The sequence below is a fragment of the Mastigocladopsis repens PCC 10914 genome (assembly GCF_000315565.1).
Taxonomy (GTDB): Bacteria; Cyanobacteriota; Cyanobacteriia; order Cyanobacteriales; family Nostocaceae; genus Mastigocladopsis; species Mastigocladopsis repens.
Genome location: NZ_JH992901.1, coordinates 1036784 through 1094454, shown reverse-complemented (window position 1 = coordinate 1094454; position 57671 = coordinate 1036784). Strand labels below are relative to the sequence as shown.

At 43.1% G+C, this 57671-nt stretch carries 53 protein-coding genes (2 of these 53 running past the window's edge); 27 read left to right on the top strand and 26 right to left on the bottom strand.

What is annotated here, in order from left to right; genetic code table 11:
- The 3 genes from MAS10914_RS0107165 to MAS10914_RS0107155 all read right to left on the bottom strand — a co-directional run.
- On the bottom strand, positions 1-831 hold the 5' portion of the coding sequence (locus tag MAS10914_RS0107165; RefSeq protein ID WP_017315232.1) for an amidohydrolase family protein. The gene continues 507 nt to the left of window position 1, outside the view; only the first 831 of its 1338 coding nucleotides appear in the window; the start codon lies at positions 829-831; its stop codon lies beyond the left edge, outside the window.
- 21 nt (positions 832-852) lie between these two features.
- Positions 853-1968 (bottom strand): non-hydrolyzing UDP-N-acetylglucosamine 2-epimerase, encoded by a 1116-nt coding sequence (wecB, locus tag MAS10914_RS0107160; RefSeq protein ID WP_017315231.1) that lies wholly within the window; start codon positions 1966-1968, stop codon positions 853-855.
- Positions 1969-2197: 229 nt separating this feature from the next.
- On the bottom strand, positions 2198-2575 hold the full coding sequence (locus tag MAS10914_RS0107155) for a hypothetical protein (protein ID WP_017315230.1): 378 nt from the start codon (positions 2573-2575) through the stop codon (positions 2198-2200).
- Between the two features lie 456 nt (positions 2576-3031).
- Between MAS10914_RS0107155 and MAS10914_RS36125 the strand changes: the two genes are divergently transcribed.
- From MAS10914_RS36125 to MAS10914_RS0107145, 3 genes are all read left to right on the top strand, one after another.
- A complete protein-coding gene (locus tag MAS10914_RS36125; protein ID WP_269635046.1) occupies positions 3032-3154 on the top strand; it encodes a hypothetical protein in 123 nt (40 codons plus the stop codon).
- A 380-nt stretch (positions 3155-3534) separates the two neighbouring features.
- Positions 3535-4854, top strand: a complete 1320-nt coding sequence (locus tag MAS10914_RS0107150; protein ID WP_017315229.1) for a type IV pilus twitching motility protein PilT — start codon at positions 3535-3537, stop codon at positions 4852-4854.
- A gap of 101 nt (positions 4855-4955) precedes the next feature.
- Positions 4956-5711 carry a circadian clock KaiB family protein gene (locus MAS10914_RS0107145; RefSeq protein ID WP_017315228.1) on the top strand — a complete coding sequence of 252 codons (756 nt, stop codon included), beginning with the start codon at positions 4956-4958 and terminating at the stop codon, positions 5709-5711.
- Positions 5712-5776: 65 nt separating this feature from the next.
- Here the strand turns inward: MAS10914_RS0107145 and MAS10914_RS0107140 are convergent, their stop codons facing one another.
- Complete coding sequence (locus MAS10914_RS0107140) at positions 5777-6724, bottom strand: aldo/keto reductase (protein ID WP_026082390.1); 948 nt, start codon at positions 6722-6724, stop codon at positions 5777-5779.
- A gap of 350 nt (positions 6725-7074) precedes the next feature.
- Here MAS10914_RS0107140 and MAS10914_RS0107135 point away from each other — a divergent pair, with 350 nt between their 5' ends.
- Both MAS10914_RS0107135 and MAS10914_RS0107130 read left to right on the top strand, forming a co-directional pair.
- The gene (locus tag MAS10914_RS0107135; protein ID WP_017315226.1) at positions 7075-7632 is read left to right on the top strand and encodes an SRPBCC family protein; all 558 of its coding nucleotides are present in this window, start codon (positions 7075-7077) and stop codon (positions 7630-7632) included.
- Positions 7633-7637: 5 nt separating this feature from the next.
- Positions 7638-8213 carry a DUF924 family protein gene (locus MAS10914_RS0107130; protein WP_017315225.1) on the top strand — a complete coding sequence of 192 codons (576 nt, stop codon included), beginning with the start codon at positions 7638-7640 and terminating at the stop codon, positions 8211-8213.
- Positions 8214-8647: 434 nt separating this feature from the next.
- On the opposite strand, the gene MAS10914_RS29755 is transcribed toward MAS10914_RS0107130, so the two are convergent.
- Positions 8648-8938, bottom strand: a complete 291-nt coding sequence (locus tag MAS10914_RS29755) for a hypothetical protein (protein ID WP_017315224.1) — start codon at positions 8936-8938, stop codon at positions 8648-8650.
- Between the two features lie 311 nt (positions 8939-9249).
- A complete protein-coding gene (locus tag MAS10914_RS0107120; protein WP_017315223.1) occupies positions 9250-10953 on the bottom strand; it encodes an FHA domain-containing serine/threonine-protein kinase in 1704 nt (567 codons plus the stop codon).
- A 685-nt stretch (positions 10954-11638) separates the two neighbouring features.
- On the opposite strand from MAS10914_RS0107120, the gene MAS10914_RS0107115 reads away from it, so the two are divergent.
- Positions 11639-12385 (top strand): class I SAM-dependent methyltransferase, encoded by a 747-nt coding sequence (locus tag MAS10914_RS0107115; protein ID WP_017315222.1) that lies wholly within the window; start codon positions 11639-11641, stop codon positions 12383-12385.
- Positions 12386-12478: 93 nt separating this feature from the next.
- Here MAS10914_RS0107115 and MAS10914_RS0107110 read toward each other — a convergent pair whose 3' ends face one another.
- Entirely contained in the window at positions 12479-13873 is a 1395-nt protein-coding gene (locus MAS10914_RS0107110; protein ID WP_017315221.1) for an amidase, read from the bottom strand.
- Positions 13874-14521: 648 nt separating this feature from the next.
- Here MAS10914_RS0107110 and MAS10914_RS29750 point away from each other — a divergent pair.
- Complete coding sequence (locus tag MAS10914_RS29750; RefSeq protein WP_017315220.1) at positions 14522-15934, top strand: CHAT domain-containing protein; 1413 nt, start codon at positions 14522-14524, stop codon at positions 15932-15934.
- A gap of 243 nt (positions 15935-16177) precedes the next feature.
- On the top strand, positions 16178-16561 hold the full coding sequence (gene crcB / locus MAS10914_RS0107100) for a fluoride efflux transporter CrcB (RefSeq protein WP_017315219.1): 384 nt from the start codon (positions 16178-16180) through the stop codon (positions 16559-16561).
- A gap of 148 nt (positions 16562-16709) precedes the next feature.
- On the opposite strand, the gene crcB (MAS10914_RS0107095) is transcribed toward crcB (MAS10914_RS0107100), so the two are convergent.
- From crcB (MAS10914_RS0107095) to MAS10914_RS0107075, 4 genes are all read right to left on the bottom strand, one after another.
- The gene (gene crcB / locus MAS10914_RS0107095) at positions 16710-17123 is read right to left on the bottom strand and encodes a fluoride efflux transporter CrcB (protein ID WP_017315218.1); all 414 of its coding nucleotides are present in this window, start codon (positions 17121-17123) and stop codon (positions 16710-16712) included.
- 299 nt (positions 17124-17422) lie between these two features.
- Entirely contained in the window at positions 17423-17944 is a 522-nt protein-coding gene (locus tag MAS10914_RS0107085; RefSeq protein ID WP_017315216.1) for an outer membrane beta-barrel protein, read from the bottom strand.
- 174 nt (positions 17945-18118) lie between these two features.
- Complete coding sequence (gene murJ, locus MAS10914_RS0107080) at positions 18119-19735, bottom strand: murein biosynthesis integral membrane protein MurJ (protein WP_017315215.1); 1617 nt, start codon at positions 19733-19735, stop codon at positions 18119-18121.
- Positions 19736-20149: 414 nt separating this feature from the next.
- A complete protein-coding gene (locus MAS10914_RS0107075; protein WP_026082388.1) occupies positions 20150-21583 on the bottom strand; it encodes an LCP family protein in 1434 nt (477 codons plus the stop codon).
- 312 nt (positions 21584-21895) lie between these two features.
- Here MAS10914_RS0107075 and MAS10914_RS0107070 point away from each other — a divergent pair, with 312 nt between their 5' ends.
- Both MAS10914_RS0107070 and MAS10914_RS0107060 read left to right on the top strand, forming a co-directional pair.
- A complete protein-coding gene (locus tag MAS10914_RS0107070; RefSeq protein WP_017315213.1) occupies positions 21896-22960 on the top strand; it encodes a mannose-1-phosphate guanylyltransferase in 1065 nt (354 codons plus the stop codon).
- 403 nt (positions 22961-23363) lie between these two features.
- Complete coding sequence (locus MAS10914_RS0107060; RefSeq protein ID WP_017315211.1) at positions 23364-25007, top strand: ABC1 kinase family protein; 1644 nt, start codon at positions 23364-23366, stop codon at positions 25005-25007.
- Positions 25008-25113: 106 nt separating this feature from the next.
- Here MAS10914_RS0107060 and MAS10914_RS0107055 read toward each other — a convergent pair whose 3' ends face one another.
- Positions 25114-25386 carry a hypothetical protein gene (locus MAS10914_RS0107055; protein ID WP_232224123.1) on the bottom strand — a complete coding sequence of 91 codons (273 nt, stop codon included), beginning with the start codon at positions 25384-25386 and terminating at the stop codon, positions 25114-25116.
- A gap of 14 nt (positions 25387-25400) precedes the next feature.
- Here MAS10914_RS0107055 and MAS10914_RS0107050 point away from each other — a divergent pair, with 14 nt between their 5' ends.
- The 4 genes from MAS10914_RS0107050 (at position 25401) to MAS10914_RS0107035 (ending at position 29404) form a co-directional block, all read left to right on the top strand.
- A complete protein-coding gene (locus tag MAS10914_RS0107050; protein WP_017315209.1) occupies positions 25401-26393 on the top strand; it encodes an ABC transporter ATP-binding protein in 993 nt (330 codons plus the stop codon).
- Between the two features lie 88 nt (positions 26394-26481).
- A complete protein-coding gene (locus MAS10914_RS0107045; protein WP_026082387.1) occupies positions 26482-27270 on the top strand; it encodes an ABC transporter permease in 789 nt (262 codons plus the stop codon).
- A gap of 114 nt (positions 27271-27384) precedes the next feature.
- The gene (locus tag MAS10914_RS0107040) at positions 27385-28149 is read left to right on the top strand and encodes a DUF1350 family protein (RefSeq protein ID WP_017315207.1); all 765 of its coding nucleotides are present in this window, start codon (positions 27385-27387) and stop codon (positions 28147-28149) included.
- Positions 28150-28267: 118 nt separating this feature from the next.
- Positions 28268-29404, top strand: a complete 1137-nt coding sequence (locus MAS10914_RS0107035) for a PP2C family protein-serine/threonine phosphatase (protein ID WP_026082386.1) — start codon at positions 28268-28270, stop codon at positions 29402-29404.
- Here the strand turns inward: MAS10914_RS0107035 and MAS10914_RS0107030 are convergent.
- From MAS10914_RS0107030 to MAS10914_RS0107015, 4 genes are all read right to left on the bottom strand, one after another.
- Positions 29401-29736: an STAS domain-containing protein gene (locus MAS10914_RS0107030; RefSeq protein WP_017315205.1), complete on the bottom strand. Its 336-nt coding sequence runs from the start codon at positions 29734-29736 to the stop codon at positions 29401-29403. The two genes, MAS10914_RS0107035 and MAS10914_RS0107030, sit on opposite strands and share 4 nt — an antisense overlap.
- A gap of 222 nt (positions 29737-29958) precedes the next feature.
- Complete coding sequence (grpE, locus tag MAS10914_RS0107025) at positions 29959-30624, bottom strand: nucleotide exchange factor GrpE (RefSeq protein WP_017315204.1); 666 nt, start codon at positions 30622-30624, stop codon at positions 29959-29961.
- A gap of 146 nt (positions 30625-30770) precedes the next feature.
- Positions 30771-31256, bottom strand: a complete 486-nt coding sequence (locus MAS10914_RS0107020; RefSeq protein ID WP_017315203.1) for a Dps family protein — start codon at positions 31254-31256, stop codon at positions 30771-30773.
- Between the two features lie 51 nt (positions 31257-31307).
- Complete coding sequence (locus MAS10914_RS0107015; protein ID WP_017315202.1) at positions 31308-31571, bottom strand: ParB N-terminal domain-containing protein; 264 nt, start codon at positions 31569-31571, stop codon at positions 31308-31310.
- Positions 31572-31901: 330 nt separating this feature from the next.
- Between MAS10914_RS0107015 and MAS10914_RS0107010 the strand changes: the two genes are divergently transcribed.
- A complete protein-coding gene (locus MAS10914_RS0107010) occupies positions 31902-33497 on the top strand; it encodes a SpoIID/LytB domain-containing protein (RefSeq protein ID WP_017315201.1) in 1596 nt (531 codons plus the stop codon).
- 269 nt (positions 33498-33766) lie between these two features.
- On the opposite strand, the gene MAS10914_RS0107005 is transcribed toward MAS10914_RS0107010, so the two are convergent.
- Positions 33767-34066 carry a ferredoxin gene (locus MAS10914_RS0107005; protein ID WP_017315200.1) on the bottom strand — a complete coding sequence of 100 codons (300 nt, stop codon included), beginning with the start codon at positions 34064-34066 and terminating at the stop codon, positions 33767-33769.
- Between the two features lie 482 nt (positions 34067-34548).
- On the opposite strand from MAS10914_RS0107005, the gene MAS10914_RS0107000 reads away from it, so the two are divergent.
- From MAS10914_RS0107000 to MAS10914_RS0106990, 3 genes are all read left to right on the top strand, one after another.
- Positions 34549-35559, top strand: a complete 1011-nt coding sequence (locus MAS10914_RS0107000) for a Gfo/Idh/MocA family protein (protein ID WP_017315199.1) — start codon at positions 34549-34551, stop codon at positions 35557-35559.
- Positions 35560-35564: 5 nt separating this feature from the next.
- The gene (gene map / locus MAS10914_RS0106995; RefSeq protein WP_017315198.1) at positions 35565-36338 is read left to right on the top strand and encodes a type I methionyl aminopeptidase; all 774 of its coding nucleotides are present in this window, start codon (positions 35565-35567) and stop codon (positions 36336-36338) included.
- Positions 36339-36533: 195 nt separating this feature from the next.
- On the top strand, positions 36534-36974 hold the full coding sequence (locus MAS10914_RS0106990) for a DUF29 domain-containing protein (RefSeq protein ID WP_017315197.1): 441 nt from the start codon (positions 36534-36536) through the stop codon (positions 36972-36974).
- A gap of 11 nt (positions 36975-36985) precedes the next feature.
- Here the strand turns inward: MAS10914_RS0106990 and MAS10914_RS0106985 are convergent, their stop codons facing one another.
- The gene (locus MAS10914_RS0106985; RefSeq protein WP_026082384.1) at positions 36986-38200 is read right to left on the bottom strand and encodes a TetR family transcriptional regulator; all 1215 of its coding nucleotides are present in this window, start codon (positions 38198-38200) and stop codon (positions 36986-36988) included.
- Positions 38201-38386: 186 nt separating this feature from the next.
- On the opposite strand from MAS10914_RS0106985, the gene MAS10914_RS0106980 reads away from it, so the two are divergent.
- A complete protein-coding gene (locus MAS10914_RS0106980; RefSeq protein WP_017315195.1) occupies positions 38387-39235 on the top strand; it encodes an acyl-CoA desaturase in 849 nt (282 codons plus the stop codon).
- A gap of 63 nt (positions 39236-39298) precedes the next feature.
- Here the strand turns inward: MAS10914_RS0106980 and MAS10914_RS0106975 are convergent, their stop codons facing one another.
- A complete protein-coding gene (locus MAS10914_RS0106975; protein ID WP_017315194.1) occupies positions 39299-40654 on the bottom strand; it encodes a pentapeptide repeat-containing protein in 1356 nt (451 codons plus the stop codon).
- A 398-nt stretch (positions 40655-41052) separates the two neighbouring features.
- Here MAS10914_RS0106975 and MAS10914_RS0106970 point away from each other — a divergent pair, with 398 nt between their 5' ends.
- The 3 genes from MAS10914_RS0106970 (at position 41053) to MAS10914_RS35395 (ending at position 43109) form a co-directional block, all read left to right on the top strand.
- Positions 41053-41799 (top strand): tetratricopeptide repeat protein, encoded by a 747-nt coding sequence (locus MAS10914_RS0106970; protein WP_017315193.1) that lies wholly within the window; start codon positions 41053-41055, stop codon positions 41797-41799.
- A gap of 116 nt (positions 41800-41915) precedes the next feature.
- The gene (locus tag MAS10914_RS0106965; RefSeq protein ID WP_017315192.1) at positions 41916-42791 is read left to right on the top strand and encodes an SDR family oxidoreductase; all 876 of its coding nucleotides are present in this window, start codon (positions 41916-41918) and stop codon (positions 42789-42791) included.
- Positions 42792-42926: 135 nt separating this feature from the next.
- A complete protein-coding gene (locus MAS10914_RS35395) occupies positions 42927-43109 on the top strand; it encodes a hypothetical protein (protein WP_232224122.1) in 183 nt (60 codons plus the stop codon).
- A gap of 51 nt (positions 43110-43160) precedes the next feature.
- Here the strand turns inward: MAS10914_RS35395 and MAS10914_RS0106960 are convergent, their stop codons facing one another.
- The 3 genes from MAS10914_RS0106960 to MAS10914_RS0106950 form a co-directional block, all read right to left on the bottom strand.
- Positions 43161-43460, bottom strand: a complete 300-nt coding sequence (locus tag MAS10914_RS0106960; RefSeq protein ID WP_017315191.1) for a CU044_2847 family protein — start codon at positions 43458-43460, stop codon at positions 43161-43163.
- Between the two features lie 194 nt (positions 43461-43654).
- Positions 43655-44509: an SWIM zinc finger family protein gene (locus tag MAS10914_RS0106955; RefSeq protein WP_017315190.1), complete on the bottom strand. Its 855-nt coding sequence runs from the start codon at positions 44507-44509 to the stop codon at positions 43655-43657.
- Entirely contained in the window at positions 44506-47841 is a 3336-nt protein-coding gene (locus MAS10914_RS0106950) for a DEAD/DEAH box helicase (protein ID WP_026082383.1), read from the bottom strand. The genes MAS10914_RS0106955 and MAS10914_RS0106950 overlap by 4 nt, the downstream gene beginning before the upstream one ends.
- Before the next feature lie 858 nt (positions 47842-48699).
- On the opposite strand from MAS10914_RS0106950, the gene MAS10914_RS0106945 reads away from it, so the two are divergent.
- Positions 48700-50856 (top strand): polyribonucleotide nucleotidyltransferase, encoded by a 2157-nt coding sequence (locus MAS10914_RS0106945; protein ID WP_017315188.1) that lies wholly within the window; start codon positions 48700-48702, stop codon positions 50854-50856.
- A gap of 212 nt (positions 50857-51068) precedes the next feature.
- Here MAS10914_RS0106945 and MAS10914_RS35390 read toward each other — a convergent pair whose 3' ends face one another.
- Positions 51069-51242: a hypothetical protein gene (locus tag MAS10914_RS35390; RefSeq protein WP_232224121.1), complete on the bottom strand. Its 174-nt coding sequence runs from the start codon at positions 51240-51242 to the stop codon at positions 51069-51071.
- Positions 51243-51462: 220 nt separating this feature from the next.
- On the opposite strand from MAS10914_RS35390, the gene MAS10914_RS0106940 reads away from it, so the two are divergent.
- Positions 51463-51726 carry a DUF3146 family protein gene (locus MAS10914_RS0106940; RefSeq protein WP_026082382.1) on the top strand — a complete coding sequence of 88 codons (264 nt, stop codon included), beginning with the start codon at positions 51463-51465 and terminating at the stop codon, positions 51724-51726.
- 49 nt (positions 51727-51775) lie between these two features.
- Here MAS10914_RS0106940 and MAS10914_RS0106935 read toward each other — a convergent pair whose 3' ends face one another.
- The 3 genes from MAS10914_RS0106935 to ntcA form a co-directional block, all read right to left on the bottom strand.
- Positions 51776-52231, bottom strand: coding sequence for a pre-16S rRNA-processing nuclease YqgF (locus MAS10914_RS0106935; RefSeq protein ID WP_017315186.1), 456 nt, complete (start codon positions 52229-52231; stop codon positions 51776-51778).
- A gap of 136 nt (positions 52232-52367) precedes the next feature.
- Positions 52368-53858 (bottom strand): DUF3084 domain-containing protein, encoded by a 1491-nt coding sequence (locus MAS10914_RS0106930; RefSeq protein WP_017315185.1) that lies wholly within the window; start codon positions 53856-53858, stop codon positions 52368-52370.
- Positions 53859-54074: 216 nt separating this feature from the next.
- Positions 54075-54746 (bottom strand): global nitrogen regulator NtcA, encoded by a 672-nt coding sequence (ntcA, locus tag MAS10914_RS0106925; protein WP_017315184.1) that lies wholly within the window; start codon positions 54744-54746, stop codon positions 54075-54077.
- Between the two features lie 526 nt (positions 54747-55272).
- Between ntcA and fabI the strand changes: the two genes are divergently transcribed.
- From fabI to MAS10914_RS0106910, 3 genes are all read left to right on the top strand, one after another.
- The gene (gene fabI, locus MAS10914_RS0106920; RefSeq protein ID WP_017315183.1) at positions 55273-56049 is read left to right on the top strand and encodes an enoyl-ACP reductase FabI; all 777 of its coding nucleotides are present in this window, start codon (positions 55273-55275) and stop codon (positions 56047-56049) included.
- Between the two features lie 103 nt (positions 56050-56152).
- The gene (gene hisB / locus MAS10914_RS0106915) at positions 56153-56821 is read left to right on the top strand and encodes an imidazoleglycerol-phosphate dehydratase HisB (RefSeq protein WP_017315182.1); all 669 of its coding nucleotides are present in this window, start codon (positions 56153-56155) and stop codon (positions 56819-56821) included.
- A 175-nt stretch (positions 56822-56996) separates the two neighbouring features.
- On the top strand, positions 56997-57671 hold the 5' portion of the coding sequence (locus MAS10914_RS0106910; protein WP_026082381.1) for an ABC transporter ATP-binding protein. 309 nt of this gene lie beyond the right edge of the window; only the first 675 of its 984 coding nucleotides appear in the window; the start codon lies at positions 56997-56999; its stop codon lies beyond the right edge, outside the window.

Here is a 57671-nt window from a genome sequence, read left to right as displayed (position 1 = left end):
GTGGGAGCCAGTTTCGGCAATCAGACCAATGTCATGGTCAGAAAGATGAACACAATGGTTTAGCATAACGCGATCGCCTAATGCACCTACATCAGCCAGCATCTCCACATTGCTTTTCCCTGTCCGATTGCGAACAAGGTCGTTGTATTCAGGTGTCTCTGCTGTATGCAGGTGAATGAGGACGTCCTCTTCCTTTGACAAACCGACGGCATCCACAAAGGCATCAGTACTTGATCCCCAAGGGACTAAAGGACCAATCCCAATGCGGACTCGATCATGATTTCTCCAATTTTTAATCAAGCGTTGGGAGCGGTTGATGATGTCCTGTCTAGTTTCAATGAATCCGTCGAAAAATGATTCATCGTTACTACAACGGCAAAAAATGGAACGGATTCCAGTACGAGCTAGGGCGGCGACACAAACTTCATCAACGCCATCTGCATAGTGCGCGCAGACAAAAACTTCGCAGATAGTTGTGTTACCTGCCTTGATATTCTCAATCGCCCCCAACTCCATCGAAAGCACATAGTCTTCAATCTGCAACGCCCGTAGCATTGGCACTTGGGCATCTGAGAGCCACTGGAGTAGAGAGCGATCGCTGCCTAGGGAGCGCCCAAAAATCGTGCATAAATGAGTATGGGCATTGATAAAACCTGGGCAGACCAGCATGAGCGAAGCATCAATGACTTGGTCATAGTTAGACGTTGGAGGTTGACCACTGCCAACCTCCACAATCATATTTCCATCTACTACTACGTAGCCATTCTCAATAATGCTATTAGCATCATCACTTGTGAGAATGGTGCCCCCGGAAATGAGTCGTGTTGACATCTAAACTTTCCTTATGACTCTTTATGAGCAAAGCCTAAAGTAATTTAGTACAATTTGTAAAATTCGCTTTGCTGCCTGACCATCACCAAAGGGATTAATCGCGTTTGCCATTGCGTCATAAGCTGTTACCTCAGATAGCAATTCCTCAGCAGTAGCGAAAATTTTCTCTGGTTGAGTTCCCACAAGTTTAGCTGTACCCGCAGTCACTGCTTCGGGTCTTTCTGTCGTTTCTCTGAGAACTAAAACTGGTTTTCCCAAACTGGGTGCTTCTTCCTGCAAGCCCCCAGAGTCAGTCAGCAAGAGATGCGATCGCATAATCGCTCCCACCAGTTCGGCATAATCTAAAGGTTCTGTTAAAAAAATTCGCTTATGGTTTCCCAACAGTGCTTGCAATGGTTCTCTGACTATAGGATTACGGTGCAATGGCAGCAGCAAGGCTGTATCAGGGAACTTATCTAGTATCCGCAAAAACCCTTGGGCAATATCGTGTAGTGGTTCTCCCCAATTCTCGCGGCGGTGAACTGTTGCCAGCAGGACACGATATTTCTCCCATTCCAACCCAGGTATTTCACAAGCAGGAACGCTTGCAGCTACAGTCAAAAGTGCATCAATCACCGTGTTACCTGTCTGGTGAATTTCACCCAAAACGCCGGAACGTTGCAGATTTTCCACCGCCAAAGGAGTTGGCGCAAAGTGCAATTGGGTGAGTTGAGAAATCAGCCGCCTGTTAGCTTCTTCTGGATAAGGATTAAATAAGTCATCCGTTCTTAATCCCGCTTCTACATGTCCTACAGGAATTTTTTGGTAAAATGCAGCCAAAGTAGCAGCAAAAGCCGTAGTTGTATCTCCCTGCACCAGCACTAAATCTGGCTGACTCTGTTGGAATAATTCTTCTAATCCTCGTAAACTGCGGCAGGTGATATCACTGAGAGATTGCTTTGGCTGCATAATCTCCAAGTCATAAGTCGCTTTGAGGTTGAACAGCTGCATCACTTGCTCAACCATCTCGCGATGCTGTCCTGTCAGAATAACTTGAGTGTCAATACTTGATGAGTTTTGGAAAACCTGAATCACCGGAGCTAGTTTGATTGCTTCGGGACGAGTCCCCAATATAATATAAATTTGCTTTTTAGTCATTAGTCATTAGTCATTAGCCATTAGTTAATAGTTATTATTCCAAAGGAATTAGTCAATGATTATGACTCATAAATGACAAACAACCCTTCGACTAACGCCGCAGGCATACGCGTAGCGTCTGGGTTCTTGAGAAAGAAACTGCGATGCTGGCTCACAAATGACTAATTAAACATGAAAAAACCCGGCTGAACCGGGCAGATGTACTGTTTGTCGAATTGGGCAGGGATGGTTACTCTTTGAATTCACAAGTTAACGGGCAAGCAGCGTAAACGGTAGTCATTTGCAGATTTTCTGCCTCTCCATGCAGCCAACTCAACCATTTAACTTCCTTCGGGTGAACTCCTTTAAGAGTTAGCAACCCGGCAGCCATGACAACAGCCATCACATTAAACATGATTAAACCACCTGCAACAAGTAAAACCGCACTGACAGGCATCACCGATTGCAAAACAACTGACAACAGACATCCGACCGTAGCCATCAAGACAACCAAAGGAAAACCAACAACCAGTAAGCATACTGCCAATGTAAAAGTCCATATCAGAAAACTTTTAATCATCAACAATGAGTAAGTCTTGCCGAAATTAGACGATTGAGACAAAGCCATAACTTTTTCTCCAAATACAAAAGAAACAAAACACAAATTGAATTTCAGAAATACCTCGCTCACCGTGAGCGGGATCAACAATTAGAAGTTCAGTATATAAAAACCATTTTGGAAAATGAGCATTTAGTTAATAAACTTTACAGTTAATGTTTCGCAATTATGGGAATAAGTTTAGTCAACATTGTGATAGAAAATTTGTTTTTTGCATCTATCTGCAGGTATACAAACTAAACCGCGATAACTTCAAAGCTTTATTTCAATCAAGTTTGCTTTTATAGCAACCCTAAATGATTCCTGAAATACTCCGTATGGGCTGTTGACTGTTGATCGTTGACTGGCAACTCTTAACAGTTAAGAACCACCACTCCTATTTTTCACAACCGATTTCGGATTGCTATAGTATGCTTAATATTTCTTATCAAAACCAATGATGTTTTTCATAATTTACAAATAGTCTTGAACAAATTATGTTTTGGTGATTTTACAGTTGCAGAATACATCCGTCAGGAGTCAGAAGCGGAGCCACCAGATGCTCCGCCTCCGGTCAGAAGTAAAATTGGCTCTGTGTCTGGCTTTTAGACAAAGCGCGTTGTACTTCATCTACTTGCAATGTGCTGTAAAGAGTGGCGTTAATTGCAGAGGATTTTTTCTCATATCAGAAGCTTCAGTAAAATAAAATACTAATAAAACTAAGGATATTTACTGAGTAAACTTGAGGATTATCGTGGGTTAAATAAGAATACATCCTTCAAACGAATCTATTTAACTCATAGGGGAAATAACAACAATAGAAAAAAACATACAAGTAAAGGTGATGAGATTGAATCGGTCTAGTGAAATTGCTCTGCACGACCTGATGACTGTAGCAACTGTGATCCATTTTAAATTCTTCATCTCCTCCCTTACGCTCCTACACCCCTATTCCCCCTAAAACCCCCACAATTTTTTAGTGAAGATATATGACAGAATCACAACGTCCATTAAATTCGACCTCAAATGCAGCTCGTGGTATTCCTCCACTACCGCCACCGCCACCAGCAATGAGTACACTGCGCCAGGCTGCACAAACATTAGAAATACCAAATGATAAGAGTGGCAATCACGCTGCCGCCACGGACTCTGCACCTCCTCCAGCGCCAGTTCCCACCCCAGCTTCTGCTCATCGTCCTGGAACCCCACCACCCATACCCAGTCCCGCAGCTTCTAGAAGTAACAGTTCGGGAATTACTTTAGAGCGAATAATACAGGAAGCTTTTGATAAGGGATATTCTGACATCCACCTTGGTGTAGGTGAAGTACCCCGCTTCCGCAACCGAGGAGAAATCCAACTAACGGACTACCTAGAAACGGACAAACCAACTTTTATGAGTTGGTTGCGGGAAATTTTAACTGATGCTGAAATTCACCGATTTGAAGAACAGCTAGAATTTGACGGCGCGACTCAGTACGAATTTGCTCGAGTGCGGATTAATATTTTTGACTCTCTTAGAGGCTATGCAATGGTGTTGCGGTTGATTCCGCTGAAAATCTTGACCATTGAACAGTTAAAATTACCTACCGTTTTTAGAGATATCTGCCATTACCACAAAGGTTTGATTTTAGTCACCGGTCCCACTGGTTCCGGTAAGTCAACCACAATGGCGGCAATGATTGACTACATCAATAAAGAAATGCCCAAGCACATCATCACTATTGAGGATCCAGTAGAATTTGTTCACAAAAGTCAAAAATCCTTGATCAAACAGCGTGAAGTGGGAATGCACACCCGGAAATTTGACAATGCTTTGAAAGCAGCTTTGCGGGAAGACCCAGATTTGATTCTGGTGGGAGAAATGCGGGATAAAGAAACGGTCAACACTGCCTTGAAAGCGGCTCAAACAGGTCACTTGGTCATGGGAACCCTGCACACTAACAGCGCTGTGAAAACAATTGAGCGTATCCTCAACCTCTACTCAGGCGAGGAACAGGATGCAATGCGCGTCGCACTTGCCGAGTCTTTAGTGGCAGTGATTGCCCAAGGTTTATGCCGCACAACCGATGGAAAGCGTGCTGCTTTCCACGACATCCTGATCAACACTGACGCTGTGAAAGATTGGGTCAAGGATGGTAAGTACGATGAAATTACTGAACTGATGAAGCAAGCAGGTTTTGACGGCATGATTACCATGAATCAGTCTTTGCTCAACCTCTACCAAGAAGGTCGCATAACTGAAGAAACAGCCTTAGAAATGTCACCCACTCCCAACGAAATGGCACAATTTCTCCGTGGTAGAGTTTAGTGTAGACAATTATGAATTATGGATTATGGATTATAAATGATACAAAATTTCATAATTCATAATTTATAGTTCATAATTCATAATTTTTTCCTAACAGGCTCTTGACTCCCGATAAACCACCTCTACCTCAACTGTTTAAAGGCATTGCACTGTTTACACCTGGAGGTGATTTAATTTACTGCATCGACCCTACCAAGCAAGGTCGATGGCATTTACATTTGTGCGCTACGTTGCAGGAAATTCTGGACTTACCAGAACCGCCTCACTTCTTAGTGCCTTGCTACACGGCGACTATAGACCATTGGTTAGATCCACGCACCCAACATATACAGACTTTTGCCGAAGCTTATCCGGCAGTTATGCGACATCAAGCTGTACTTAACGCTATTTTTGGTACAGGAGAGCTAGGATGGCAATCTGCACCTTGGCAGGAAGGGTTGTGCGATCGCCTGGTATTGGCAACATATCGTTCCACATTTCCCCAGCTTTGGGAAGACCACGACTTAGTTATGCGCCTCGACCTTCCAACTCCTTCGTACTATCAATCAGTTACATCCGCACAACAACCCCAATCAAAAACAAAAGGCTATGTTCTCCGCTTATTTGTCGCAGGACATAGTGCTACCACTGAACGAATTTTACAGAATTTACACGAACTTTTAGAAAAATATCTTGGCAATCCTTATACTCTCAAAGTCATTGACGTTTTAACAAATCCAGAACAAGCAGAATCCAATCAAGTTTCTGCAACTCCCACCCTGGTCAAAGTTTGGCCTCACCCAATACGCAGAATTGTTGGGGATTTGGATAATGTAGAGAAAATCTTACAAATGTTGGCTGGTCAGGAAAACTGGTAAATCAAGTTAAAAGTAAAAAATCAAAAGAAATTATTTCTTTCTTTTGACTTTTTACTTGGTTCTTTTTACTTGTAAAGACGACTCACTTCCGCTAACTGCTTAATCTCATCATCACCCAATCTCCAACCCAAAGCGCCTGCATTCTGCCGTACCTGTTCGGCTGTTTTCGCCCCAGCAATAGGAATGACGTTTCCTTGATCAATTAACCACCTCAAGGCAACTTGGGCTGGTGTGCGTCCATGCTTGTCTCCAAGCTGGCGTAGCAAAGATATCACAGGTTCAATTTTCTGCAACCCTTCTTTACTAAATTGGGGGTTTATCCTTCTGGCATCTTTGGGAGTGTTAGCACTATCAGGAGTGTATTTCCCTGTCAGTAAGCCTTGAGCTAAAGGACTATACGCCAAAATTGTCACACCTAACTCACGGGCAGTTTTGAGAATGCCATTTGTCTCAATTTGGCGAGTGAGCAAAGAGTAACGTACTTGATTCACAGCCAAAGGGACTCCACGCGCAGCTAGTATTTGGTGCGCTTCCCGCATTTGCTGTGCTGAGTAATTACTGACGCCTACTGCTTCTATTCTGCCCCGCTTCACTTCATCTGCAAGAGCATTCATCAAGGTGTCTTGACTCATAAAGAAGCTAAAGGGCCAATGCACCTGATACAGAGCAACTCGCTCTAATTGTAAGCGTTTAAGACTATCTGTGAGGGCATCGGCGACAGACTGACCTATAAATCGCCAGGGGAATGGACCAAATTTGGTCGCAATCTGCACCTTTTGCTCTGTTTTTTGCAAGAATTGCCCCAAAAGTTCCTCGGAAAGTCCAAATCCGTAAATTTCAGCGGTATCAAAGAAGGTGACACCAACCTCTAAGGCTGCTGTAAAAGCTGCTTGCAACTGATCTGCACCGTAGTTGTTGCCATAATTCCAAAAGAGCTTATCACCCCATGCCCAAGTACCAATGCAAAGGGGTGTAACAGCCGGACCATTTTGCCCCAATGTGATAGTTTCCACGTTCACAACATTAAATTTCTTTACACTTCTTTACTTTTCAGTGTATTGCAAAACTTCTCTCAAAATATCTCTCAGAATGTAGACAAAATTAGAACTGTCTTGGAGGCACAAACACACAGAAGAAAGAAGTATTTTCATTCTCATCTGTTAGAGTATTGAATACTTTGATATTAGTGATAAACATGACATATTATGAGTGAAGATTCGGTAATAATGACCAGAAAATAACTGTTTCCGGAAAATCTATATATCTTACTGGAACTAGAACTAGTGAGTTCGACTCAATCAAGTTAGATATTCACCAGTTTAAACCCCTTTAGTTGATGTGTTGAGGAGTGACTGAAAACATTATGTCTGCGTCCTTTATCTCAGACTCGGTTCCCACAGGTTCAGACATGGCTTGGAGTCAGGACAAACAAAGGTTACTGATGCAGGGCGAAATTCTGGTGCAAACGCGATCGCATACAGCTTGGGGTGGTGCTGTCACTGCCGGGATGTATTTGCCCTTAGTGCGATCGCACGTTTGGCAGCAGATAACAGATTACCCGCGTTGGGTGCAGTATTTTCCTGATGTGACTAAAAGCGAAGTTTTGCAACGTGGTGAGGTTAAACGTCTTTATCAAGCGGCACAAAAAGCCTTTTTCTTCTTCACTGCCCAAGTGGAAATTTACCTTCATGTTGTGGAAGATATCGGGCAGCACATACAATTTAGGCTAGAAAAAGGAAGTTTCAACGATTTTACAGCCAATTTAGAGCTAGAAGATTGTGGTGATGGAACTTTGCTGAGCTATACTGTGCAAGCTACCCCTACTATTCCCATACCGTCACTGTTCATTCAACAAGCCATGAATTTTGAATTGCCTGCGAATATGCGTAAAATGCGACAAGTTCTTTGTAAGGGTGAATAAAAGTAATGTCACAGGCAAAAGAAATTTTGGAATTTTGGTTCGGTAGTCCTAATGAACCAGATTATGGAAAACCAAAGCCTTTCTGGTTCAGTAAAAAACCGGAGTTTGATGAAGAACTACAAATCCGGTTTCTAACAGATTACCAAAAAGCGGCAGCAGGATATCTCGACGACTGGATCAATTCCTCTAACAGTTGTTTAGCATTGATTCTGCTGTTGGATCAGTTTCCCCGAAATATGTTTCGCGATACTCCCCAAGCCTTTGCCACTGACTGGGAAGCACTTTCAGCAGCCCAGCATGCTATTGCATTAGGATATGACCAAAAGCTATTACCCGTACAACGTTGGTTTATTTACTTGCCTTTTGAACACAGCGAGAACCTAGAGCATCAGCGTCAAGCAGTGCGGCTATTTCAGCAACTGAGCAACGACCCTGAGAGTACGAGTTGCATTGATTATGCCATGCGCCATATGCAAGTGATTCAACGTTTTGGGCGTTTTCCCCATCGCAATGAGATTTTGGGAAGAGTCTCAACTTCAGAAGAAAAGGAGTTTTTGAAGCAGACAGGCTCATCATTTTAAGTTTATCAGTGCTCAGGAGCAAGCGCCCTTCGCGTATGCCTCCGGCACGTCTACGACGTAAGCATTGCTCCTCCCGAATGAGGCACGCAGTCGCGCCCGAGAGCGGGCTAACCGTGCGGAGGTTCCCGAGGCACAGTCGCTCCTCAGCACTCAGTACTCAGGACTGTGGTGAAGAGTTTATATCAAGATTTTTTCTTAAAGATTTCAGACACGCTACAGAGTATTCTTTCTTTTATTAATCTTGCAAGTAAATGAAGTACAACGCGCTTTGTCTAAAAGCCAAACAGAGAGCAAATTTTACTTCTGACCGGAGGCGGAGCATCTGGTGGCTCCGCTTCTGAGTCCTGAATTCTGAATTCTGCTGTATTAATCTTGCAAGCGTGACAAAAGAAAGATTAGCTAATGAATTTCTAAAAGCCTTAAGAAAAATCCTCTCAAAGTGCATATTTTGACCTTGGCAGTTCATAATTAATACCAGAAAGTCTGTATTCTGATAAATCTAATGAACTCTCAGAAATGCTTGGCTCGCCGCCAAACCATACTTCATCTAGCTCGCTTTCAGTAAATCTATATCCAAGAGTAGCAGCAAAATGAACAATCTTGGTTTTATCCCAATCCCAGATACCAAATAAACCCCGAACGCAGCACTTATTATAGTACTGCTCATAAATGACTTGCTCCGACATCAAAACCTCATAAAAAGAATTCACCTGCTCTAGTGACATAGATTACCCTCGCTAATTATTGTGCTTTTTCTGTGTATAATAAAAGCTACATTGACTAACAAAACGATTCCGTTTTATATAATTGATCATTCATGAGTTGTTAGTCGTCACACGGATAAAATCTGAAGACGGTAATAAAAACCTATTGTTTCTTCAAATCACGCTTCTCACATCTATACAAATGGTTATTTGAAGTATGAACTAAAGGCAAAAGTATGAATTATAAAGTATAAAACTGTTCATCCTACCCTACCTTCGGGGAAGCCTGTCTCACGAGCTTCGGGGCGTCTACAGACTTTATCCTTCATCATTCATCCTTTTTTAGTCACTTTTGATGCAGTACAAGGCTGTAGTTCATCGCCAAAAAGCCAGCCTTGAGTTCCATCAGGTAGTTTAACTTCTACAAAGTCTCCTCGCCTTTGAACAAATAAGACCATTACACCTAGACTCAGTTGTTTCATAGCGCCAACCTCTGTTTGAGGTGCAGGGCGTAATTTAGCCGAAAATCTGCCACCAGGTGGAGAAATGATCCGGCACATTTGTGGTTGCTGTGATATGAAATTCTGTTGTACATGGCTTCCACCTGTATGATCAGGATTCAAAAACGTAAAGCCACCAATTGCACTCACAAAAGCTGCCGCACCCGCCCCAAGTAATTTTGGTACTTTAATAGGTGAAGGAGACACAATCGACGGACTAGTCAATAGAACTTCAAGTGAATTTTTCTCAAACTTTCTAACTTTTGGTATCCGGATAGTCTTAGTAGCAGGTTGTTGCAGTGCGATCGGAACAATCGAGTATTCTATGGGTACGTATCCACCAGGATATTCCTTGCAAACAATAGTACTCACCGTAAAACTTTGTTGCCCTAAACGTATACTGCTGCCAATAGAAAGGGGCATTTCACCTGCTAGAAGCAACTGTCCGTCAATGATAGGAGGATTCATCTGGCGCAGATTCCGCAAATAAAATTTCTGCTTTTGCTGATGAAAGAAAATTTCAATATGTAAAGCGGACACCGTTGGATCTGGTAAAACAATATCGCATACTTGAGGGTCACGACCAATGCGGACTCCTCTACCAGGGTTTTTACTTTGTTGCTTCTCAAGAATTTTGCGATTTTTGACCTGTCCGTTTTCCTCCCACTCTAAAGAGAGTTCATGAAGGATATTTGTGGTATCAGAAGTTTCAACTATCGCTAATTCTCGTAGCGCTTGCAATACCTCAGTTACTGTCTGATAACGGTCTTTGAAGTGATAGCGCGTCATCTTAGTGAGGACAGCAGCTAACCCCGGACTGATAGTTGTTAGATATTGCCACAGTATTTCTCCTGTATTTGGGTCATCTTGAAGTTCGTTCGGATACACCCCCGTCAGTGCCTGAATACCCATCATCCCCAGCGCATAAATATCACTGCTAGGACGTGGTAAACGTCTGATTTGTTCGGAGGGCATGTATCCCCGAGTTCCGATGATGAGAGTGATGTTGTTTCGTCCCGTTCCAACCGCCGTTTGGCTTCGCAGTTGCTTAATAGCTCCAAAGTCTATCAGGACAAATTTATTGTCTGAAGCACGTCTGATGATATTGTCAGGTTTGATATCGCGATGAATGACCCCGTGGCTGTGAACAAATTCTAAAATACCCAGTACCTCAATGAGCATTTCAAGAGTATGGCGTTCCGTCCATCTTTTTCCTGGAGGAAGTTCCATACTCAAGGTATGTCCGCTAATAAATTCTTGCACCAAGTAAAATTCTTGGTTCTCTTCAAAATAAGCTAAAAGCCTGGGTATCTGATCATGGTTGCCCAACTGTTGCAAAGTTTCAGCTTCTTTTTGAAAAAGCCTTCTGGCAGCTTCTAAAATGTCAGGGTCGGTACTAGAAGTTTTGAGATGTTTGAGGACGCATTTAGGTTTCCCAGGGAGGTGAATGTCCTCAGCAATGTAAGTTTGCCCAAAGCCCCCCTCACCTAATACTTCAAGGACTTTATAATGTCCTGCTAGTAACTGACCAATCATGTTGTGACGGTGATTTAAAAAAATGACTGCAATGCTTCCCCATCTATCTACCTTTTCTTAACATCTTTTGCTAAGAAACGAGGTATATCAAGGGTGATTAATCCTATTGTCTTTCTCACAGCACTCTGAATAAAAAGTTTTGTGATGTCCATTAGGTAGAGATAAATAAAACGATCCTGGTATATCAATGAATAACAAATTCAATAAACTAATGTTGCCACTTTGGCACACTTTACATAAAAAAAATTTAGTAAACCCTTATTACCTAATCATTTAGTTAAAAAAATAGCAATTTTAATTTAAGGAATAAGCTATGCTATTCCCACCCAAAACTTTTTTATTCCCTAAAATGTTAAAATATTAGCGTTTCAGTTATATATCAGTAGTTTTATTTAAGATAAAAGCATTAAGAATTACCAGAATAAATGCGGAGCATAAAAATATTTTTATGTAGTGACATAATATGGCTTGGTGCAATATTTAGTTTCAAGAATTTGTAGAAATTTTAGCTTGTTATATATGCAAAACAAGTGAGAGAAAAATTTATGTTTGAATGAGAGAGAGTATATCGAGCATACATAACTCTTTTCGGCTAAATTTTTTTACAAGAAATTCCACCTTGGTATTAAGACAGACAAGATATTGCACAAAAAAATACCCAACCGATGCAACGCCTATGTACCATATGAACCCTACGAGTTTGTTCTCCGGTAGAGCAACAGATTATGCTCAATATCGACCAAGCTACCCAACAGAGGCGATCACTACCATCCTAGAAGGACTTGACCACCCATCACAGCTAGTTGCAGCCGATATTGGAGCCGGGACAGGTATCGCTTCACGGTTGTTAGGCGATCGCGGAGTAAAAGTCATTGCCATCGAGCCAAATGCGGAAATGAGACTAGCGGCAACTGAGCACCTAATGGTAGAATTTAGCTCGGCAACAGCAGAAGAGACAGGTTTACCTGATGCATCGGTTGACCTCGTGACTTGTTTTCAATCTTTCCACTGGTTTAACCCTTCTCCAACTCTTTGGGAGTTTCGCCGCATCTTAAAGTCATCTGGACGGCTTGCTCTGGTTTGGGGTATCTGGGATGAGGACGACTCATTTACTAAAGAACTTGAGCGCTTAGTTTTGCAGGCATCTAATAATCTTCCTGGATTACCAAGCCGTGAGTCAATGGTCAGCCCACTTTTGGAAAGTTCTTACTTCCAAAAAGTCCGTCAAACGACTTTTCCCTATCAGCAATGGTTAGATTTACAAGGATTAATTGCTCTTGCCCAAAGCCAAGGCTTTGTGCCACTATCAGGGGGAGAACAACAACAGCTTGTCACCCAATTGCAAAAGCTACACGAGCAGGCGGCTGATAGTAGCGGCAAAGTTTGTGTCGTCTACCATACCAATATTTACCTTACTGAACCAATGGTGTAAGAGCGGGTAGGCGTCCTCCGAACAGCTTTCCGTATGTAATTTGAAGTCTAAACTGAAGGGAGTGTTAAACTTCATCGTTTAGACTTTATTGAGTCATCCTAAAGCAGGACGATGCTGAATCCAAGGTTTTGCAGCTTCCAGTTGCGCTGCTAAACTAATGAGAGTGGCTTCCGCTGCGGGGCGTCCCACCAACTGTACACTCATCGGTAAACCTAGCTCGTCAAAACCTACAGGAAGAGCGATCGCTGGTTGTCCGGTCGCATTGGCTGGGGGACAAGGCGCAACCCAACTAATAATCTTGTGAAATGTCTCTTCAGGACTTAAGTTTGCCCATTCTCCTACGCGGATGGGTGAATGTAGGTAAACCGGCAACACAAGCACATCTATCGAGTCGAAAAATGCGATGATTTGTCTTGCCACCGCCTGCATTTGGTAAACTGCTTGCAGGTACTCACCCGCAGAACTCGTTCTAGCTAGCAGCCAGCGGTTCATTGGCTGCAAAATTTGAGCAGGAATTCCCGACGCAGCTACGTTCGATTGCCAAACAACTTGAAATGGTTCAACTAATCCACTAAAATCTGGGCTTTTCTGTTCAACAGTATGACCAAGTTCTTGTAATAATTGCACTGTTTGCAGAACGCCTTGCTCACAGTTAGCGTTAGCTTTCCCTAAAGGAGGGATACTCGTAGCATAGGCAATTCGCAAACTGCCTGGTTGTTCTTTTGTGACAGCAAGAAATGATGGTTCTGGATCGCTTAACCAATATGGATCACCCACGATGTAACCAGACATGACATCTAAAAGAGCAGCTGCATCAGCAACAGTACGCGCTATTGAACCATTCGTCGCAATACCACTAAGGCGATCGCCCACTGGCGCATGAGACACCCGTCCTCTTGATGGCTTGATTCCTACAACACCACAACAAGCCGCCGGTCCACGAATTGAGCCACCACCATCAGAACCTTGAGCGATCGCGCACAATCCTGCTGCTACCGCTGCGGCTGCTCCACCACTCGAACCGCCTGGGGTATATTCTAAATTCCAGGGATTTCTAGCTGGAGGAAATCCCGTTGGTTCTGTGTAAGGAAAAGAACCTAATTCTGAAGTGGCTGTTTTCCCTAGAAGAATAAACCCAGCTTGCTTAATCTTGACTACGACTCCATCATCATAGTCAGGAATATTATTCAGTAGTGCAGGATTCCCATAGTTACAAGGAATACCAGCAACATGGTTCAGGTCTTTAATAGAAATTGGCACTCCAAAAAAGGGTGGCAGTTCTGATGCACTTGGGAGCATTTCTGTTTTGGCTTTGGCATCTGCGATCGCTTGCTCTGCCATCACTGTAAAATAACTTCCAAGTTGGGGATTTAACTTAGAAATACGTTCTAAATAGACTTCCACCAACTCCAAAGGCGACACTTCTCGACGACGGATTAACTGTGCCTGTTCTAGTGCCGGGGTAAAAGCTAAATCTACTTGATTCATAATGTTAGTCAATCAGTAGTTTTGTCTATAATTATCATTTTCTCTGTCATTTTTTCCCAGAAATTCTTATTTTAATAGAATTGTAGGGAACTTTAAATCTAGAGAGTTTCAGATTTGATTTGATCCTTAAACAAGATGCTCACGAATTAATAATCTTCAACAAGAGACTGCGGAATCTTGAAAAAGAGATTAAAAAAGAATTAGGTCTTCTGAAATGCGCTATAAGCGTGGATTTTCAGACTTATCGTTACTGTAACCAAATCTTGATTATCCAAATATTTCTATCACCTGAGTAGAATAGCACTAGAATAAAGTGGAACCTGTGATCAGTAAAACCTACTTGAATGCCTGAACTTTAGCAGACTTTAGCTGTATCGAGCATAACTAATTAATGGCAGAAACTGAGATCAGAACGAATGGAGTGAGGCTTAACAAACGTGTTATCCCCCCTGAGTGCATAGATTAACTTTGTTTATTCCACTAAGAATCTTAGAAGTAAGCTCTCCAAGTTTAACTTCCGTTGACTGACATATTGCATCCCTTGCAATTGTACAAGATATGGAGTTCTACAAAAAGTAGATTAATACATCAAAACATTATTTTGTCAAGAATAGATTTGTCATCTAACCATTCTTTTGTCAGACGCTTATGAGTAGGTTAGTGATTTTAAGCTTGGGTCAGGGAAATTTAAAAGCAGGCTTTCCCTTTGTGACGGCACATATTTGGGAATTAGACAACTTCTACCAGATGCAATTTACTGCAAGTCTACCAGCAGCACCCGAAATTGACGAAATGTACCGCAAGTTGCAGTCAATATATTCAGTTTTTTATCATCGCTTGAGATGGAGCTTAGACATTGAAGAAATTGATGATGTTTTTGAAATTGAAGAGGCTGGCATTACTAATGTTTCTGACAGAGATATCAACTATTTCTGCCAGGAATTGCGAATTCTTATCAATGCGTGGCTCAACTCAATAGAGTTTCGCAAAATTGAACACCAATTACGCACGCAATTAATACCTTCTGAAGAAATTCACTTCATTATTGAAACCAACGATGATTTACTGCGGCGGCTGCCCTGGCATTTATGGAGTTTCTTTGAAGATTATCCTAAAGCAGAATTGGCTTTAAGTGCTTTAGAATATCAAAAAACACATAAATTTAATACAAAAGCTCAAAAATCCAAAGTCAGAATTTTAGCAATATTTGGGAGTAGTGAAAGAATTGATATCAGTCAGGATATGGCTTTTTTAGAGCAATTATCAACTGGTGCAGAAATTGAATTTTTAGTAGAGCCTACACCAGACAAGTTCCATAACCAGCTTTGGCAACAAGATTGGGATATTCTCTTTTTTGCAGGTCATAGTTGCAGTCAAGAAAAAGGTTATCTTCAACTCAATCAAAAAGACACTATTAGCCTTGATCAATTAAAGTATGCTCTCAAGCAAGCTATTAGCCGTGGATTACGTTTAGCCATTTTCAACTCTTGTGATGGTTTGGGGTTAGCGCAGCAGCTACAGGATTTGCAAATTCCTCAAGTTATTGTTATGCGAGAGCCTGTACCGGATGTAGTCGCTCAAGAATTTTTAAAGTATTTTCTAGCGGAATTTTCCCGTGGACAGTCTTTATATACTGCAATGCGTTCTGCACGAGCAAGACTGCAACAACTCGAGGGAGAATATCCATGTGCCAGTTGGTTACCAGTTATTTGCACCAATCCCGCCGAACCACCGATGGTTTGGCAAGTGCATCAAAGTCACACTCAAAGAGTGGACAAAGTAGGTTCCCTAGTAGCAACTTCTCCTAGGATTAAGCCTACTACTCACCCTTGTAGAAGCCAGGCTTTCTCTAAAACTGCCAAGCCGAATCTGTTAGCTAGCTATAGCTTTCCCATTGTGGATAACCGCCGTCTTCAAACCCTGTTGGTAGCGAGTGTCTTTGTAGCAGCTAGTGTGATAGGAGTGCGTCATCTAGGGAGGCTAACATCTTGGAATTCATCCGCTTATAGCAATTTAATTCTTGATCGCAATATTTCAAATTCCCCTTTCCCATTTTTTTAAAAGCTGACAACACAGTGAGACTGTGGCGGTGGGATTTTGATTATTTACTCAGGGAAGGATGTGATTTTATCCGCGAGTATTTCAATACCAATCCCCCTGATGATGAGAGTCACAGGCATCTGTGCAACGGCATGGTAATGCAAAATGAAAGAGCGTTCCCTTGATAGCCACAGCCTTTGAACTAACTTTCTTGTTGGTTGGTGAGAGAATTCCTTAGTGTCAACTTTTAGGGTATCGACTTCTATGAATTCTGCAACTCATGCTCTCATCGCAATCAGCTTGGGAGCAATTCCTGGTGCTCTCTCGCGCTATTACCTCACTTTATTTTTTGCGCGTTGCTTCGGGACAGCATTCCCCTATGGAACTTTGTTCATCAACATCACTGGGGCTTTTTTGATGGGCTTTTTTACTACCCTCACATCAAAGGTAGTGATTTTTCCGGCTGTACAATTATTAGTGGCAGTAGGCTTTTTAGGTTCTTACACCACGTTTTCCACTTATGCTTTAGATAGCTCAAATCTATTACGAACGAGAGACTATAAAGCTGCTTTGCTTTACTGGTTTGGTAGTCCAGTCTTAGGGTTTTTTAGTATAGAATTGGGAATTTTATTAGCAAAGGTATTATGAATTTTCTAAAAGCGTAAAGCTGGAGCGATCACCCTCTATAGAGTAGACCTATTGCATAAGTAGATTTCATCTGCGTCCATCTGCGTTTATCTGCGGTTAATTCTTCATTTTTTTGGATTTTTGCAAGAAGTCTAATGATTCCAAAGAGTCATAATTCCTCCTTGATATAGATAAATTTAGCCAAAGCAATTCCTAGCTGAAGGCTAAACAATCCTAATACAGCACTACTTAAACAGTAGAGTAAACTAATTTCTAAGCTGCCTTGTTGAAGTAACTTAACTATATCTAACTCATAAGTCGAGAACGTGGTATATGACCCTAAAAAGCCTGTGGTAACTAGCAGCCTAACATCAGGATGAATTGTTATCAATCGTCCTAGAGACAGGGTAGTAAAGAAACCCATAACAAAACAACCACTGATATTAATAATTAGGGTACTGTAGGGAAAATCTGTACCGAAAAGTTGATTGAACCACAAACCGAGGTAATAGCGCGAAAGCGCCCCAGCAATTGCGCCAAGACTGATAGCAACAGGGGTACGAATTGCAGGATTTTGCAGCATAGCAACAGATTCAGGGCGATAGAATGAAAATGAAACCACAGATAAACACAGATAGACACAGATGAATTATCTGTGTCTATCTGCGTTTTTTAATACTAAAAATCTTTTCTAACGTCACTTAAGATTAAATCATAGAAATATTGTGTGCTTTGTTATTCAATCCGATACTTGTGTTCTGTTGCTGCAAAGATAACGTAAAAGGAGCAGTGAAGCTCCTATAATCATAGGGAAAAGCTTCACTACTTTTATGCATTTGGTTTTGCATCACAATCCTTCTTTACTTAAAGGTTTTTGAAGGATTAGAAGCGCAAGCCAACTCCTGTTTGGAGACTGAGGGCATCAGCAGAACTGTTTTCGTATGCGTCAATACCCCACTTGGCATCGCCATACACAATGATGTTTTTGGCAACTTCTGTTTCAGCACCAAGGGTTAAGACAGGTGCATTCTGATTTCCCAATTGGCTTGCTTGTCCTTCGTCTGTCTGAAAGGAGTAACCACCACCGATGTAAACGTTAGTGTTTTTGCCAATTGGCGCATCGTAAGTCAGGATGGGCATAGCTGCGGTTGAATCGCCACCAAACAGAACAGAACCACGAACAGACACAGGTGCTTGAGGAACAGCAAATCGTCCTTGAATATTACCACCGAATGTAGCCGCATCGTTATCTTGTCCGCCATTGGTGACACCAGCTGCAACACCAGCACCAAGGTAGTTAGCAGTCATACCGCGTGTTGGAGCGACTTGAGCCGAAGCCATTCCAGCCGAAAGAACAACAGAAGCAAAAACAAGTGCAGAGGTTGCTAATTTTGCAAGTTTCATAGGTCTCTCACCAGAGTTAAATGCAATTAATACTCTCTAGTACTAGAGTCCCTTTTTTTACAAAAATTAACCTCACACACTTAGGCTATCCAAGTGGGTGAAACTATTTCACCCAGTTAGGTGAGCTTACACCAAACTATTTAGGGTATAATATATGGCATATACGACTATCATTTATCTCTTCAAAAAGCGCTGACGCAGACGAGATACAAAAATATCTACCTCTGGTAATTTCATCCATGCGGCAAGAAAAGCAAATACGCCAATGCCAACTAAACCAGCAATAGACAATTGCAACAGTTGAATCAGCAAACCATTTTCACCTAAAAACCGCTGCAAAACCTCAAGAGTTCCATAGCTTGCTGCACCCGCTACCATGCTACCAGCAGTTAAACCTAGAATTGGCAAACTCCACTCGCGCCAAGGTAAACCATTCAGCCTGCGATCAAGCAACCACAACAGCATCAATACCGAACTACAATTGACTCCAACTGTTGCTAGCACTAAACCGGGAGCGCCAAAAGGTTTAATGAAAATCCAATCTAGCAGAGCGTTGAGCAAGATGTTAATAACGCTGATGCGAAATGGTGTCTCGCCATCACCTAAAGCATAAAACACCCGCACCAAAACATCTCGCCCCAAATAGACAAACATCCCAATACCAGAAGCAACCAGTATGGAGGAAACCAGCGCTGAATCTGCTTCCTTGAAAGCACCTCGCTCATAGACGACACGCACAATAGGGACAGACAGCACCACCATCAGTGCCCCCATTGGTAGCATAGTGAGGGCAGTGAGTATAAGTCCTTGGCGAATTCGCAATTTTAGCTCATGCCAATTGTCTGGCTCCGCAAGTCGGGCAAATACTGGTAACAAAGGCAGCAAAATGATGTTGGAAATAATTCCCAAAGGGGTTTGCACCAATATATTGGAATAGCGCAAGCCAGAAGGAGCAGAGGGGATGAAGGATGCAAAGTACATATCTGTGTACAAATTAATTTGCAACATCCCAGAGGAAAAGGTAGCTGGTGCCATGATTTTGAGTACCTCTTTAACCCCTGGCTGCTTAAAATCAAATCGCAGGCGAAATGTACCTAACCCTGCTCGTGCTTGGGCAATTTGCTGTATCAACCATTGTAGGAACGCTCCAGCTAGAGTGCCTCCAGCTAAAACCATTCCACCTAAAATGGCATATTGAGGAGAGCTAATTTTGGTACCTACTTGCAGAGCGAGGATACCCAGACCAAGAATCAGAATAATGCTGGAAAATAAGGGACTGAGGGAAAGTAGCCAGTATTGATTAGCTGTGTTGAGAGTCCCAAAGCCAATGCCAATCAGCCCTGCTAAAACTGCCATCGGTGCCATGATCCTTAGTTGGACGATCGCATTTGCTTTTACGAATGCTCCGTTAGGAACGGTATCTAAACCTGGTGCAACTAAGTCAATCAGGTAAGGGGCAAATATTACCAGGAAAACAGTCACCAAAAGTAGCAAACCACCCACAAGGGTTGTAATTGTTTCAACCAAGCGAGCAGATTCTTCTTGCTTGCGCTTGGCTAAGACGCTGACGATCGCACTGTGGAATGGTCCATTAACGCCACCTAGCAATATCAGCAGAAAACTCGGGATCATGTAGGCGAAGTTATAAGCATCGACAACAGCCCCCGCACCAAAAGCAGCGGCGATCGCTTGTTCGCGTACCAGTCCAAAGAATTTGCTTATTAACGTCGCAACGGCGATAATGCCAGCAATTCCAGCTAAAGAACGAGGAGCTTTTTGTTGTTGTGTCACAAACAGTACCTGACAACTTTCTCAAGGCGTATATCTCAAAACATTTAACTTGAAATTTGGTAGTTTGTCAGGGTAGTTTGGGTAAAATTAAGGGTTTAGGGGTGTAGCTGAGTGACCATTCTTAACGTTGATTTTTGAAAGACACGTAATTCTACCTAATTGCAAATAATTTTCTCAAAACTTCTGCTTATAGCATACTTTTGAGAAAAATCATGGTTTCCTCAAAAAATTTGTACTGCTGTAGTTCATTGTTTTTGCTTAACCATAAGCTGGATTGGGATTGAGCAATACCCATAACCAGGCAAGAACCCAAACCACAATCAATCCCAGTATACGAAGTAGAATTTTTTTCATAAGCGTCCCCGTTGTGAGTAGTGAGTAGTTAGTGCTTATCAACTAACCACTAACTACTCACTACTTCCAATCTTTACCAATACGGATTGTAATATCCGATTCCAAGTCGCCAGTCGCTGACACCTCAACCTGACCCAAACCTAAGATTTGTTGTAATTGTTCTCCTGCTTGTTTATTCCCTTTCTGGACGATAATTTTAGTTTTGCTACGGGCGTCGGGCCAATTCGCCACAGGGTAAAGTTTTGTAAATCCTTTCTGTTTGAGATTACTAATAATTTTTTGTGTTAGTTGGGGTTTTGTGGAAGTATTTTGAATAGCAATTTTGAGGCTAGTGAGCGGTTTCACACTTTTGGTCATACCCGATATTGTGACCCCAGTATAGTTATCTAGTAAGTCAACTCGTCCGGTCAGATCCAACCAATAGCTGTTGGGGTCTTGGCTGAGACGGCTGAAAATACCAGGTAATATGGTCATTTGGAAATTATCTCGCTCTAAGTTCAAGCCAAAGTTGACCAGCGCCATCATTTCTTCCAGCTTCAGGTTAGTGTCGAAGTGCTTTCGCATCACACGAACAATTTGAGGCAATCTGGGTAAGACACTAGGACTATTGAGGCGATCGCGCAACCCCAAAAGCAGTGATTGTTGTCGCTGTACTCTTCCCAAATCTCCCATTCCTGGTTCAGCGAACCGCACAAACTGTTCTGCCTGTTCGCCATTCAGAGTTTGCCAACCGCTGACTAAATTAATCGAAAATCTAGCAGCAGAGTCTTTGTATACCATTGATTTGGGAACAAATATCTCAACTCCACCCAACTGATCCACAAGTTGTCGCAAGCCACTGGTGGAGATACGAATGTAGCGGTCAATTGGCGCATTACTTAAAGTACGGCTAACCACGCGTGCTGCCAAAACTTGACCACCTTGGACATTGGCATCAGATACCTTAGTTAATCCTTTTTCTGGGATAGAGATCATAGTACCTCTAGGTATCGAAAGCACCCGGATTGTTTTGTTATCTGGGTTAACTCGGATCAGAAGTATCGTATCGCTATGACCTGCAAAACTTTCCGGGGAACCATCTATAGTCCTAGGGACTGGTTCAATACCCATCACCAAAATATTCATTGGTCTGGTCAATTGATACTGGGAAATGTTACTCCACAGCTCCCCAGGCAGTGGTGTTTTTTGCTCTTTCTCACCCAATCCTAATTCTTCATCTGTTCGATCCATGTCACTCCAAAGTGGAGTCCAAAGTGCCAAAGTCGATACTAGCAAACCCGATAAGGTGATCCCCACAACAATTGTCAGTATCCAAAATAGCCATCGAGGCATGGCTAACCCCAGCCTCTGGTAGAGCTGGCTAGGAATTGAACCCGTAGACTCTACAAACTGACGGGAGACATTTTCTTGGTTTTTTGCTGTCACCCCGTTTGGTAATTGTTGTAATTCACCAGATGTGCCCTGATTTTCTTGCTCTACTACTTGTTTAATCACAATAGTCTCCCCACTCATCCACTCCCTAAACGTAATGTTAATGCAAGCCACAAATCTTGCCAGTTAATAAGATCACTTGAAGTATCAAGTCTTAAGAATATGAAGTATAAAGGACGAAATTAACCCTACGGTTTCTCCCGATGGCTAGAGATTCAGATACTACACCTTAATTTTCCTCTAAAAATAAATCATAGGGTGTGTATCTGTGTCATCTCTTCTGACTTCACCTGAGCATCTTTATACTTCATAACTTCATTACTTTTGTTTGTCACAGTACACTTGTAGTGTTCTTTCGTAAGTTGTTATGACTCAATGACTAGAGCCTTGTTCCCTGTAATCCTTGCTGGTGGTAAAGGTGAGAGATTTTGGCCCCTAAGTCGCCAAAATCGACCCAAGCAATTTTTGAATCTTGATGGCACTCACAGAAGTCTTCTGCAAGCAACCGCTGATCGGCTGTTGACACTTGCAAGCGGTTGGGAGAACTTGTGGGTCATAACTTCTAGTCAGATAGCTCAAGGAGTTCAAGAACAACTGCCTGAACTGCCATCTGACAATCTACTCGTCGAGTCACAGGGAAGGGACACTGCCGCAGCCGTTGCCTGGACAAGTCTGGAAATTAAAAAGCGTTATGGAGAAGACGCTATCATCGGCTTTTTCCCCGCTGACCACTGGATTGCCGACCAAAAAGCATTTGCATCTACCATAAATGCAGCTACAGAGCTTGCGGCAACCCAAGCAGCGATTGTCACGCTAGGGATCAAGCCAACCTTTGCATCAACTGGTTACGGCTACATCGAACAAGGCGAAAAGATTGGTAGCTTTAATGACTTGCCAGCTTATCACGTTAACCGCTTTACTGAAAAGCCTGACCGTCAAACGGCAGAAAATTTTCTATCTACGGGACGTTTTAGCTGGAATAGCGGGATGTTTGTTTTTCGAGCGGGCATTGTTCTTAAAGAACTGCACATACACGCTCCAGAAATTATTGAACCGATACAACAATACGGTTCTGACATCTACCCCCAACTACCTAAGAAGAGTATAGACTATGCCTTGATGGAAAAAACGGATATCGCATATGTCTTGCCAGCAGAATTTGGCTGGGATGATTTAGGAGATTGGAATGCGATCGAGCGTTTACTCAAAAAAGAAGATAATCCCAACGTAGAATTCGCGACTCACGTAGGACTGGAGACACAGGGGTCTATAGTTTACTCCACAAATGAAGAGGATGTCATTGTTACCATCGGGTTAGATGATGTCGTGATTGTGCGCGATCGCAACGTCACTCTCATTGTAAAAAAAGACCGTACCCAGGAAATTAAGCAAGTCCTCAAAACCCTACAAAGCGATCCCCGATTTACTGACTTACTCTAGAACTTAAAACCCTTGGCAGAGGCGCAAAAGGTGTATTTACCAGTATAACTTTTCTGTCTGTTATTTCATTTGAACAATTATGCAAATCAGTAGTTGCGAGCCTCTAGCCAAGAGTATGGGAATAAATCGAACAAAGTTGGACAGAAGCTGTAAAGTCATCTTTACAAAGATTTAAGAATTGCGCCAAAGCAAGCAAAATTATAAAAACCAACAGCACTACCAAAGGCTTGGGGTGCATAGTAAAACAGTGAACAGTACCAGCCGCAGTGACCATGAAGGAATCTTGGTAACTGATAACTGATAACTGGTAACTGATAACTGATGATTCCCTGCTGCTTACCTCTTTAACCCCTGTGTTCCTCTTTCGCTGCACTCTCGGTTGCCTCTGCGGTTCATAAATACCATGTTCCTCACCCAAACTGTTCCTCGTCAAAGAGAAATCATTGAAGTCCTGCTTCGCAATGGCTGGGACTATATGCGACGGCTCCTCACGGTCGGTAAAGCCGACGAACCCCAGCTACCTACACCTGCTGTTTTAAAAAACATCTTGGTAGATTTGGGACCGGTCTATGTCAAATTAGGTCAGTTAATGTCTACCCGTCCAGACCTGCTGAGCGCAGCATACATAGATGAATTATCAACACTACAAGATGAAGTACCACCAGTTCCTTGGGCAGATGTAGAAGTCGTCATTCGCAAACAACTGAAACGCCCTTTAGAAGAAACCTTCGCCACAGTAAATGCTATCGCAGTAGCAGCTGGTTCGATTGCCCAAACACATAAAGCCACACTTGCAGATGGTCGGGAAGTCGCTCTCAAGGTGCAACGACCAGGGATTGATATCACTGTTGCCCAAGATATCGCCTTAATTCAAGGTATTGCCGATTTAGTTGCTCGTACCGAATTTGGGCAGACGTATGAAATCAAATCCATAGCCGAAGAATTTACCAAGGCGCTGGAAGCCGAGTTAGATTTTACACGGGAAGCGGGTTTCACCGACCAGTTACGACGCAATTTATCCGAAAGTCGCTGGTTTGATCCCACACAATTAGTCGTTGCTGAAATCTACTGGGATTTGACCACGCCAAAATTAATGGTGATGGAGTGGCTGGACGGAGTTCCCCTGCTGATGGCGAATCTTGATGGCACAAATGGTAAAGACCCGGCTGAAGAACGCAAAGCAATTACCACACTACTATTTAGAGCTTTCTTTCAGCAACTGTATATTGATGGCTTCTTCCACGCTGATCCTCATCCAGGAAATTTGTTTTATCTCAGAGATGGTCGCGTTGCTCTCTTAGATTGTGGGATGGTGGGACGGCTTGATCCGCGCACCCAACAGATATTGACAGAAATGTTGTTGGCAATTGTGGATCTGGATGCTCAAAGGTGTGCTCAGTTAACCTTGCAGCTCGCGGATTCAGCACAACCAGTGATTATGATTCAACTGGAAAACGATTATGACCGGATGCTGCGAAAGTATTACAACATGAGCTTGTCGCAGATGAATTTCAGTCAAATCATCTATGAACTGCTGCAAGTTGCTCGCAACAATAAAATTCGCTTGCCCAGCAACATGGGTTTATATGCCAAAACCCTAGCTAATTTAGAGGGGGTAGCGCGAGGATTTAACCCAGAACTTAACTTTATCGACGAAATTCAGCCATTGCTGACAGACTTGTTTCGGCGACAGTTGTTTGGGGATAGTCCCGTGCGATCGCTCCTCAGAACAGCGCTGGATCTCAAAAGTCTCTCTTTACAATCTCCTCGCCAGATAGAGTTGCTGCTAGACCGAATTACTTCGGAAACTCTACAGTGGAATATATCAGTGCGTGGTTTGGATGGTTTGCGCCGCACCACAGATGATGCTGCCAATCGTCTTTCTTTTAGCATCTTGGTTGGTTCGCTGATTATGGGTGCGGCAATTATCTCTAGCAACGCACGGACTGCTCAGTTGTCTTTCTTGAGTAATGTGTTGTTTGCTACTGCTAGTCTGTTAGGGCTGTGGTTAATCATTAGTATTTTGCGCTCAGGGCGTTTACGTTAAGGTGTGGCGCAATTGGGTAATAATTAACTTGATTTGTTGTAAAAGTGAACATTTTGGAAATAAACCACAGATGTACACAGATGTACACAGATGCACACAGATAAATTCATCTGTCTTTATCTGGAGAACACTGCGTTGCCGAGAGCAGCGCCGTGCGGGGGTCTCCCCCCAACCCCAACGCCAGTCCGCTCAAGTCGGGAGACCCGCCCACGCGGCTGGCTCCTCCGTGGGGACCCCAAAGCCCCCCGTTGAGGAGCCAGCGCTCTTTGGAGGGTTTCCCTCCGGAGGCGACTGGCGTGCAAGTGTCCGTTGTACATCTGTGGTTCCAATAAATAAATTGCAATTTTTCTAACAACTCTAATTTTTGCTTGTGCATCACTGAACATAAAACGTATGTCAATCATCATTGCTCAAAACTTGAGCAAAGTTTATCCTGTTGCTGTTAAACAACCGGGTATTGTCGGGACAATGACCCACTTTTTCCGCCGCACCTACCGAGAAATAAAAGCAGTTCATGATGTTTCCTTTGAAATTGCACCCGGTGAGGTGGTGGGATTTTTGGGACCAAATGGCGCTGGTAAAACCACGACTCTGAAAATGCTCACAGGGCTGATTTATCCTTCTAACGGTGAAGTTAGAGTTGCTGGACACATTCCGTTTCGTCGCCAAGAAGCGTTTTTGCAAAAAATTACCTTGGTGATGGGGCAAAAACAGCAGCTACTTTGGGACTTGCCAGCTCTTGATTCTCTCAAGATTAATGCTGCTGTTTACAACATTCCTGACAAAGAATTCCGTCAGAGGGTAGGGGAATTAACCGAAATGCTGTCGCTGGAAGGGAAACTGACTCAAGCAGTGCGGAAGCTGTCTTTGGGTGAACGGATGAAGGCGGAATTATTAGCAGCACTTTTGCACCGTCCACAAGTCTTGTTTTTGGATGAACCCACACTAGGCTTGGATGTGAATGCTCAAATCAGCGTGCGTGATTTCTTACGCGAGTACAATCAACGGTATCAGGCGACGGTGCTGCTGACAAGTCATTACATGGCTGACATTACAGCTTTGTGTCAGCGAGTCCTGCTCATTCACCAAGGACAGTTAATTTATGATGGGAGCTTGGATGGGCTGTTGGAACGTTTTGCCCCTTACCGAGAAGTTCATTTGGAGTTAACCAATCCTCTACCCAAAGAAAAACTGATGTTGTATGGGGATGTACGACAATTAGAAGGGCGCTCTGTGTGTTTTATGGTGCAGCAAGAGGCACTTACCCGCACTGTAGCCCGGATTTTAGCAGATTTGGATGTCGTAGATTTGACAGTGACAGAACCGCCAGTTGAAGAAGTGATTGGGCGAGTTTTCCAAGCTGGAGGATTAGTAGGTAGTAGATAGTAGATAGTAGTACTTTTTATTAAGTACCCACCATCAACTATTCATCATCAACTAACAACTATCAACGACCCACTATCAACTCTTTACTATGAAGCAAATTTTTAGGAAAGCCCTGACATTTCTTTCAGTGTACTATGCCTATATGCTTGAGTATCGGGCGGAACTCATTTTATGGGTGCTAGCAAACTCTCTGCCAATTATTCTGATGGGAGTGTGGATACAGGCGGCGCAAGGAGGGCGTTTCAATCTTTCACCTGTGGATTTTGCCCGTTACTTTCTTGCAGTTTTCATAGTTAGGCAAATCACAGTTGTTTGGGTTGTTTGGGAGTTTGAAAGGGAAATAGTAGAAGGAAAACTTTCACCTCGCTTATTACAACCTATTGATCCCGTGTGGCATCATATTGCATCCCATGTTTCTGAAAGAATGGCTCGTTTACCTTTTACATTGTTACTAGTGGTGATATTTTTTATCCTTTATCCCCAGGCTTTTTGGTTGCCAAGTTTAGCAAACTTTTTGCTATTTGTGTTGGCTGGGGTATTGGCTTTTGCTTTGCGTTTTGTCATGCAATACTCATTTGCAATGCTTGCTTTTTGGATTGAACGGGCTAGTGCTATAGAAAATTTTTGGTTTCTGTTTTATTTATTTTTGTCTGGGATGATTGCGCCTCTAGAAGTTTTCCCTCCCATAGTGCGGACAGTAGTACTTTGTACGCCGTTTCCTTATATGATTAATTTCCCTGCAAATATTTTGGTTGGGCTACCCGTGGATTTAGCACGGGGATTTTTGTCAATGGTGGGTTGGATTTTGCTGTTTTTGGGTTTAAACCGCTTGCTGTGGCGTCGAGGATTGAAGCGATATTCGGGGATGGGAGCGTAAACAATTCTGAACGAGTTATTTAGGAGAGCATCATCCCACAACAGTAGTAAACAAGCCTTACTATGAAAAAGTATTGGTTACTAAGCTTCTACCTCTAACCTCTAGCTTCGATACATGGACTGGAAAGAAATATCTGGGAACTGGGTACTCGTTCCGCGAAATCCTATTGGTATTATTCACTTCCTAGGAGGCGCATTCGTTGCTACCGCACCCCACCTCACCTACCGTTGGTTACTAGAACAACTGGCAAGCAAAGGCTATGCTATCATCGCCACACCGTTTGTGAACACTTTGGACCATAATGCGATCGCAAAATCCGTATTGTTAAACTTTGAACGCGCCCTAGAACGCTTATACGATGGTTCAACAATACGCAAGCGCTCCCTTCCCATTTACGGAATTGGACACAGCATGGGGTGCAAACTCCACTTGCTTATTGGAAGTCTCCTTCCTGTAGAACGTGCTGGCAATATTCTCATATCCTTCAACAACTACGGCGCAAGGGATGCTATTCCCTTAATCGAACAGTTTAACTTAGCCGCCGTTGAGTTTACCCCCTCACCGTTAGAAACCAACAAACTCGTGCAGGAACGCTACAACGTCCGTCGCAACCTGCTACTAAAATTTACCAACGACACCCTTGACCAATCAGTGGCTTTAACTGAACTATTGAAACAACGCTTTCCAGAGATGGTGACGGTACAGACGCTAAACGGTACTCACACCACACCTTTAGGACAAGATGTGAAATGGCAGATGGGAGAATCGTTCACACCCTTTGACGCCTTTGGACAGTGGTTCAAACAAGAAGCCTACCGTGATCTCAATCAGCTTAAACGTAGTATTCTTTTGTGGCTCAATCCCCTTTCCCCTCCATAATCAACTAGGGAGATAGTCAAGAGTCCAAGCCCATAGTCTAAAGTCTCAGGCTAATGACTATTGACTAATGACTATTGACTCATGATGATTAATTAATGACTATTGACTGATAACGAGTGTGTTTCAAATCTTAGTAATTGATGATGACCCGGCAGTACAGATACTTCTTACCAGAATGTTGGAAAGACAAGGTTATGAAGTCTTGGCTGCCAGCAATGGTGAGGAAGGAATTGCAAAGGCAATTGCTAGCTGTCCGGCGCTCATTATTTGTGATTGGATTATGCCAGGGTTGAATGGGCTGGAAGTTTGTCAATACATCAAGGCAGATCCCCAATTATCTACCACGTTCTTTATCTTATTAACATCTTTAGATTCGGTAGCTGATCGCGTTAAGGGGCTAGATGCTGGTGCCGATGATTTTATCACTAAACCTATTGAGCAAAATGAATTGCAAGCGAGGGTAAGAGCAGGATTGCGTTTGCACCAACTGAGTAGGGATTTGCAAAATCAAAAGCAAATTTTAGAAGCAGAATTGGCAGAAGCAGCAGAATATGTGCGTTCCCTTTTGCCTCCCCCAATGACGCATCCTCTAAACATCAATTTCCGATTCATTCCCTCGCGGCAACTCGGCGGTGATTGTTTTGATTACTACTGGCTCGACTCTGATTATCTGGCAATTTACCTGTTAGATACTGCTGGACATGGACTCAGAGCAACTCTCCCCTCAATTTCCGTGCTAAATCTACTGCGATCACATGCTCTTAAGGGTCTGAATTACTATCAACCAAGTGATGTCCTGCAAGCGTTGAATGATACTTTTCAAATGAATTATCAAAACGACAAATACTTTACTATTTGGTATGGAGTTTATAATCGAGTTAAGCGCCAGTTAACTTATGCTAGTGCAGGACATCCGCCTGCGGTATTAGTCTCAAGAAAATCCTTAACTTCCACTAAAGTCAAAAGATTAAGAACTCCTGGGATGCCGGTGGGCATGTTTCCACAAGTAAAATATGTAGATGATTTTTGCAATATTGAAGAATTTAGTTCTCTTTATATTTTCAGTGATGGTGCTTACGAAATCACCAAATCAGATGGCACACTTTGGACTTTGGATGCTTTCATTCAGATGATTGTCAACTCACAGCTTCGATTCGAGGGTACGCTTGAGCAGATATTAAATGGTCTTATCGCTTTAAACTCCAAAGAATCTTTCGATGATGATTTATCTATAATTCAGATGAAATTTGATTAATTAATTTTAGACAAGGCAACTTTGCTAAATTCTTCTTGATTAGGAAATATTTCAAATACCTTATCCATACCCGTAATTTCAAACAGTATCCTGACTTGCTCATTAATCGAGCAAACAACCAACTTTCTATCTGCATCCTGTAGTGCCTTGAAAGCTAACACCAAAGCTCCCAAGCCAGAACTGTCCATAAAAGTTACATCTTTAAAATCAATTAACACTATTTTTACACTATTTTCTTTGTGTATAATTTCATTAATTTTTTCTCTAAACTCTGGCGATTGCGTAGCATCTAAAACTCCCTTAAGTTGAACAACTTTTACTTGATATGTCATAATATGTGAGTACTAATTAATAAGTATAAACCGTTCCTGCGATTGCCAGTCTATACCAATAGTAATTCATTTGAAAAATGCCTGCCACATAGCTATGTAAAAGTTCTGAGTAATACATCAAGATTTACTGGAAATCATTTGTTTGTGATTTCTTAACAGTTTGTGGTTCCACGATTCTTTACCTACATCCGAAGGAACGCAAGACATCGCGTCCGTACTTCCCTATACTCTTAGTGAAACGGGACTCACCTTAGCTCGATATAGCAACTTGTCCCCTTGACGGTAACCAGTATAACGCACCTTGACAATTTCCCCTGGTTGTGGATTTCCTTCCAGAAGCTGGTGCAGTTGAGGATCATAAGGTAGTTCTGCTCCCACAGGTGCTATGGCTTCCACTCCCCACTGCTGCAAAAGTTTTTCTAAGGGTTTCTGCACTAACGGAACGATATTTTGCGCTGGTAACTGGAGATTTTCTCGTGCTTTGTGTGCCGCTGTAGGAAACTGCAATAACAAAGATTCCAACAGTTGCAAACTTGACTGCTGGAACTCTTGCAGCAATATTTGTCGTTGTTGTTGTATTTGCTGTTGCGATCGCTCGTATTCTTTTTTCAATTGTGCTACGTATTGTAACAATTCTTGGGTTGGTGTATCTTTGTCTTTCACCAATTCTACTTGAGAAAAAGTGGCAACTAACTCAGTTAAAGGGAGTTGTAGCGCTTGCGATAACTTAAGTAGGACATCCACCCGCATCTGCTCAACTCCGAACCGCCGTAACCGCAAAAGTTGACGCTCTGAGACACCAGCAGTGCGACTCAGCGCTCTAAAACTAGAAATACCCACCCGTTGCATTAAACCTTGCAACTTTTGAGTGAAATCGGTGTGGGACATAACTGCATATGAGGAATGAGGAATCGGGAATTGTTTAGTTGGTAGTTGGTAGTTGGTAGTTGGTAGTTGTTAGTTGGTAGTTGTTTTTTCTACTAACCACTATCCACTAACCACTCACTACTAACGATTAACCATTCCCACTTCCTCTATTCTTCCAGTAAACTTCTCAGCATCCAAGCATTCTTTTCGTGTACCTGCATCCGCTGAGTCAATAAATCGGCAGTGGGTTCGTCATTGACTTCTTCCACCACAGGGAAGATAGACCGCGCGGTTCTGACAACGGCTTCTTGTCCTTCTACAAGCAGGCGGATCATTTCTGTAGCTTTGGGGACACCAAGACTTTCTGAAATGGAACTGAGTTGGCTAAACTCGCTGTAAGTACCGGGTGCAGGATAGCCCAATGCTCTAATCCGTTCAGCAATTAAATCAACTGCTGCTGCTAACTCTGTATACTGTGTCTCAAACAACAAATGCAGAGTTTGGAACATCGGTCCTGTGACGTTCCAATGGAAGTTATGAGTTTTTAGGTACAGTGTATAGGTATCAGCCAGCAGGCGAGACAAACCTTCGGCAATTTTAGCCCTGCTTGCTTCGTCAATACCGATGTTTACTGGGAATGTTTGACTTGGCATAATTTTCTCCAAACGAGTGATCAGTAGTTTTACCAAAGATAAACGATAAGCTTATGCCAGATGCATTTTCAAAACGCTTTTGGGGGCTTTGCGGACTCTGGCTAAGATAGTTTCTTTGCCCAAACGTTGGCAAGCTTCGTAGCGATGGCATCCAGAAAATCCGTAGTACTGTCCATCGACTTCTAAAACATCAATTGGTTCTTGCTGCCCAATGGCAGCAATCGATTCCATAAGAGCTTTTACCTTCTGTGGGTCGTTTTTGCGTGGCAAAGGTCGCCGTATCTGATTTAAAGGGATTTCTTGAACTTTGATCATAAATGAGTTGTGTGGAGGAGTGGCGTTTTGTAGTCCCTAAATAAATCATAATCGTTATGACTATGAGTTGCAATTTATTTATAGGGAAAATTTAGTATTGGTTTTACCAGATAACTTGTGCCAAAAACTACTACACTACATAGGGAAGTCAAAAGACACCAAAAGGAACCCTAAAGATGAAACGGGGGTCTTGATGTCAGGATGATCCGCTTGAATTTTTGGATTTTTTCGGTGTGAGGGCTGGCATCCGAGTATACCTAACATCATCGTTCGTACTGATTTTGGCGATCATCTATTTCTAGACAGCTGTGGCGGCAGAATAAAGATTCCATGAAAATCATCTGGCGTATTTCTTACACCGTACTGACCACGTTTTGTTTGTTAGGTCTGACTGGGGCATCGGGTCCTGAAAGCAAAACAAAGGATGTGGAAATCAGGATTGGCATAGTGCAGCGATTTGGAGATAACCCTACAGAACAGCTGCAATTAGAACCTACCAAAGGCGATCGCTTGAGGCTAAAATTTAAAAATGGTAACACTCAGCAAACCCTAGCAACTAGCAACCCTCTCAAGCTGGAAGTCTTGATGCAAGCTTTACCAAGAACAGTTGTTGAGGAAAGGGTCGTGCTGGGAACCTTTCGCACCTATGAAACTGCTGAAGACAGCGCCAGAAACTGGCGTAATCGGGGAATAGAGGTGGAAATAGCCCAACCAGAACGTTGGCAAGTTTGGGCAAAACGGGACGTTTATAACACTCCTTTACTAAGACGTTTGTTGTTGCAGAGCGTGCAAGCTGCTGGTTACAGGACTGCTTTTGTAAACACCCAAGTTCTACAAAAGGTACCGCGAGTCAGTTGGCAAGTGAATGGCAAACGCTATAACGTAGATGATTTGGAAATTAGTAGCGATAAAAATTTGATTCGGGTCAATGAGAGTAAAAAATCAGAGAAAGCACGTCTTTACTCCGGACAGATGGAGTTACAGCCAAATGCCTACGGTAGCTATACTCTGGTTAACGAAGTTGGTTTAGAAACATACTTGCGTGGGGTTGTGCCTTATGAAATTGGCGCTTCAGCACCAACGGCAGCAATGGAAGCACAAGCGATTATTGCCCGGACTTATGCCCTACGGAATTTACATAGATTTGCTATAGATGAGTATCAATTGTGTGCTGATACTCACTGCCAAGTGTATTATGGGCTGAGTGGAGTGACAGCGAACACAGATCAGGCGATCGCGGCAACACGGGGTATGATTCTCACTTATCAAAACCAGCTAGTGGATGCCTTGTATTCTTCCACGACTGGTGGCGTCACTGCTTCCTTTAGCGATGTCTGGAATGGTGATGAACGTCCCTATCTGCAACCTATAGTAGATGCTCCGAGCAATAACATATGGAACTTGTCTGGGCGGAATTTAGCAGATGAAAACCAATTTCAACGATTTATCAGTCTCAAACAAGGCTTTAATGAAAGCCAGTGGGACTTGTTCCGTTGGCGTAGGGAAACTAGCTTGAAAGAGATTACTCAGGGTTTACAGAAATTTCTCAAGGTGAAAAACAGTCCCTATGCGAAGTTTAAAACTGTTCGAGACATCAGGGTAGTAGAACGAAGCAAGAGCGGACGCATTCTCAAACTCAATGTCAAAACAGAGATTGGCACCTTTTCTCTACATAAAGACGAAGTTCGCAGTGCCTTTGTTGCTCCTGTCAGCACTCTGTTTTACCTACAACCATTAAATAAAGGCAAAACAAAACTTTGGGGATACGCCTTTGTTGGCGGTGGTTTAGGACATGGAGTTGGCTTGAGTCAAGTGGGTGCTCAAAATCTAGCACAGCTAGGCTGGTCAAGTCCGAAAATTCTCCAGTTCTATTATCCTGGGACTAAAATTCAAATTCTTGGCAACGGGAATCAGCAAACGAGCTGAGTGAGTATATATGACACTCAAAATACCCTCTTTCGTTTGCTACTGAACAGAGGGATTCTCGTGGAGATTGCTAAAATTAAGTTAATAAAGCAGGCTCGCGGTATTTCCAGCGTTCCTGCTTACATAAGATGACTCTAGACTTAATACCAAAGTAGATGTTGGAGCAGACACAGCAGAGCGCAATTTTCTCTGTCTGTACTGCTTCTTTTCTTTTTGTGTCTCTACGACATCGGATACTCTTGCAAGTTGATTTTTGAGATGCCTTACTTTTAGTAAAGTTCCTCTTCTTTGTGGGTTTCGATGGTGACGTCAGACGTTGGGTAGGCGACACAGGTCAGCACATATCCAGCTTCCATTTGGTCATCATCCAAGAAAGACTGGTCAGACTGGTCAACGGAACCAGAGACGAGTTTACCAGCACAGGTAGAGCAAGCACCAGCGCGACAAGAGTAGGGCAAGTCAAGACCAGCTTCTTCAGCAGCGTCTAGAATATAAGTATCGTCATCTACGTCAATTGTTTGGTTTAGCCCTTCACCTTCGTTGATCAGTGTCACTTTGTAAGTCGCCATTTAGTAATCCTCTCTTTTGCAAACAGACCGTATAAGTTCTCCTAAAGCAAACGCCACGGCTCATCTTATCGGATTAGCCGTTTGTTAAAATTTGCTTCACTTCTGATACTACGAGAAAAACAAGAGGATGCAACCGGAAATTGAACTCGATTAGTAATGAAATTTAGTTAGTTAATCAAGATAAGTTTTATTTATGAAATGAATCCTCTACTTGCTAGATTATTAAATAAAGTTATAAATGACCAGACAAATGATCAATGTATAAAAAAATAATCTGCTAGACCGATTTTCACATGACTTGAGATGTTCAAGCTCTTTAAGTAGGGTATCAGAGTGTAGAAGAATAGGGAAACAGAGGTATATTTAAATTTTGAATTTCCCTCACACCCTTACCCTGGTACGGGCGCAAGGTAATGTGCCCCTACAGGCTCAAACCCCTTCCCGCTCATGCACAAAAGCAATAAACAAAGCGGTGACGATTGATGTACGATAACTCAGATTTTTCGCAAAAACGCCCCGTAGGAGTGGGTGTGGTTGGTACTGGGTATACAGCTGTAGCTAGGGCTGAAGCATTGCGGCAAGATGAGCGCTCCCATCTAGTCGCTGTTGCCGGTCACACACCCAACAAGACAGAAGCCTTTGCCAGCGACTACCAAGCTAAGGTGATAAATTCTTGGCAACAACTGGTGGAGCAAGATAATGTAGATTTGGTGATGATTTGTACTGTGACTCGAGATCATGGTGCAATTGCGCGAAGGGCACTTGCGAGTGGCAAACACGTTGTTGTAGAATATCCCCTTTGTTTAGACGTGGCAGAAGCTGAAGAAATTGTTGCTCTCTCAAAAGCACAAAAAAAATTCCTCCACGTCGAACATTTGGAACTGTTGGGTGGTGTACATCAAGCCTTGAAGCAACATCTCCCACAAATTGGCCAAGGATTTTTTGTGCGCTACAACACCATCAAGCCCGAACATCCCGCACCCCGTAAATGGACGTACAATCACGAGCTTTTTGGCTTTCCTTTGATGGGCGCACTTTCCCGCTTGCACCGTCTTGTGGACTTGTTTGGTCAAGTGATATCGGTTAACTGTCATAACCGATTTTGGGAAATAGAGACAGAGTATTACCAAAGCTGTTTGTGCGTGGCTCAACTGTCCTTTAGTAGCGGACTGTTGGCTCAAGTGATGTACGGTAAAGGCGAAACCATGTGGCAGCTAGAACGTAGGTTTGAAGTTCATGGTGAAAACGGCGGCTTAATTTTTGATGGCGACACAGGAGTTCTGGTACAGCCAGGGGAAACAAAGCCGATAGAAGTTGGGACTCGTCGTGGTTTGTTTGCCAAAGATACGACAATGGTGTTAGACCATCTCATTGATGGCACTCCCTTATACGTCACCCCAGAAGAAAGCTTGTACACTCTTAAAGTTGCAGATGCGGCACGACGTTCTGCCCAAATGGGGGTAACGGTAGTACTAGACGATGCTTTACATTAAATTTCATGAAAAGCGAAACAATTGTTGTTTTATCTCACAGAGAACTAGATAAGATGCGTAAGGCTGGACGCTTGGCAGCCGAGCTATTACACCATCTTGAACCAATGGTCAAGCCGGGGGTTAGCACCCTTGAGTTGAATGACGAAGCTGAACGGTGGACGCAGGCACATGGCGCAAAAAGCGCCCCTCTTGGCTACAAGGGCTATCCTAAATCAATCTGCACGAGTGTGAATGAAGTCATCTGTCACGGCATTCCCAATGCCAAGCAAATCCTCAAGGACGGTGACATCATCAATATTGATGTAACGCCGATTGTTGATGGCTACCACGGTGATACATCCAAAACATTCTTCGTTGGTACGCCTTCCCCAAAGGCAAAAAAGCTGGTCGAGGTAACACAGGAGTGCCTCAGAAGAGGCATTGCTGAAGTTAAGCCAGGAGCACGCATTGGGGATATTGGTGCAGCCATTCAAGAGTATGCCGAGGTACAGGGCTTCTCAGTGGTGCGAGACTTCGTAGGACACGGTGTGAGCAATGTTTTCCACACTGCACCAGAGATTCCCCACTTTGGCACACGTGGAAAAGGAAAGCGTCTGCGACCTGGTATGGTTTTTACCATTGAGCCAATGATTAACGAGGGTAGCTGGGAAGTCGAAGTTCTGGGGGATGGTTGGACTGCTGTAACACGCGATCGCAAACTCTCTGCTCAATTTGAGCATACTCTCGCTGTGACGGAAGACGGCGTTGAAATCCTCACATTACGTGAAGGCGAGATTTAACCATAAAAAGCCTTCTATCTGGATGGCATCAAAACTATAGGAGGGATCTGTGGCAAAACGACACAGATCCGGGTGGAAAATTAAATAATCGATATCGTGAGTGAATGACCGAGGAGGAGCGCGAAGCTTTCGTTGATGAAGTGGTGCATGAGGATTAGTGCGATACGTTGCGGTTTTAGCAGTAGAGAGCGAGTCATGAACGAAGCGTATTTGACAGATTTCAATGCATGGATTGACCAGACAGCCCAATTCTTGCGGGAGCGTCGCTGGCATGAAATTGATGTAGAGCATCTAATTCAAGAGGTCGAAGACTTGGGTAAGAGTGAGCGGCGCGGGATTGCTAGTCAACTAACTCGCCTTCTACTACATTTGCTCAAGTGGCAATATCAACCTCAGCGTCGCTCGGATAGCTGGCTAGATTCCATCACTGATGCACGCACTCAAATTGAATTAGCTATTGAAGATAGTCCTAGTCTTAAAAACTATCCCGCAGAGAAACTTGAAGAAAGTTACCAACGCGCACGCCACCAAGCAGCTAAACAAACTAATATGCAGATTTCAGCGTTTCCAGAAGAGTGTCCATATCCTTTGGAGTTAGTATTAGATGAAGACTGGCTGCCAAAAGAGAGTAAGTAATGTACTTATTGCTATTGAGGCTTATTATCGAGGCGAATTGCTTGCTCTAGAGCTGATTTTTCTCTGGCTCTACGAGCATACGGTTGTAATTTTGTACGACTCCAGCCTGTAATTATACTCAGATCTTCCAAATTCATTCCCTTCATCAACATTTCTACACACCATGTCTGTTGAGCTTGCTCAATAATTGGCTGTTGCCCTTCAGGTGTTAATAATCCTTGAGTTAATATTCGCCAGTGCTCTTGTATTTCTCCCTCGGAAATAGGCATTCCATCGTCGTTGAGAAATAATGCAGAGTGGTCATCTTTTCGACTTTTTAACCACTGAGTTAAGGGATTGCGAATATAAGAGCCATACCGCTTACCCATGATCCACTGATTCACAGGGACTTGTCGAATAGCACCCTGAGTAATTTGCAATAAGTGCTGGTTAGCATCGTTGATTTGCTGAGAGCGTTCTAAATTAACCATTTCTTCTGAAGATAAACCAGATCCAAACAAAACATACATGAGAGCATAATCTCGCAGTCCTGATTTTTTGGCTCTTTGCAGAATAGAGTGGACTAAATTTGCTGGTAAATCTATCACCTTTTCTATTGGAATAGACTCATTGTTGACTTGATTTGCGGATTTTGGGGCTACCTGTAAAAACAATGCCACCAAATTTTCCAGAAATTCATCTCTGTCATGCCAAAGTTCATGAAATTCACTGGTAAGTTCAATCACGGCATACCCTAATAACATACTATTGAGTAAACTTGCTAGCTTTTGGGCTGGCAATTGCGTCTGTAATTGCTCACGCTCCATCACTGTTGCTAAATATTCGGCAACATAGTGGTTGGCTTGAGTTAAGCTTCTTCCCAGTGCCTGACGATTTTCTACTGGATATTTTCCAGCCTCACCTACCAAAGAGCGTACCAATTCAGGAACTTGCTCTAGAGCTGTTATGCGCTCTTCGCAATAGTCTTTAAGAGCTTGGTAAACACTGGCGGTTTGACTTGCTTGTGTTTTTAAGGATTCACCCAGTTCTTTAAACACTGGCGATTCAAAAATGACTGCTAGGAGCAATCCTTGCTTGTTGCCAAATTGCCGGAATAGCGTTACTTCATTCACTTTTGCTAATTCTGCGACTGCTTTGGTTGTCGTCTCGGTAATTCCCTGAGCCGAGAATAACTCCATTGCTGCATTAATCAGTCTCTGTCGCGTTGAAATTATTTCTCCTGACATAAGTCGAAAGTGCAAGTAATACTTGCATTTAAATTTGACCTTTGTTAAGCTGAGAAATGTAAGTAGCACTTGCATCTTCTCTTCCAACTATAGCTGTCTTCGCCAGTTTTCACAGAGGATGTGGTAATCAGTACAGTCTTTTACTGAACTGCTCTAGTTACGGTACTCACGTTAAAGGAAAGATATATGACAATAAACTCACATGGGACTGTGGGTAAGCATCTGCCACATCTGAGCTGGACAAACGTGGCATTTTTCGCTACATTTCATGCCTTGGCAATGCTCGCTCCTTGGTGTTTTTCTTGGTCTGCTTTAGGAGTCATGATATTCCTCCACTGGTTGTTTGGCAGCATTGGTATTTGTTTAGGGTATCACCGACTTTTGACTCACCGAAGTTTACAGGTGCCGAAGTGGTTGGAATATGCGATCGCTATTGTGGGTGCTCTTGCCATGCAAGGAGGGCCAATCTTTTGGGTAGCTGGACATCGACTGCATCATGCACATACAGAAGACCAAGACAAAGACCCATACTCTTCGCAGCGTGGTTTTTGGTGGAGCCATATGCTTTGGATTTTTTACCCACGTCCAGAGTTTTTTGACGAACAACATTACAAAAGATTTGCCCAGGAATTATACCGTGACCCATTCTATCGTTGGCTGAATCGCTACTTCTTGCTGCTCCAAATTCCTGTTGGTGTCTTATTGTATGCTTTGGGAGGATGGAGTTTTGTGATCTACGGAGTCTTTCTGCGGGCAGTATTGCTGTGGCATACCACTTGGTTCATTAACTCTGCGGCGCACCTGCGTGGTTATCGGAATTTTCAGTTGAAGGACAACTCTCGGAATCTTTGGTGGGCAGCAATTTTAACTTATGGAGAAGGTTGGCATAACAATCATCATGCTCATCCAAATGTCGCAAAAGCCGGATTACAATGGTGGGAAGTCGATATGACTTGGTGGGCAATTAAAACATTGCAGATTCTGGGGTTAGCTAAGAAAGTTGTTATGCCTCCAACGTCAAAGGCAAGTAGTTAGTGGATAGTGGATAGTAGATAGTGGTCAACAACTAACAGCTACCAACTACCAACTACCAAATCACTACCTACCCAACTTATTCGGAATGCCTTCGCAACCACCAGGGATAGTACCTCTGGTTTTTTCGCCTCCCCAGGCGCAGCAATAGTAACGTGCAGAATCAGACATTCTCTCGACATCAGTGAAATCAGCATTTTCTATAACAGCACCTGTGTGTTCGCCAGTTTCATAGTTTGGTGGTTCACTGCGGCTACGAGGCGAGGCGTTTTCAGCAGAACCATAGAATAGGCGAGTTCCATTTAAATCAGAACCATTGAGTTTTGCTTCATATAAGATAGTCCGCGAAAGATTAGCTTTTACTAAATCACAGCCACTGAGGTTAGCACGGACAAGATTTGCTTCCGACAGATCAGTCCAGCGCAAATCAGTACTACCAAGATCTGATCCCGCAAGCATTACCCCTAAATCGATAACACGCAAACCCGCCTCCCGATCTTCTGCATAACCACCGGCACCATCGAGAATAGCGCGTCCAAGGTGGCGATCGCGTTTTAGGGGTGTCAGCAATTTGGAACGCGAGAGAAAGCGGAGAATTTTCGCTTTACCACTGCCATCTACACTACTTAAAATTGCTGCTGTGCGTCCTTCAGCAATCATCCGTTCTTGGGGCCAATCTTCTAATAATCCTTGTTCATCTAATACTAAGTCAGAGATGCCTTGGAAATAGGAATCAATGGTTTGCTGCTGGGTAATGATATTTTGCTGGACGGTGAGCAGGTTTTGCTGAATTGTCAAATCTTTGGAAATCACGTACTGTCGCCAAGCAACATATACGGCAACAATGGCAATCAGAATTTGCCCCAAAGCGCCAAACCATTCTGCGAGTGTCCCAGAAGCGTCCCAGTTAACTCGGCGTCCCCAAGCTAGGATGCGATCGCCGACACCACTGAATTTAATCCCGCCAATAACACCTGTTACGACTCCTAAAAAGGCAATAAACAGCGCTCGTTCTTCGGCTGAAAACCACTCTTGTATTGCACTGACTATTGCTGGTAACAGCACTGCTAAGGAAATGAGCAAAGCTAGCAGGGTTCCTAAGATACCAATTAACCAGTTATTGATGGCAACTCCAATGAAAGTGATGGCGATCGCGACTAAGATCAGCAACAATGCCCTGGGTTTAACTGTGACAGGTTGTTTATTGCGCCCTTGGAAGATGGAACGTGCTTGTTGGAGGGCAGATGTGTTTTGCGGGGATTGCACGTATGAAATTGCGGAAAGGGCTTGTTGAGTGGCAAGATCATCTGGTATGAGGCAATTTTCACCTACCTCCTCAAAGTCATCTGGTTGTAAGTTGTGTTCGGGGATAGGTTTTTGTTTGTGAGACTGGGATGAGTTGGAGTTGGATTCAATTGGCATGATTATATTTTGGCACCAGCAGACTTAGTTCAACAGCTGTCTTATGGTAGCCACGACAATATAGAGGTAGGCACATACGTAGTTTAGAATCTGGTGCTATGTTTCACAACACTTTGTTTGTAAGCTGCCCTTGCATTTAATTTGCACTTGTGTCTCGTTCAAGTCGTCTGTCATGACTCATTTGTTAACACACTGAACTTAGGACGAATAACTAATGAGGGTCATAACGAAATAATATGCAATTTAGACGCGCATTATCTGATCACCTTTGAAAGTACTCAGAACTCAGAACTCAGAATAGATTTGCACAATCAAAGTCAAGGTTTGGAAGTTCTGGTTCATAATCTTTAATGAGCAGAAAAAGATTTAAGATGATATTAAGAGTTCTGTAGTAAAGAATGGTCAATTGGCGCTGCTTTGTTACCTCTGGGTTTTTGACGACTATATTTCTGTCTGGCTGTGGTAACTGGGCAAAATCACCTGGACAAAATAGCAAGCAAGTGATAGAGGAAATTAATGTTGCCCAGCTGATGACAAAAGCCAATGAGACTCAAAAGGCAGAAGACTATTTTAATAAAGGGAATCATTTGAGCAACTTGCATCGCTACGATGAAGCAATAGCTGCATACGATAAAGTTATATCCATTAAATCTAAGAGTGCTGAAGCATGGATTAATAAAGGTAATGCATTAACTGCTTTGCAACACTACGACGATGCTGTAAAATCGTATGACGAAGCAATTTCCATTAAAGCAGACAAGCATGAAGCATGGTTTAACAAAGGTAATGTTCTCATAAAAATGCAACGTTATGAAGAAGCGTTAGCATCCTATGAGAAGGCAATTGCCATTAAAGCAGACAAACATGAAGCTTGGATAAACAGAGGTATAACCCTAACAAAGTTGCAACGCTATCAGGAAGCGTTAGCATCTTATGATCAAGCGATCGCTATTCAACCAAACAAGCATGAAGCTTATTATAACAAAGCTTGCACTTATGCTATACAAAACAAGACTGAATTAGCAGTTAAGAACCTGAAAAAAGCAATTAACCTTTTTCCAGGGAAGTACAGGCAGTTAGCAAAAACTGACTCTGATTTTGAGAAAATTCGTAGCAACAAACAATTTCAGGAATTGATTCAATAGGTAGTTTTATTTTTAATTAAGATAAGGTGCGTTAGGCTTCTCGTAACGCATCCTATCTTAATTTTGCTTCTTAAACTTGTTATGATGACTGAGTCATAATAGCATAAATTTTTCACATGAAAAAACTATTAATCACTGGCGGTAGTGGTTTTTTAGGATGGCATCTTTGCCAGATAGCCAAACAAGAATGGGAAATCTATGGAACCTATTTTTCCCATTCTTTAGAAGTTCCAGGCATAAAAATGCTGAAAGTGGATTTGACAGATTTTCAAGAACTGAAACAAATATTTGATGCTGTTCAACCAGCAGCGGTGATTCATACAGCTGCATTATCCCAGCCGAATTTTTGCCAAACCCATCCAGATGAATCACACGCAATCAATGTCAAAACATCCTGCAATATTGCGGGACTTTGTGCAGATTATTCTATTCCTTGCGCTTTTACATCAACAGACTTGGTTTTTGATGGCTTATATGCTCCCTATCGTGAGACAGATCCTGTGTGTCCTGTCAATACTTATGGTGAGCAAAAAGTCATGGCTGAGGAAGGTATGCTAGAGCGTAATCCTATGACTGCTGTGTGCCGTATGCCCTTAATGTTTGGTATGGAAACACCCACAGCAACAAGCTTTATACAATCTTTTATTCAAACTCTTAAACAGGGAAAAGAGTTAAATTTATTCATAGATGAATTCCGGACGCCAGTCAGTGGAAAAACTGCGGCAAAAGGTCTATTATTAGCATTGGAAAAAGTGAAAGGACGCATTCACTTAGGAGGAAAAGAGAGAATTTCACGGTATGATTTTGGTTGCTTATTAGTGGAGATTTTTAAACTTCCTGCAAATGGGTTAAAAGCCTGCAAACAAAAAGATGTAAAAATGGCAGCACCTAGACCATCTGATGTTTCTTTAGATAGTTCCAAAGCTTTTTCTTTAGGTTATCAACCTCTATCCTTGCGAGAAGAATTAGAAGATTGCAGAATATTTCGTTAAACCATATCTTGCACCTCGCCGCCCAAAGGATTAAAATTCACTTTTGTAACTATTTGCGGAATATATAGATTTAAGTTGATGAGTAAATAAAGTTTTCCAATAAATTTTCCTCTAAAAATTACACATAAAAATATTATGACAACTACTTCTAATGCGCTGATTGCACCCCTATTAAGAGTTCAAGAAGCATTTTTTAAGAATAGAAGTAAGATGGCTCTATTTTTATTACTAACTACAGTAGGATTCTTAGGAACAATCTCAATGAAAAATTCAGGAGTTTTTAATAAAAATATTTCTATAGCAGTCCTAAATTATTAGTGGCTCACAAATGATTTAGGACTGCTATAGATGTAGCGATACCAAATCCGATCACTGACCCCATTCTAAAGTAATCTCTATATTAGCTGTATTAGAACCCTTTACCAGTAAAGCTGTAAGTTTACCAGATTCAATGCCAATATTTACACCAAACTTTACACTGGCTCTATCTGGCTTAACCTTGTGTAATGCTTCCGCAATTTCTTTGGTAAGTGATTCTATCGCGGTGGTGACTTCCTCAAAAGGTCGGGCTTGAAAATTGATTTTGCGCTCGCCTATCTGTGTAGCTTCAACTCTAACACTTGTACCATCAGCAAGTTCTACTGTAATAATTTTGGTTTGGAGTTCCATGTGTGTTTGACTGGATGACTCTGCCTTTATAACATTGCATGCTTCGTCATAAAAATTATCAAGTCTACAAAAAGCATACAAAGCGAAGTTCCACTTTGGCTATAGAGATGCGAAGTTTAGAGGAAGGCGAGGCAGGGAGATGAGGTAAGCAAGCAAAGAAGTATTATTCCTCAAACTCCCTTATCCTCGTTCCCTTAAGTGCCTCCAACGTTCATTGCTGCTAAAACAGCCTTCTGGCTAACATCTTTATACACTGTATCTAAATACTTCATGACCACATCAGCAGCGGTTAAACTTGTTAAATTTTCCTCTTCTTTTGCCAAGGGAACTGGCCCTAACATATCTAAAACTGTTTCACTTGTCGATGGTACAATGACCACCAAAGAAGATTCTAATGGCTCATTATATTCCCAAAAAGAGTCCTTGTTTACAGAAAATCGTTTATTTACTGTTGACTTTTGAGCGTCAGGTTTTTCCGTTTGTAGAGACGTTACATCTAACTTCTCTACATTGTTAGCGCTGCGTACATTACGTAAATCAGTGAGAATTTGCTCTTTTGTTCGTCCGCGTAATTGAAATAGAACAAATGGGTCTTCACTAAAGCGATCGCCTAACTGATAGTAAATAGCTGCAACATGTTTGCAGGGATTAGCCTTATCAGGACAAGAGCATTTACTATGGACATCAGACAACGTAAAAGGGAATAGAGAAAGACCATTGGCAGTGAAAACATCTTCCATATTTTGTGGCATTTCCCCTGCTAATAACTTGGCGGCGAAAATTGACTTTTGAGACATAGTTTCAATCACATAACCCCACTGTTCTTCGCTAAAGGGGTCAAGAGACAGAGAAACGGTATATGGTTCTGGTTCAGAACCTTGCACCATAGCTAATACTTTTGCACCTTTAAACTCAATCCTGAGAACGTTTCCCTGACGCGCATAGTTTCTCCCACGTTCCAAACGTTTTTTAAAACGATAGGAATCTAACAAATCAAGCCACCGTTGTGACCACCATTCTCGACTTGCTTGAAGGGTGTCATTTGTCATTCGGTTTCCTCTTCTATAACTGCACTGCGATCAAGTATGAGCAAATTGCGAAGTTGGTCTGTATCAAGTTCAGTTAGCCACTCTTCACCAGCACCGACAACTTGTTCAGCAAGTTGTTTTTTACTTTCCATCATGTCGTGAATTTTTTCTTCCAAAGTGCCAGTGCAAACAAATTTATGGACTTGAACATTGCGGGTTTGACCAATCCGAAAAACTCTATCTGTTGCCTGATTTTCCACTGCTGGGTTCCACCATCTGTCATAGTGGAAAACATGATTTGCCCGTGTTAAATTTAGTCCCACACCACCAGCTTTTAGCGACAGAATCATAATTGGTGGTCCTTGGGGATCGTGTTGGAAACGGTCTACCATTTCCTCACGTTGTTTTTTCTGAGTACTGCCATATAAAAACAACGTTTCTCGCCCCATCTGTTTTTCCAGATATGGTTTTAGCAACTTACCCCACTCTGCAAACTGAGTGAAAATTAAAGCGCGTTCACCACCTGCGATCGCCATCTCCAACATTTCTTGCAAGCGCTGGAGTTTTCCGGAATGATATTTTTCCAATGTGTCTTGCTTCAAATAATGTGATGGGTGATTACAAATTTGTTTTAGCTTGATAAGTAAAGCTAAAATCATGCCTCTACGTTGCAAGCCTTCAGCTTCTTCAATCTCAGCCAGAGACTCTTCTACCACTTTTTGATACAGTTGTGCCTGTTGGGCCGCCAGACCACAAAATACAGTCATCTCCTGTTTTTCTGGCAAGTCTTGAATAATTTCGCGGTCAGTTTTCAAACGACGCAGAATAAAAGGTTGGACTAATGAACGCAATTGATTCAATGAAGCTGCATCACCATACTTTTCAATTGGTATGGCAAAGCGCCGCTGGAAAAATTGCCGATTTCCCAAATATCCTGGATTGAGAAAATCCAAAATCGACCAAAGTTCTTGCAGTCTATTTTCTACTGGTGTTCCTGTTAGGGCAATGCGAAACGTAGATTCTATTTGTCGTACCGCCTGCGACTGCTTCGCCTCAGAATTTTTCACATTCTGTGCTTCATCTAAAACAATGTTCTGCCAAGGAACATTCTGCAATGATTTGATATCGCGCTGAATCAGCGAGTAACTGGTGATGACTATATCATGCTTGTTTGCTACTTCCAAAAATGCCTTACCTTTGGGGCGTTTGTCACCGTGATATTGCAAAACTTTTAGTGTTGGGGCAAATTTCTTGACTTCCCGTTCCCAGTTTCCTAAAACTGAAGTTGGGCAAACTAGCAGGGTTGGTTTTTCCAGTGTTTCCTGTTCTTTAAGATGTAATAGGAAGGCGATGAACTGAATCGTTTTTCCCAATCCCATATCATCCGCCAGACAAGCGCCCAAGCCCCATTTTTCCAGAAAGGCAAGCCACGCCATCCCGCGTTCTTGATAAGGTCGTAACTTTCCTTGGAAACTCGCGGGTGTGGGCAGAGGTTCGACGGCTTTGTTGTTCGTCAAGGTTGTGACTAACTCTTGCAATGCCCCAGACGCCTCAAAGCTGACCACTGGTAATTTTTCAATCGTCTGGGTGTCCCCTGTACTGAGGCGCAAAGCGTCTTCTAAAGACAGCGCCATTTGTTCTTTGCGAGAAGCAAAAAATGTTTGCGCTGTCTTGATATCTTGGGGTCGCAATTCCACCCACTCGCCGTTAATTTCTACCAGTGGGCTATTCAACGCCACCAACTTGTCAAACTCTGCCTTGGAAAGAGTCTGCCCACCAATTGCTAATTCCCACTTAAAATTCAACAGACTCTGCAAACCCAATCGTTCCTGCTTTTTCTTCGACGTTTGGGCAGTGATTTTTAAACCCAAACGGTTTGCCCATCCCTCGCGGTTCGCTAAAGTGGGAGGCAAAACAACACCCAAACCACTATCTTCAAACCGCCAAACCACAGACTTGATAAACTCGTAAGCCTGAATCGGGTTGAGGCGGCAAGATTTCGGATTTGGGCTTTCTAAACTGGGTTGAATGAGTGGATACAATCGCGAAGCCAATCCCAAACCTCGCAAAAATGTCTCTTGCGGTTGTTCAATTGTTCGATTTTGATAAACAAATTTTTCTAAAGGATGGTTCCAAATCGTTGTCGCATCCACTAGAAAATTTGGATCATCAGCCGCTTGTAGAAAATAAGCCAAAGTCCAATCTGTCTCCCTTGACTGTGGAGAACGCAGTATAAAACAGGTACGAAAGTGGTTTGTCGCCCCCATTTGATATTGCAGAGGCATCGTCCATGCTTTCAGCGCCGCCTCGAGTCGTTCTACTCCAAACGGATCGGCACTGACTGTGTTATGGCGGTTTTGATTAGAACCGAACACATCTCCCGTAGGAGAATGTGGTACTGTGCTTATAGTGGTGGCAGATGACGCAGCCGTCAGAGAATGTAACCACTGTCGCACCGCAGCCGGTAAAGACGCCATCACTCTGGTTTCTACCACAGTTTGGGAACCCACCATCGCTCGTATTTGGGTATCTATCGTAGTATTAAGAAATCCCTGTAGCAATTCTTGGGGTTCAAGCGGCAAGTTTATATGAGGGTATGAGGGGGATGAGGAGGATGTTACTCCCTGATCTCCCTCATGTCCCTGATAAGTCCGACAAGCCAGTGGCATCAATTGGGAAAACTTTTCCAGGCGAGTTCCGTCTTGGGCACTATCTAGAAGTGCTTGCCATTTGGCGACGACGGAATTATCTGGTTGCCGTTGAATTATAGGCAAAAACTTACAGCGCGAGATTAAATCTAAACTCCAGCGGGCAACCTGCACCCAAAAGCGTAAATCTCCCCCTAAAAAGGCATCCTCCTCGTTAGTGACGCTTAGGGGTAACGAAGTGAGAAATTTTATTGCCTCTTGGGGGTTGAGACAAAAGCCTTCAACAAGCCATGGTTGTAGGTACTGCGGAGTTTCTGTTTCTAAAACTAACGTGGCAGAATGTGCTGGGAATATTGATGCTGTTCCCTCCTCAGTATTTTCTAAGATATGAGTTGGTAAGGCAATGATTTGCGAGTACGTTGGCATTACAGCAGTAGCACTGGCAGCTTTGCGTGTTTTCCGATTTCGTGGAGATGTTGTATGCAACGTCTCCACATCTTGTGTCTGTGTCATTCCAACAATGGAAATGTTACGCGAATGCAGCCATTCAACTAATTCTACTGGTGTCATCCCTAAGGGATGTAATGATACATCTGATGATGCACTCTTAAGCGAATTCGTCCCAAGAGTTCGCCAAGTCTCTCCCCAAATAAAGAAACAACTACCCTGATTTTGTATGAACCAACTACCATGTAAAATTGCCATTTGACAACGACTCAGATTTTCACAAAACTAAGGTCTTGAATTCGTATATTTTCTACTTTAGTAAATGACTTATTATTCAAAAATAATTCATTGTAATTATTCAATAGGGTAAACATTAAGAAGATACTTGGAATAAATATTAGCAAAAAAACAATAAAATCTTGATAATTTTTTGCCCAATGAGATTTCAGGAGAATTAGAATTTATGCAGACAGAACAACAAGAGGATGACAGGCGATGACGAAACCTTGTTATTTTTGAAGGTAAAATACATCTCCAAAAACACCTCCCTCTCTCCAGAGAGTTTGCAGCATACTTGCTAGTTAAAGATGCTTTGGTTGTTAGGCTAGTCGATGAAGGTGCAACAGACAAACATTGTAGAGACGCGAAATTGCCTCGCTCCGCTTCAAAGCAACGCTTACGCACTTTACATCCTAGGTCGGTGTCGCCATATTTGCAACACTGTCTTTTATTGTACAACCTAGTGCTAGGACTCAGGAGTCAGAAAGACTTAACATCACTAGGGTTTTAACCTATTTCTAACTGTCTAGTTATTTCTGTCCTCGTATACTAGACTGCAAGGGCGATGAATTGGGTGCTTCGGCACTTCATCAGCGAAGCAATGCTTTTCTTAGGGCGTGGCAGATACCGCGCCCGGATGAGTATAGGATAATAAATTTTCTTGACCTCCTTACTTACTACACCCTTACCTCCCCACATGCAGCTTTAACAAGCTATACGCCTGGTGCGTAAGTCGTTGTTGTTTATCTTTGTTATGAAACTGACGCCAGCCATAGAGCATAAATGTTAGGATTGCCACAGAGAGAGAATAGCGAGCATAGAAGGAAAAAAAACTGAATGGGAGAATTTGAGAAGTCAATATCCTTTGACGGACGGGATATTCGACTGAAGGTTGGTCAACTAGCTCCCCAGGCTGGTGGTTCAGTGTTGATCCAATCTGGGGACACAGCAGTTTTGGTGACGGCTACGCGATCGCAAGCCAGAGAGGGCATCGATTTTCTTCCCCTAACAGTAGATTACGAAGAAAGACTGTATGCGGCAGGTAGAATTCCTGGAGGAATAATGCGGCGCGAAGGTCGTCCGCCAGAAAGAGCAATTCTTACCAGCCGTCTCATTGACCGTCCACTACGTCCTTTGTTCCCGTCTTGGTTGCGAGATGACCTGCAAGTTGTTGCCCTGACGCTCTCGATGGATGAGTTGGTGCCACCTGATGTGCTAGCAGTAACAGGTGCTTCGATTGCCACCATGATCGCTAAGATACCATTTAATGGACCGATGGCGGCAGTGCGTGTTGGTCTAGTGGGAGATGATTTTATCATTAACCCTACCTATGCAGAAATAGAAGCTGGAGACTTGGATCTGATAGTTGCCGGTTCACCAGAAGGTGTGATCATGGTGGAAGCAGGAGCCAATCAACTCTCAGAAAGAGACATAATCGAAGCGATTGACTTTGGCTACGAAGCAGTACAGGATTTAATTAAGGCACAGTATGATTTAATTGCCGAACTCGGTCTGGAGATTCCCGTACAGGAGCCACCAGAGGTAGACGCAACCCTGGAAAATTATATACGCGATCGCGCTGCCGAGGAAATTAAGAAAATTCTGTCGCAATTTGATTTGGACAAAACAGCGCGAGATGCAGCTTTGGATGTCGTCAAGGAGTCAATTCAAACGGAGATCGCCGAACTTTCAGAAGAAGACTCTGTTCGCCTTGCAGCATCCGCAAATAATAAAGCAGTTGACAATACTTTCAAAGAACTTACCAAAAAGTTCATGCGCCGTCAAATCATCGAAGATAACGTTCGCGTTGACGGTCGCAAGCTTGATGAAGTACGTCCTGTATCTTGTCACGTTAGCATCGTCCCCAAGCGAGTCCACGGTAGTGGTTTATTTAACCGGGGGCTGACTCAGGTGCTCTCTGCTTGTACTCTCGGCACACCCGGAGATGCCCAATCATTAAACGATGACTTGCAACAGGATCAACACAAGCGCTACATGCACCATTACAACTTCCCACCGTTCTCTGTTGGGGAAACCAAACCCTTACGTGCGCCAGGACGACGGGAAATTGGACACGGGGCGCTTGCAGAAAGAGCTTTATTGCCTGTGCTACCGTCAAAAGAACAATTCCCCTACGTCATTCGGGTGGTATCAGAAGTGCTTTCTTCCAACGGTTCCACCTCAATGGGATCGGTGTGCGCTTCGACACTGGCGTTGATGGATGCAGGCGTCCCCATTTCCCAACCCGTCAGCGGTGCCGCAATGGGTCTGATTAAGGAAGGCGACGAAGTCAGAGTCCTGACTGACATTCAGGGTATTGAAGACTTTTTGGGTGACATGGACTTTAAAGTTGCTGGGACGGAAAAAGGGATTACCGCCTTGCAAATGGATATGAAAATCCCCGGCTTGTCTTTGGATATTATCTCCCAAGCCGTCCACCAAGCCAAAGCAGCACGGTTGCACATTCTGGAGAAAATGCTTCAGACAATTGATCAACCGCGCAGTGAAATGTCACCTTATGCCCCACGCCTGTTGACCATCAAGATTGATCCAGACATGATTGGTCTGGTCATTGGACCCGGAGGCAAGACGATTAAGGGCATCACAGAGGAAACTGGTGCGAGAATTGACATCGAAGATGATGGTACAGTAACCATTTCTGCTGTGGATGAAAGCAAGGCGAAAAAAGCGCGTAACATCATCCAAGGCATGACAAGAAAGCTGAATGAAGGTGATGTTTACGTAGGTCGTGTAACCCGAATTATACCGATAGGTGCGTTTGTAGAATTTCTGCCTGGTAAGGAAGGAATGATCCACATTTCGCAACTTGCTGACTATCGTGTTGGCAAAGTTGAGGATGAAGTCACAGTCGGTGATGAAGTGATTGTCAAAGTGCGAGAAATTGACAACAAAGGCAGGATTAATCTCACCCGTCTAGGTATTCACCCAGATCAGGCAACTGCAGCGCGGGAAGCAGCAGCAGTGAATCGGTAATCTCTGACAGGATTTTAGATTTACCGATTGTGGATGAATCGCAAATTTAAAATCTAGACAGCCGCACGAGTGAACTTGCGGCTAAATCGCAAATTTAAAATCTAGACAGCCGCACGAGTAAACTCGCGGCTACACGGAGAAAGCCCGCCTGCGCGGGCTTTATGATTTCTTGTGAGGACATATAGCGTTTCTGATCTCAATGAAGTACTAATTTATCTGTGTCCATCTGTACGGCAGTTTGCACACTCGGGGGAACCCCCCTCCGGGTATGCCTGCGGCACGCCTGACGGCGTTGGCGTAGCCTGTCCGCAGGACTTACACCAGTCGCCTAGGTCGGGAAACCCTCCTGCATAGCCTGGTTCACCGCAACGCACACAAGAGTCCATCTGTGGTTCATTATTTCTTTGTGTACCTCACCCAATTGCAAACCGCTATAAACGCTGTCACCTCTGGCACTAGTGTGGCATAATCTAAGGCTTACGCCAACCACCCTCTACCTATAGCAGTACAAATACCCAAATACTCCCATTGATGTATTTGAGGTATTTTGAATAAATGTAAAGCTATAAAAAGTTAGCTTTGATTCTCAACTTGACATACAGCATTGTGAGTGCTAAACGTCTACCAGAAACTACAGCCCACGTCAGGATTACCCGCCAATCCTGGCAACACGGCTTTCTTGAAGGTGAAGTGAGAGCAGGTGATTTTGAATGGCAGTTCCAATGGCATTTCCGCCGGGGAGAACTGTCTGTCAAGCCTTCTCAAGGGCGTGCTTTAATCAAAGAGCCTCTCGGTCGCTTCTTAGAACAACGAGACTACCAGCTCGAACCAGGAGGAGACTACGCTTTTACTATTCGGGCTCAACTGTAACAAAGAAGATGGAAGACAGAATTATTTCTTAGTCTTTCTTCTTCTGTTTTCACTCTTCATTCCTCATCACTGATTCAGTTAAACGATTGAGGTATCTTTCAATTAACAGGATAGCTACAATGTCGTCTATTGGTCGTGGTGGTTGTCGCAAGCCTTGTGGTAGAAGCTTCGCAAACCCTTTGGGAGGATACATCTGCCAATAGCGATCGCGTGCCTCTAAGCTGGTGTAGCGCTCATCCACTAAAATAACGTTCAGCGGATCTGCTAATTCATCATACAGTTGCTGTTTCCAGTGTTTTGCTGTGGTTTGGTCCCCCATGATTAGTAAGGAAATGGGGAACTTTTGACGCAGCGACACAATAGCGGCGATCGCCTCAGTTGCCGATACAACTTGGTGATGATATAGTCGCCTATCTAGCCCCATCACAGCTAAACCACACTTATCCCGACCTGGGTCGAAGCCCAAGATAGCTGGTTGAGTTGGTAAAAATTCACGCAAAGTCATAATTAGAAGTGAAAAGTTAAAAATTGTAGAGACCTGCCATAGCACGTTTGTACATTAGTCAAAAGTCAATAGCTTATAAATAATTAATAATTAAAAATTAGTAACGGAGGCATTTTTGAGATTATCCTTAGTTTTTTTAAGTGCTAAAAATCACTTTTCCGTTTTGAATTGCCACCAGTTTTACTTTCAGTGGTCCAGCGGTGTATGTGTCTTCTGCGGCAACAGCTTTGATATCTATTGACTGGTTGTACTGTCTCAACTGAGCGATAAAGCGAATGAAAGTCCCATCTATTTGAATACTTTCTAAAATACCAGCGTTACGGGCGCGAAATTGCGAAGCAGAAATCAGCAGTTCCAACCGCTGCCGTAATTGATAAGATGTCATCGTTTTGGGATCAGCAGTCGTTGCTGCTAGTACCTCACCTCCGGTAAAAACGACTTGATTGCGTGCTGCATCAGCAAAAAATCCAATTTGGTTCTCTCCCCTGACGTAATTACCTGCAGAAAAAATTCGTACCACGTATTCTTGACCATCATCAATCTGGTTGGTCAATTGTTCAACCTGTTCTTGTGTAAATTGCAGGACTCGCGGATTTGTAGGATTTGCCCCAGGTTCAGTTAATTCGATGCTAGCGTTTCGGTTAGCTTCTTGTAAAAGTTGAATGACCAACTGACGCGCTGTAGCAGGCTGATCGACACGAATAACACCTGTAGCAAGAACTTGACCGCGAAAGAGTGCTAGTTTCCCTAAACGCAGGTCACGGTAAGACTGGTAATATTTTTCCAGCCTTGCCAATTCCTGTTCCAAATAGTTTTGTTGTGTTTCCAATTCTTTGAGGCGAGACTCCCGTTGAGTAATCACTTGCTCTCGGGCTGCAATTTCTACATTTCGTTTTTGAATGAGTCGATCCAGTTCGGTAATTTTTTGATCGCGCTGTTCAATTGCTTGCTGTCGGTTGGCTAGTTCGCGATCGCGTTTCTCAATTGCTGCTTTGGCTTGCTCAATTGCTTTTTTAGCTTCAGCGTACAGTCGTTGGCGTTCTAACTTTCTTTGTTCAATTTCTGCCAACAGCTTTTTTTTCTCGTCGTAAACGCTTTGAAGTTCAGCTATGGCTTGTTTATATCGAGTGACTGCAAGACTTAGCTGGTTTTGAGTGCGTTGAAGTTGAGTTTGAGTCTTGGTTTGTTGACTTATGGTGCGGTTGAGTTGAGCCTGAGTTGCCTGTTGTTTGGCGTTTGCCTCCCGCAAGGATTGATTCGTTTGCTGCAAGCGTTCTTCTTGAGCCTTTTGTTCTTTTCTGGCTTGATCTAGCTCTCCTCTTGTTTCCTCTAGCTGCTTTGCTGTTGTTTCTAGTTGTACACGCCTGCGTCTGAGGTCTTTTTGAATATCCTCTAGCTCAAAAACCCCTTTTCGCAAACCGTCATCGGCAGCAAATAAAATCCCGAGGGTTGATGCCGAAATCAAAGTACCTGTAAAAATAGTTACCAACACTGCCGTGTTTTTGGGACGCAGCTTAAATAGTGAGAGCCGTGCCTTGCCAACTCTCGTGCCAATGCGATCGCCTACGGTGGCAATCACGCCTCCCAGAATTAAAATTGCCGCGATTAGGATGTACCCGGTGGTCATCTTTAGCTACCGACGAAATCCTTCCAGATACAGCCTACTACTTCCAGTCACTATCTGTGGGAAATTAGAGATTGGCAAGCATTGACATAACTCAATTTTCACCAGTCTTTATTCCTCAGTTCAAGAGAGTTCTGAGCCGTGAGTCGTGAGTTGTGAGGAATTTTTTCTGACTTTTTTATCTTACTCAAAACTTACGACTCATTGCTCAGTACTGTTTTATGTAAATTGCCGACTTAAGGTAACAGGCTTATGCACAGTAATTTTTTTCTTGTGAATGGAAATCATCTTTTTTTCGCGCAAGTCACCTAGTAATCTAGTAACAGTCACGCGAGTCGAACCAATTGCTTCAGCAATCGCCTGATGAGATAGCTTCAAATCAACTGTGATTCCATCTGCACAAGGAACGCCAAAATCACGACAAAGAATTAACAAAAAACTCACCAATCTAGAACCCATATCTCTGTGAGCGAGTGTTTCTATCATCATTTCTGTCTGTAAAATCCGCGAAGACAGTCCTCGCAGCATTAACATCGACAATTCTGGGTTTTCCTTTAGCGCTTGTTCCACCTGTTCAATTGGTGCTGATAGCAGTTCTACAGATGTAAAAGCAACCGCATGGTAAAACCTATCTGACTTGTTTCCTGTCAGCAAGGACAAGACGCCGAAAACACTATTTTCCCGCAGCAGTGCTACGGTTATTTCTTCTCCAGCTTCATACACCCTGGAGAGTTTAACGGCACCTTTTAATAGAAAAAACACTCGTTCGGCAGGATCGCCGGGGAAAAAGATGGTTTTATTCCGTTCAAACGTTTCCACAACCGGTGGAAACGCTCCGGTCGCCATCTGACGAAAAACATTTGCTAGGGCTTTATCTTGTGTCACTATCATCTCCCTTCCCCTACCCAATGCCGGAAAAACTAAAACCGATTCCCTAAGAATACACCTGAAAAATCAATAACACATTGTCAACCTTTTTGTACTTTCCTATACTTATCATCTTTGCTTCATAGTTATTTGTTCATCATGATACATAATTTCTCATGTTTAGATCTAGTCCTTTCTAATAGTTAATTACAAAACTTTTTTCAAAAGTTTTATGAAGTAAAAAAAATAGACATAGTAATCCTATTGAAGGTGTGGAATTGCGGTAGTTGGGCAGTAGGTAGCAGATAGAGAAATAAATCCCATTGACTACCTAATACCTACTATTTCCTACCTACTATCTACCACCTACTGCCTACTCATAAATCATTGAGGAATGCTATATGTTGGGCATATCTTAAGAATTTAGCGGGGATTTTGTGGTATCCAAAGTTTAGTGAATGAGGGTGTTTGCAAATAGTGCCCAAAACAAAGACAAATCGGTGTCAGATTCTAGTATGCTCAAGCATGAATGTTCACATTAAGAATTTATATGCTGGATCTGACTGGAAAAAATGCCCTAGTAACGGGAATTGCAAACAACCGCTCAATCGCTTGGGGGATCGCTCAACAACTACACAAAGCAGGCGCTAACCTGGGCATTACCTATTTGAGCGATGATAAAGGCAAAATGGAGAAAAAAGTTGCCGAATTGGTCGAACCACTAAACCCTAGTTTGTTTCTTCCTTGTAATGTCCAAAACGACGAGGAGGTCAAGTCTACCTTCGATGAGATCGGCGATAAGTGGGGCAAGTTAGACATTTTTATCCATTGCCTTGCCTATGCCAACAAAGATGATCTCACTGGAGATTTTAGCCAAACCTCCCGTTCTGGCTTTAATCTAGCTTTAGAGGTCAGTACCTACTCCCTAGTGCAACTCGCCGGATATGCTAAACCTTTGATGACACAGGGAGGAAGTATCGTCACTCTCACTTACCTAGGAGGTGTGCGGGCAATTCCCAACTATAATGTGATGGGAGTTGCCAAAGCAGGTTTAGAAGCGTGCGTGCGTTACTTGGCTGCTGAAATGGGTCCGCAAAATATTAGAGTGAACGCCATCTCTGCCGGTCCTATTCGTACTTTAGCCTCTAGTGCCGTAGGAGGCATTTTGGATATGATTCATCATGTGGAGCAGGTGGCTCCCCTACGACGCACTGTCACTCAGGTGGAAGTGGGCAATGCGGCGGCTTTCTTGTGTAGTGATCTGGCAAGTGGAATGACAGGGCAAGTCCTGTATGTGGATGCAGGATATGAAATCATGGGAATGTAAAGTCAGTACAGCTAATTGCTATTTCTGTATTTATCATTAGCAATTAGCTGTTAGCAAATGGCTCTGACCCATTACTCTATCGTAAGCATAAGCTAGGTTCTGTATGCAAATAAGCGATGCCGACCGCAAGGACTCCGTCCTACGCCCAATTCTCCCTTCACACCAAGAACAACCTCCCAGTGGCGCTCGTATTGCCGAAATTAGTCGCACGACAAGCGAAACAGATGTGTATGTCAGAGTCAACCTGGATGGTACAGGTGTTTGTAATGCAGCAACCGGCATTCCCTTTTTGGATCATATGCTGCATCAAATTGCTTCCCACGGGTTATTTGACTTAGAGGTTAGAGCAACCGGAGATTTGCACATTGACGACCACCACACCAACGAAGATGTGGGTATTACCTTAGGTCAAGCTATTAGCAAGGCACTTGGCGATAAGAAAGGTATTGTCCGTTTCGGTAACTTCCTCGCACCTCTTGATGAAGCACTCATTCAAGTGGCGCTGGACTTTTCCGGACGCCCCCACCTCAGCTACGGCTTGCAAATTCCCACCCAACGGGTAGGAACCTACGACACCCAATTAGTGCGCGAATTCTTTGTGGCTTTAGTGAACCATAGCCAAATGACGCTGCACATTCGCGCCTTGGATGGCATAAATTCCCATCACATTATTGAAGCAACATTTAAGGCATTTGCTAGGGCAATGCGGATGGCGGTGGAAATCGACTCTCGTCGTGCTGGTACGATTCCTAGTTCTAAGGGGATGTTGTGAAGGAGTCAAGGAGTGGGGGGAGTAGGGGGAGATAAAGAGTATCTCATCTCCCTCCACTTCCTCCACTCCCCTCATTTCCCTACTGAAGGGACTTTAGTCAATAAGGTGTTATTATTGTCAGTCTACTGGGTAATTTGTCATTAGATCTGATTTTGTCAGTTGCATTAAGCACAACATGATGTCTGTCGCAGACGCCCCTGATTCTCAACTGAATACCACAGGCATTCCGCCAGTTGTCCTAACGTCTGAGTTGCGAAAAGTCTATCGCACAGGCTTTTTTTTGAATCAAAAAGTCGTATCCCTGAAAAGCTGTTCTTTGAAAGTTTATAAGGGAGAAACTTTTGGATTACTCGGACCAAATGGTGCTGGGAAAACTACGCTGTTGAAATTGCTGCTGGGAATTATTCGTCCAACGTCAGGACGGGGATTGCTTTTAGGTAGACCACTGGGCGATCGCAGTATTAAGGAACGCATCGGCTACTTAAGCGAAACTCCCTATTTGTATGATTACCTCACTGGCTGGGAATTTTTAGAACTGGCGGCTGGGCTATTCCAAATTCCTAAAAAGGTGCAACGTCAACGCATTCCCCAACTGCTGGAATTGGTGGGGTTATCCCAAGCAGACGCCCGCAAAAAGCTCCTTCGTCGCTACTCAAAAGGAATGCTACAGCGTGTCGGTATGGCGCAGGCACTTATTAACGACCCAGAATTGGTGTTTCTTGATGAACCGATGTCGGGTCTTGACCCTGTGGGACGTTACCAAATGCGGGAAATTATCCTAGCGCTGAAAGCCGCAGGTAAGACGATTTTTTTCAACAGCCATGTACTTAGTGAAGTTGAGCAAATTTGC

Bases quoted from the DNA above. Each gene is read 5' to 3' on its own strand.
- MAS10914_RS35395 (WP_232224122.1), top strand. From the start codon at position 42,927: ATGACAACTACTTCTAATGCGCTGATTGCACCCCTATTAAGAGTTCAA.
- MAS10914_RS0107050 (WP_017315209.1), top strand. From the start codon at position 25,401: ATGTCAATCATCATTGCTCAAAACTTGAGCAAAGTTTATCCTGTTGCT.
- MAS10914_RS0107000 (WP_017315199.1), top strand. From the start codon at position 34,549: ATGTACGATAACTCAGATTTTTCGCAAAAACGCCCCGTAGGAGTGGGT.
- MAS10914_RS0106985 (WP_026082384.1), bottom strand. From the start codon at position 38,200: ATGTCAGGAGAAATAATTTCAACGCGACAGAGACTGATTAATGCAGCA.
- MAS10914_RS0106980 (WP_017315195.1), top strand. From the start codon at position 38,387: ATGACAATAAACTCACATGGGACTGTGGGTAAGCATCTGCCACATCTG.
- MAS10914_RS0107120 (WP_017315223.1), bottom strand. From the start codon at position 10,953: ATGATTGGTCAGTTACTAGCAGGACATTATAAAGTCCTTGAAGTATTA.
- MAS10914_RS0106935 (WP_017315186.1), bottom strand. From the start codon at position 52,231: ATGACTTTGCGTGAATTTTTACCAACTCAACCAGCTATCTTGGGCTTC.
- grpE (WP_017315204.1), bottom strand. From the start codon at position 30,624: ATGTCCCACACCGATTTCACTCAAAAGTTGCAAGGTTTAATGCAACGG.
- MAS10914_RS0106970 (WP_017315193.1), top strand. From the start codon at position 41,053: ATGGTCAATTGGCGCTGCTTTGTTACCTCTGGGTTTTTGACGACTATA.
- MAS10914_RS0106955 (WP_017315190.1), bottom strand. From the start codon at position 44,509: ATGACAAATGACACCCTTCAAGCAAGTCGAGAATGGTGGTCACAACGG.
- MAS10914_RS0107045 (WP_026082387.1), top strand. From the start codon at position 26,482: ATGAAGCAAATTTTTAGGAAAGCCCTGACATTTCTTTCAGTGTACTAT.
- map (WP_017315198.1), top strand. From the start codon at position 35,565: ATGAAAAGCGAAACAATTGTTGTTTTATCTCACAGAGAACTAGATAAG.
- MAS10914_RS0107015 (WP_017315202.1), bottom strand. From the start codon at position 31,571: ATGATCAAAGTTCAAGAAATCCCTTTAAATCAGATACGGCGACCTTTG.
- hisB (WP_017315182.1), top strand. From the start codon at position 56,153: ATGCAAATAAGCGATGCCGACCGCAAGGACTCCGTCCTACGCCCAATT.
- MAS10914_RS0107135 (WP_017315226.1), top strand. From the start codon at position 7,075: ATGTCTGCGTCCTTTATCTCAGACTCGGTTCCCACAGGTTCAGACATG.
- fabI (WP_017315183.1), top strand. From the start codon at position 55,273: ATGCTGGATCTGACTGGAAAAAATGCCCTAGTAACGGGAATTGCAAAC.
- MAS10914_RS0107085 (WP_017315216.1), bottom strand. From the start codon at position 17,944: ATGAAACTTGCAAAATTAGCAACCTCTGCACTTGTTTTTGCTTCTGTT.
- MAS10914_RS0107010 (WP_017315201.1), top strand. From the start codon at position 31,902: ATGAAAATCATCTGGCGTATTTCTTACACCGTACTGACCACGTTTTGT.
- MAS10914_RS0106945 (WP_017315188.1), top strand. From the start codon at position 48,700: ATGGGAGAATTTGAGAAGTCAATATCCTTTGACGGACGGGATATTCGA.
- MAS10914_RS29755 (WP_017315224.1), bottom strand. From the start codon at position 8,938: ATGTCACTAGAGCAGGTGAATTCTTTTTATGAGGTTTTGATGTCGGAG.
- wecB (WP_017315231.1), bottom strand. From the start codon at position 1,968: ATGACTAAAAAGCAAATTTATATTATATTGGGGACTCGTCCCGAAGCA.
- MAS10914_RS35390 (WP_232224121.1), bottom strand. From the start codon at position 51,242: ATGGACTCTTGTGTGCGTTGCGGTGAACCAGGCTATGCAGGAGGGTTT.
- MAS10914_RS0106950 (WP_026082383.1), bottom strand. From the start codon at position 47,841: ATGGCAATTTTACATGGTAGTTGGTTCATACAAAATCAGGGTAGTTGT.
- MAS10914_RS0106965 (WP_017315192.1), top strand. From the start codon at position 41,916: ATGAAAAAACTATTAATCACTGGCGGTAGTGGTTTTTTAGGATGGCAT.
- MAS10914_RS0106990 (WP_017315197.1), top strand. From the start codon at position 36,534: ATGAACGAAGCGTATTTGACAGATTTCAATGCATGGATTGACCAGACA.
- MAS10914_RS0106975 (WP_017315194.1), bottom strand. From the start codon at position 40,654: ATGCCAATTGAATCCAACTCCAACTCATCCCAGTCTCACAAACAAAAA.
- MAS10914_RS0106930 (WP_017315185.1), bottom strand. From the start codon at position 53,858: ATGACCACCGGGTACATCCTAATCGCGGCAATTTTAATTCTGGGAGGC.
- MAS10914_RS0107130 (WP_017315225.1), top strand. From the start codon at position 7,638: ATGTCACAGGCAAAAGAAATTTTGGAATTTTGGTTCGGTAGTCCTAAT.
- MAS10914_RS0107115 (WP_017315222.1), top strand. From the start codon at position 11,639: ATGAACCCTACGAGTTTGTTCTCCGGTAGAGCAACAGATTATGCTCAA.
- MAS10914_RS0107040 (WP_017315207.1), top strand. From the start codon at position 27,385: ATGGACTGGAAAGAAATATCTGGGAACTGGGTACTCGTTCCGCGAAAT.
- MAS10914_RS0107070 (WP_017315213.1), top strand. From the start codon at position 21,896: ATGACTAGAGCCTTGTTCCCTGTAATCCTTGCTGGTGGTAAAGGTGAG.
- crcB (WP_017315219.1), top strand. From the start codon at position 16,178: ATGAATTCTGCAACTCATGCTCTCATCGCAATCAGCTTGGGAGCAATT.
- MAS10914_RS0106960 (WP_017315191.1), bottom strand. From the start codon at position 43,460: ATGGAACTCCAAACCAAAATTATTACAGTAGAACTTGCTGATGGTACA.
- MAS10914_RS0107155 (WP_017315230.1), bottom strand. From the start codon at position 2,575: ATGGCTTTGTCTCAATCGTCTAATTTCGGCAAGACTTACTCATTGTTG.
- MAS10914_RS0107030 (WP_017315205.1), bottom strand. From the start codon at position 29,736: ATGACATATCAAGTAAAAGTTGTTCAACTTAAGGGAGTTTTAGATGCT.
- MAS10914_RS0107060 (WP_017315211.1), top strand. From the start codon at position 23,364: ATGTTCCTCACCCAAACTGTTCCTCGTCAAAGAGAAATCATTGAAGTC.
- MAS10914_RS0107150 (WP_017315229.1), top strand. From the start codon at position 3,535: ATGACAGAATCACAACGTCCATTAAATTCGACCTCAAATGCAGCTCGT.
- MAS10914_RS29750 (WP_017315220.1), top strand. From the start codon at position 14,522: ATGAGTAGGTTAGTGATTTTAAGCTTGGGTCAGGGAAATTTAAAAGCA.
- ntcA (WP_017315184.1), bottom strand. From the start codon at position 54,746: ATGATAGTGACACAAGATAAAGCCCTAGCAAATGTTTTTCGTCAGATG.
- MAS10914_RS0107005 (WP_017315200.1), bottom strand. From the start codon at position 34,066: ATGGCGACTTACAAAGTGACACTGATCAACGAAGGTGAAGGGCTAAAC.
- crcB (WP_017315218.1), bottom strand. From the start codon at position 17,123: ATGCTGCAAAATCCTGCAATTCGTACCCCTGTTGCTATCAGTCTTGGC.
- MAS10914_RS0107110 (WP_017315221.1), bottom strand. From the start codon at position 13,873: ATGAATCAAGTAGATTTAGCTTTTACCCCGGCACTAGAACAGGCACAG.
- MAS10914_RS0107020 (WP_017315203.1), bottom strand. From the start codon at position 31,256: ATGCCAAGTCAAACATTCCCAGTAAACATCGGTATTGACGAAGCAAGC.